Annotated in this window: 69 protein-coding genes and 1 pseudogene (1 of these 70 cut by a window edge); 13 read left to right on the plus strand and 57 right to left on the minus strand. The window is 70.4% G+C overall.

Going from position 1 to position 52,193, the window contains the following annotated elements:
* Nucleotides 1-48 precede the first annotated feature (48 nt).
* Nucleotides 49-996 carry a polysaccharide deacetylase family protein gene (locus ACFY8O_RS04555; RefSeq protein WP_387899580.1) on the minus strand — a complete coding sequence of 316 codons (948 nt, stop codon included), beginning with the start codon at nt 994-996 and terminating at the stop codon, nt 49-51.
* 90 nt (nt 997-1,086) lie between these two features.
* Between ACFY8O_RS04555 and ACFY8O_RS04560 the strand changes: the two genes are divergently transcribed.
* The gene (locus ACFY8O_RS04560) at nt 1,087-2,301 is read left to right on the plus strand and encodes a THUMP-like domain-containing protein (protein ID WP_387898778.1); all 1,215 of its coding nucleotides are present in this window, start codon (nt 1,087-1,089) and stop codon (nt 2,299-2,301) included.
* 10 nt (nt 2,302-2,311) lie between these two features.
* Here the strand turns inward: ACFY8O_RS04560 and ACFY8O_RS04565 are convergent, their stop codons facing one another.
* The 9 genes from ACFY8O_RS04565 to tsaB all read right to left on the minus strand — a co-directional run bounded on the left by ACFY8O_RS04565 (nt 2,312) and on the right by tsaB (nt 8,216).
* Nucleotides 2,312-2,926: a hypothetical protein gene (locus tag ACFY8O_RS04565; RefSeq protein ID WP_387898781.1), complete on the minus strand. Its 615-nt coding sequence runs from the start codon at nt 2,924-2,926 to the stop codon at nt 2,312-2,314.
* Nucleotides 2,927-3,031: 105 nt separating this feature from the next.
* Nucleotides 3,032-3,304 carry a DUF1876 domain-containing protein gene (locus ACFY8O_RS04570; protein ID WP_145803992.1) on the minus strand — a complete coding sequence of 91 codons (273 nt, stop codon included), beginning with the start codon at nt 3,302-3,304 and terminating at the stop codon, nt 3,032-3,034.
* A 77-nt stretch (nt 3,305-3,381) separates the two neighbouring features.
* The gene (locus ACFY8O_RS04575; protein WP_145803994.1) at nt 3,382-3,846 is read right to left on the minus strand and encodes a VOC family protein; all 465 of its coding nucleotides are present in this window, start codon (nt 3,844-3,846) and stop codon (nt 3,382-3,384) included.
* 70 nt (nt 3,847-3,916) lie between these two features.
* Nucleotides 3,917-5,158, minus strand: coding sequence for an RNA polymerase sigma factor (locus ACFY8O_RS04580; protein WP_387898786.1), 1,242 nt, complete (start codon nt 5,156-5,158; stop codon nt 3,917-3,919).
* A gap of 70 nt (nt 5,159-5,228) precedes the next feature.
* Nucleotides 5,229-5,585, minus strand: coding sequence for a YciI family protein (locus ACFY8O_RS04585; protein ID WP_145803996.1), 357 nt, complete (start codon nt 5,583-5,585; stop codon nt 5,229-5,231).
* Between the two features lie 135 nt (nt 5,586-5,720).
* Nucleotides 5,721-5,990, minus strand: coding sequence for a hypothetical protein (locus ACFY8O_RS04590; protein ID WP_145803998.1), 270 nt, complete (start codon nt 5,988-5,990; stop codon nt 5,721-5,723).
* Nucleotides 5,987-7,081, minus strand: a complete 1,095-nt coding sequence (gene tsaD / locus ACFY8O_RS04595; protein WP_387898790.1) for a tRNA (adenosine(37)-N6)-threonylcarbamoyltransferase complex transferase subunit TsaD — start codon at nt 7,079-7,081, stop codon at nt 5,987-5,989. Before tsaD ends, ACFY8O_RS04590 begins: the two co-directional genes overlap by 4 nt.
* Nucleotides 7,081-7,572, minus strand: a complete 492-nt coding sequence (gene rimI, locus ACFY8O_RS04600) for a ribosomal protein S18-alanine N-acetyltransferase (protein WP_145804001.1) — start codon at nt 7,570-7,572, stop codon at nt 7,081-7,083. Before rimI ends, tsaD begins: the two co-directional genes overlap by 1 nt.
* Nucleotides 7,569-8,216: a tRNA (adenosine(37)-N6)-threonylcarbamoyltransferase complex dimerization subunit type 1 TsaB gene (gene tsaB, locus ACFY8O_RS04605; RefSeq protein WP_387899582.1), complete on the minus strand. Its 648-nt coding sequence runs from the start codon at nt 8,214-8,216 to the stop codon at nt 7,569-7,571. Before tsaB ends, rimI begins: the two co-directional genes overlap by 4 nt.
* Before the next feature lie 191 nt (nt 8,217-8,407).
* Here tsaB and ACFY8O_RS04610 point away from each other — a divergent pair, with 191 nt between their 5' ends.
* Complete coding sequence (locus ACFY8O_RS04610; RefSeq protein WP_145804827.1) at nt 8,408-8,944, plus strand: hypothetical protein; 537 nt, start codon at nt 8,408-8,410, stop codon at nt 8,942-8,944.
* 76 nt (nt 8,945-9,020) lie between these two features.
* Here the strand turns inward: ACFY8O_RS04610 and ACFY8O_RS04615 are convergent, their stop codons facing one another.
* From ACFY8O_RS04615 to glmS, 8 genes are all read right to left on the minus strand, one after another.
* Entirely contained in the window at nt 9,021-9,224 is a 204-nt protein-coding gene (locus ACFY8O_RS04615) for a hypothetical protein (protein WP_145804003.1), read from the minus strand.
* Between the two features lie 169 nt (nt 9,225-9,393).
* Complete coding sequence (gene tsaE / locus ACFY8O_RS04620; RefSeq protein WP_145804005.1) at nt 9,394-9,927, minus strand: tRNA (adenosine(37)-N6)-threonylcarbamoyltransferase complex ATPase subunit type 1 TsaE; 534 nt, start codon at nt 9,925-9,927, stop codon at nt 9,394-9,396.
* A 19-nt stretch (nt 9,928-9,946) separates the two neighbouring features.
* Nucleotides 9,947-11,173 (minus strand): alpha/beta fold hydrolase, encoded by a 1,227-nt coding sequence (locus ACFY8O_RS04625; RefSeq protein ID WP_387898795.1) that lies wholly within the window; start codon nt 11,171-11,173, stop codon nt 9,947-9,949.
* 86 nt (nt 11,174-11,259) lie between these two features.
* Complete coding sequence (alr, locus tag ACFY8O_RS04630; RefSeq protein WP_387898798.1) at nt 11,260-12,414, minus strand: alanine racemase; 1,155 nt, start codon at nt 12,412-12,414, stop codon at nt 11,260-11,262.
* 61 nt (nt 12,415-12,475) lie between these two features.
* Nucleotides 12,476-12,862, minus strand: a complete 387-nt coding sequence (locus ACFY8O_RS04635) for a DUF488 domain-containing protein (RefSeq protein ID WP_145804011.1) — start codon at nt 12,860-12,862, stop codon at nt 12,476-12,478.
* Nucleotides 12,863-12,897: 35 nt separating this feature from the next.
* The gene (locus ACFY8O_RS04640) at nt 12,898-14,349 is read right to left on the minus strand and encodes an NAD(P)H-hydrate dehydratase (RefSeq protein WP_387898801.1); all 1,452 of its coding nucleotides are present in this window, start codon (nt 14,347-14,349) and stop codon (nt 12,898-12,900) included.
* A 4-nt stretch (nt 14,350-14,353) separates the two neighbouring features.
* A complete protein-coding gene (locus ACFY8O_RS04645; RefSeq protein WP_145804015.1) occupies nt 14,354-14,722 on the minus strand; it encodes a holo-ACP synthase in 369 nt (122 codons plus the stop codon).
* Between the two features lie 12 nt (nt 14,723-14,734).
* Nucleotides 14,735-16,582: a glutamine--fructose-6-phosphate transaminase (isomerizing) gene (gene glmS / locus ACFY8O_RS04650; RefSeq protein WP_387898804.1), complete on the minus strand. Its 1,848-nt coding sequence runs from the start codon at nt 16,580-16,582 to the stop codon at nt 14,735-14,737.
* A 166-nt stretch (nt 16,583-16,748) separates the two neighbouring features.
* On the opposite strand from glmS, the gene ACFY8O_RS04655 reads away from it, so the two are divergent.
* The 3 genes from ACFY8O_RS04655 to ACFY8O_RS04665 all read left to right on the plus strand — a co-directional run bounded on the left by ACFY8O_RS04655 (nt 16,749) and on the right by ACFY8O_RS04665 (nt 19,316).
* A complete protein-coding gene (locus ACFY8O_RS04655; RefSeq protein WP_387898807.1) occupies nt 16,749-17,204 on the plus strand; it encodes an HIT family protein in 456 nt (151 codons plus the stop codon).
* A 141-nt stretch (nt 17,205-17,345) separates the two neighbouring features.
* Nucleotides 17,346-18,338 (plus strand): type I pantothenate kinase, encoded by a 993-nt coding sequence (coaA, locus tag ACFY8O_RS04660; RefSeq protein ID WP_145804021.1) that lies wholly within the window; start codon nt 17,346-17,348, stop codon nt 18,336-18,338.
* An 18-nt stretch (nt 18,339-18,356) separates the two neighbouring features.
* Complete coding sequence (locus ACFY8O_RS04665) at nt 18,357-19,316, plus strand: DUF389 domain-containing protein (RefSeq protein WP_145804023.1); 960 nt, start codon at nt 18,357-18,359, stop codon at nt 19,314-19,316.
* Nucleotides 19,317-19,323: 7 nt separating this feature from the next.
* Here ACFY8O_RS04665 and glmM read toward each other — a convergent pair whose 3' ends face one another.
* The 4 genes from glmM to ACFY8O_RS04685 form a co-directional block, all read right to left on the minus strand.
* Nucleotides 19,324-20,682, minus strand: coding sequence for a phosphoglucosamine mutase (glmM, locus tag ACFY8O_RS04670; RefSeq protein ID WP_387898811.1), 1,359 nt, complete (start codon nt 20,680-20,682; stop codon nt 19,324-19,326).
* A 217-nt stretch (nt 20,683-20,899) separates the two neighbouring features.
* Complete coding sequence (gene rpsI / locus ACFY8O_RS04675; RefSeq protein ID WP_033297615.1) at nt 20,900-21,436, minus strand: 30S ribosomal protein S9; 537 nt, start codon at nt 21,434-21,436, stop codon at nt 20,900-20,902.
* 45 nt (nt 21,437-21,481) lie between these two features.
* Nucleotides 21,482-21,925: a 50S ribosomal protein L13 gene (gene rplM / locus ACFY8O_RS04680; RefSeq protein ID WP_030914195.1), complete on the minus strand. Its 444-nt coding sequence runs from the start codon at nt 21,923-21,925 to the stop codon at nt 21,482-21,484.
* 226 nt (nt 21,926-22,151) lie between these two features.
* A complete protein-coding gene (locus ACFY8O_RS04685; RefSeq protein WP_145804027.1) occupies nt 22,152-23,771 on the minus strand; it encodes an ABC-F family ATP-binding cassette domain-containing protein in 1,620 nt (539 codons plus the stop codon).
* Between the two features lie 66 nt (nt 23,772-23,837).
* Here ACFY8O_RS04685 and ACFY8O_RS04690 point away from each other — a divergent pair, with 66 nt between their 5' ends.
* Both ACFY8O_RS04690 and ACFY8O_RS04695 read left to right on the plus strand, forming a co-directional pair.
* Nucleotides 23,838-24,689: a hypothetical protein gene (locus ACFY8O_RS04690; RefSeq protein WP_387898816.1), complete on the plus strand. Its 852-nt coding sequence runs from the start codon at nt 23,838-23,840 to the stop codon at nt 24,687-24,689.
* 76 nt (nt 24,690-24,765) lie between these two features.
* Nucleotides 24,766-26,655: a hypothetical protein gene (locus tag ACFY8O_RS04695; RefSeq protein ID WP_387898819.1), complete on the plus strand. Its 1,890-nt coding sequence runs from the start codon at nt 24,766-24,768 to the stop codon at nt 26,653-26,655.
* On the opposite strand, the gene truA is transcribed toward ACFY8O_RS04695, so the two are convergent.
* The 31 genes from truA to rpsJ all read right to left on the minus strand — a co-directional run bounded on the left by truA (nt 26,624) and on the right by rpsJ (nt 43,945).
* On the minus strand, nt 26,624-27,478 hold the full coding sequence (truA, locus tag ACFY8O_RS04700; protein ID WP_387898822.1) for a tRNA pseudouridine(38-40) synthase TruA: 855 nt from the start codon (nt 27,476-27,478) through the stop codon (nt 26,624-26,626). The genes ACFY8O_RS04695 and truA overlap by 32 nt on opposite strands.
* A 78-nt stretch (nt 27,479-27,556) precedes the next feature.
* The gene (gene rplQ, locus ACFY8O_RS04705; RefSeq protein ID WP_387898825.1) at nt 27,557-28,063 is read right to left on the minus strand and encodes a 50S ribosomal protein L17; all 507 of its coding nucleotides are present in this window, start codon (nt 28,061-28,063) and stop codon (nt 27,557-27,559) included.
* A 227-nt stretch (nt 28,064-28,290) separates the two neighbouring features.
* Nucleotides 28,291-29,313 carry a DNA-directed RNA polymerase subunit alpha gene (locus ACFY8O_RS04710; RefSeq protein WP_003966937.1) on the minus strand — a complete coding sequence of 341 codons (1,023 nt, stop codon included), beginning with the start codon at nt 29,311-29,313 and terminating at the stop codon, nt 28,291-28,293.
* A gap of 137 nt (nt 29,314-29,450) precedes the next feature.
* Nucleotides 29,451-29,855, minus strand: a complete 405-nt coding sequence (rpsK, locus tag ACFY8O_RS04715; protein WP_003956432.1) for a 30S ribosomal protein S11 — start codon at nt 29,853-29,855, stop codon at nt 29,451-29,453.
* A 105-nt stretch (nt 29,856-29,960) separates the two neighbouring features.
* On the minus strand, nt 29,961-30,341 hold the full coding sequence (gene rpsM / locus ACFY8O_RS04720) for a 30S ribosomal protein S13 (RefSeq protein ID WP_145804037.1): 381 nt from the start codon (nt 30,339-30,341) through the stop codon (nt 29,961-29,963).
* Between the two features lie 197 nt (nt 30,342-30,538).
* A complete protein-coding gene (gene rpmJ / locus ACFY8O_RS04725; RefSeq protein ID WP_003956441.1) occupies nt 30,539-30,652 on the minus strand; it encodes a 50S ribosomal protein L36 in 114 nt (37 codons plus the stop codon).
* Between the two features lie 60 nt (nt 30,653-30,712).
* Nucleotides 30,713-30,934: a translation initiation factor IF-1 gene (gene infA / locus ACFY8O_RS04730; RefSeq protein WP_003956442.1), complete on the minus strand. Its 222-nt coding sequence runs from the start codon at nt 30,932-30,934 to the stop codon at nt 30,713-30,715.
* Nucleotides 30,935-31,109: 175 nt separating this feature from the next.
* Complete coding sequence (gene map, locus ACFY8O_RS04735; RefSeq protein ID WP_145804039.1) at nt 31,110-31,946, minus strand: type I methionyl aminopeptidase; 837 nt, start codon at nt 31,944-31,946, stop codon at nt 31,110-31,112.
* 127 nt (nt 31,947-32,073) lie between these two features.
* Nucleotides 32,074-32,730 (minus strand): adenylate kinase, encoded by a 657-nt coding sequence (locus tag ACFY8O_RS04740; RefSeq protein WP_145804041.1) that lies wholly within the window; start codon nt 32,728-32,730, stop codon nt 32,074-32,076.
* Nucleotides 32,730-34,049, minus strand: a complete 1,320-nt coding sequence (gene secY, locus ACFY8O_RS04745) for a preprotein translocase subunit SecY (RefSeq protein WP_145804043.1) — start codon at nt 34,047-34,049, stop codon at nt 32,730-32,732. Before secY ends, ACFY8O_RS04740 begins: the two co-directional genes overlap by 1 nt.
* Before the next feature lie 224 nt (nt 34,050-34,273).
* Nucleotides 34,274-34,729, minus strand: a complete 456-nt coding sequence (gene rplO, locus ACFY8O_RS04750) for a 50S ribosomal protein L15 (RefSeq protein ID WP_014047794.1) — start codon at nt 34,727-34,729, stop codon at nt 34,274-34,276.
* Nucleotide 34,730: 1 nt separating this feature from the next.
* On the minus strand, nt 34,731-34,913 hold the full coding sequence (gene rpmD / locus ACFY8O_RS04755) for a 50S ribosomal protein L30 (RefSeq protein WP_053682614.1): 183 nt from the start codon (nt 34,911-34,913) through the stop codon (nt 34,731-34,733).
* A complete protein-coding gene (gene rpsE, locus ACFY8O_RS04760; protein WP_014047793.1) occupies nt 34,913-35,515 on the minus strand; it encodes a 30S ribosomal protein S5 in 603 nt (200 codons plus the stop codon). The genes rpmD and rpsE overlap by 1 nt, the downstream gene beginning before the upstream one ends.
* A gap of 47 nt (nt 35,516-35,562) precedes the next feature.
* Nucleotides 35,563-35,946: a 50S ribosomal protein L18 gene (gene rplR, locus ACFY8O_RS04765; RefSeq protein ID WP_033297607.1), complete on the minus strand. Its 384-nt coding sequence runs from the start codon at nt 35,944-35,946 to the stop codon at nt 35,563-35,565.
* A gap of 2 nt (nt 35,947-35,948) precedes the next feature.
* Nucleotides 35,949-36,488, minus strand: a complete 540-nt coding sequence (rplF, locus tag ACFY8O_RS04770; protein ID WP_069171154.1) for a 50S ribosomal protein L6 — start codon at nt 36,486-36,488, stop codon at nt 35,949-35,951.
* Between the two features lie 21 nt (nt 36,489-36,509).
* Entirely contained in the window at nt 36,510-36,908 is a 399-nt protein-coding gene (gene rpsH, locus ACFY8O_RS04775; RefSeq protein ID WP_014154584.1) for a 30S ribosomal protein S8, read from the minus strand.
* Between the two features lie 222 nt (nt 36,909-37,130).
* Nucleotides 37,131-37,316, minus strand: coding sequence for a type Z 30S ribosomal protein S14 (locus ACFY8O_RS04780; RefSeq protein WP_003948630.1), 186 nt, complete (start codon nt 37,314-37,316; stop codon nt 37,131-37,133).
* Between the two features lie 2 nt (nt 37,317-37,318).
* A complete protein-coding gene (gene rplE, locus ACFY8O_RS04785; protein WP_145804045.1) occupies nt 37,319-37,876 on the minus strand; it encodes a 50S ribosomal protein L5 in 558 nt (185 codons plus the stop codon).
* Complete coding sequence (gene rplX, locus ACFY8O_RS04790) at nt 37,876-38,199, minus strand: 50S ribosomal protein L24 (RefSeq protein WP_014047788.1); 324 nt, start codon at nt 38,197-38,199, stop codon at nt 37,876-37,878. Before rplX ends, rplE begins: the two co-directional genes overlap by 1 nt.
* Nucleotides 38,200-38,201: 2 nt before the next feature.
* Nucleotides 38,202-38,570 carry a 50S ribosomal protein L14 gene (gene rplN, locus ACFY8O_RS04795; RefSeq protein WP_003966950.1) on the minus strand — a complete coding sequence of 123 codons (369 nt, stop codon included), beginning with the start codon at nt 38,568-38,570 and terminating at the stop codon, nt 38,202-38,204.
* Nucleotides 38,571-38,670: 100 nt separating this feature from the next.
* Complete coding sequence (gene rpsQ, locus ACFY8O_RS04800) at nt 38,671-38,955, minus strand: 30S ribosomal protein S17 (RefSeq protein ID WP_069171155.1); 285 nt, start codon at nt 38,953-38,955, stop codon at nt 38,671-38,673.
* On the minus strand, nt 38,955-39,179 hold the full coding sequence (gene rpmC, locus ACFY8O_RS04805; RefSeq protein WP_014047786.1) for a 50S ribosomal protein L29: 225 nt from the start codon (nt 39,177-39,179) through the stop codon (nt 38,955-38,957). Before rpmC ends, rpsQ begins: the two co-directional genes overlap by 1 nt.
* On the minus strand, nt 39,179-39,598 hold the full coding sequence (gene rplP / locus ACFY8O_RS04810; protein WP_014154587.1) for a 50S ribosomal protein L16: 420 nt from the start codon (nt 39,596-39,598) through the stop codon (nt 39,179-39,181). Before rplP ends, rpmC begins: the two co-directional genes overlap by 1 nt.
* Nucleotides 39,599-39,603: 5 nt before the next feature.
* The gene (gene rpsC, locus ACFY8O_RS04815; RefSeq protein WP_014047784.1) at nt 39,604-40,440 is read right to left on the minus strand and encodes a 30S ribosomal protein S3; all 837 of its coding nucleotides are present in this window, start codon (nt 40,438-40,440) and stop codon (nt 39,604-39,606) included.
* Entirely contained in the window at nt 40,440-40,787 is a 348-nt protein-coding gene (gene rplV, locus ACFY8O_RS04820; RefSeq protein ID WP_004571827.1) for a 50S ribosomal protein L22, read from the minus strand. Before rplV ends, rpsC begins: the two co-directional genes overlap by 1 nt.
* A 43-nt stretch (nt 40,788-40,830) precedes the next feature.
* Nucleotides 40,831-41,112: a 30S ribosomal protein S19 gene (gene rpsS, locus ACFY8O_RS04825; protein ID WP_003966956.1), complete on the minus strand. Its 282-nt coding sequence runs from the start codon at nt 41,110-41,112 to the stop codon at nt 40,831-40,833.
* Between the two features lie 12 nt (nt 41,113-41,124).
* Nucleotides 41,125-41,961 (minus strand): 50S ribosomal protein L2, encoded by an 837-nt coding sequence (gene rplB / locus ACFY8O_RS04830; RefSeq protein WP_056796589.1) that lies wholly within the window; start codon nt 41,959-41,961, stop codon nt 41,125-41,127.
* 39 nt (nt 41,962-42,000) lie between these two features.
* On the minus strand, nt 42,001-42,324 hold the full coding sequence (gene rplW, locus ACFY8O_RS04835) for a 50S ribosomal protein L23 (protein WP_014154589.1): 324 nt from the start codon (nt 42,322-42,324) through the stop codon (nt 42,001-42,003).
* Nucleotides 42,324-42,974 (minus strand): 50S ribosomal protein L4, encoded by a 651-nt coding sequence (gene rplD, locus ACFY8O_RS04840; RefSeq protein WP_014154590.1) that lies wholly within the window; start codon nt 42,972-42,974, stop codon nt 42,324-42,326. The genes rplW and rplD overlap by 1 nt, the downstream gene beginning before the upstream one ends.
* 4 nt (nt 42,975-42,978) lie before the next feature.
* A complete protein-coding gene (gene rplC / locus ACFY8O_RS04845; RefSeq protein WP_014047781.1) occupies nt 42,979-43,623 on the minus strand; it encodes a 50S ribosomal protein L3 in 645 nt (214 codons plus the stop codon).
* A 13-nt stretch (nt 43,624-43,636) separates the two neighbouring features.
* Nucleotides 43,637-43,945: a 30S ribosomal protein S10 gene (rpsJ, locus tag ACFY8O_RS04850; RefSeq protein WP_003948644.1), complete on the minus strand. Its 309-nt coding sequence runs from the start codon at nt 43,943-43,945 to the stop codon at nt 43,637-43,639.
* Nucleotides 43,946-44,463: 518 nt separating this feature from the next.
* On the opposite strand from rpsJ, the gene ACFY8O_RS04855 reads away from it, so the two are divergent.
* Both ACFY8O_RS04855 and ACFY8O_RS04860 read left to right on the plus strand, forming a co-directional pair.
* Nucleotides 44,464-45,381: a hypothetical protein gene (locus ACFY8O_RS04855; RefSeq protein WP_387898841.1), complete on the plus strand. Its 918-nt coding sequence runs from the start codon at nt 44,464-44,466 to the stop codon at nt 45,379-45,381.
* A 12-nt stretch (nt 45,382-45,393) separates the two neighbouring features.
* Nucleotides 45,394-45,858: a GNAT family N-acetyltransferase gene (locus ACFY8O_RS04860; RefSeq protein WP_387898844.1), complete on the plus strand. Its 465-nt coding sequence runs from the start codon at nt 45,394-45,396 to the stop codon at nt 45,856-45,858.
* A 15-nt stretch (nt 45,859-45,873) separates the two neighbouring features.
* On the opposite strand, the gene ACFY8O_RS04865 is transcribed toward ACFY8O_RS04860, so the two are convergent.
* Together ACFY8O_RS04865 and ACFY8O_RS04870 are read right to left on the minus strand one after the other, a co-directional pair.
* Nucleotides 45,874-46,077 (minus strand): DUF397 domain-containing protein, encoded by a 204-nt coding sequence (locus tag ACFY8O_RS04865; RefSeq protein ID WP_145804051.1) that lies wholly within the window; start codon nt 46,075-46,077, stop codon nt 45,874-45,876.
* Nucleotides 46,074-46,958 (minus strand): helix-turn-helix domain-containing protein, encoded by an 885-nt coding sequence (locus ACFY8O_RS04870; RefSeq protein WP_145804053.1) that lies wholly within the window; start codon nt 46,956-46,958, stop codon nt 46,074-46,076. Before ACFY8O_RS04870 ends, ACFY8O_RS04865 begins: the two co-directional genes overlap by 4 nt.
* Nucleotides 46,959-47,124: 166 nt before the next feature.
* Between ACFY8O_RS04870 and ACFY8O_RS04875 the strand changes: the two genes are divergently transcribed.
* The 3 genes and pseudogenes from ACFY8O_RS04875 to ACFY8O_RS04885 all read left to right on the plus strand — a co-directional run bounded on the left by ACFY8O_RS04875 (nt 47,125) and on the right by ACFY8O_RS04885 (nt 49,753).
* A complete protein-coding gene (locus tag ACFY8O_RS04875; protein WP_387898848.1) occupies nt 47,125-47,550 on the plus strand; it encodes an ATP-binding protein in 426 nt (141 codons plus the stop codon).
* A gap of 268 nt (nt 47,551-47,818) precedes the next feature.
* The gene (locus tag ACFY8O_RS04880) at nt 47,819-48,835 is read left to right on the plus strand and encodes a helix-turn-helix domain-containing protein (protein WP_387898850.1); all 1,017 of its coding nucleotides are present in this window, start codon (nt 47,819-47,821) and stop codon (nt 48,833-48,835) included.
* A gap of 34 nt (nt 48,836-48,869) precedes the next feature.
* Nucleotides 48,870-49,753 (plus strand): annotated as a pseudogene (locus tag ACFY8O_RS04885) (hypothetical protein).
* A 16-nt stretch (nt 49,754-49,769) separates the two neighbouring features.
* Here ACFY8O_RS04885 and ACFY8O_RS04890 read toward each other — a convergent pair.
* Complete coding sequence (locus ACFY8O_RS04890) at nt 49,770-50,951, minus strand: hypothetical protein (protein WP_387898853.1); 1,182 nt, start codon at nt 50,949-50,951, stop codon at nt 49,770-49,772.
* Nucleotides 50,952-51,340: 389 nt separating this feature from the next.
* Here ACFY8O_RS04890 and ACFY8O_RS04895 point away from each other — a divergent pair, with 389 nt between their 5' ends.
* Nucleotides 51,341-51,796: a peptidoglycan-binding domain-containing protein gene (locus ACFY8O_RS04895; RefSeq protein ID WP_387898856.1), complete on the plus strand. Its 456-nt coding sequence runs from the start codon at nt 51,341-51,343 to the stop codon at nt 51,794-51,796.
* Between the two features lie 152 nt (nt 51,797-51,948).
* Here the strand turns inward: ACFY8O_RS04895 and tuf are convergent, their stop codons facing one another.
* Nucleotides 51,949-52,193: the 3' end of an elongation factor Tu gene (tuf, locus tag ACFY8O_RS04900; protein WP_145804064.1), read on the minus strand. It continues 949 nt past the right edge of the window; the window shows 245 of its 1,194 coding nt (coding positions 950-1,194); the start codon falls outside the window, past its right edge; its stop codon occupies nt 51,949-51,951.

Genomic DNA, 52,193 nt, shown 5'->3' on the forward strand with positions numbered 1-52,193 from the left:
CACCGCCCCCGCCGGACCTCCGTGCGCCGGGAGCGGGCTCGCGTCCGCTCAGACGTAGTCCTCCAGCCTGGCCACGGCGTACCCCTTGTCCGTGATCGCCTTCATGACGTTGCGGATCATGTCGGCCATGGACCCGCCCCAGTCCTCGCGGCCCCGGAAGTGGGTGAGGACGATGTCGCCGGGGTGCAGGTCCCGGTCCCACTCACGCCACTCCATGTGGTCGGGGAACGCCTCGGCCGCCCACAGGGGCACGGCCTTGATCCCGCAGGACTTGGCGGCGCGGAGGGTGTCGCCGTTGTAGTTGCCGTACGGCGGCCGGAAGAGCGTGGGCCGCTTCCCGAAGTACTTCTCGATCTTCTCCTGCTCGCCGCAGATCTCCCGGCGCTGCTCGGCCGCCGAAAGCCCCGGAAGATAGCGGTGGTTGAGGGTGTGGTTGCTGAGGGTCACGCCCCTGGCCTGCATGTCCTTGAAGTAGCCGTAGTCGTCGCTCACCACGTAGTCGCTGAGGAAGGCGCTGTACGGAATCTTCAGCTCCGTCATCATCCGCAGGAGTTCGGGGTCCTTCTCCGCCCCGTCGTCCATCGTCAGGAAGACGATGCGTTCCTCGGTGGGCACGGTGGTGAAGACCGGCGGCAGCGCCTCCCCTCCCTCCACCTCGAACCCCTCACGCGTGGTGATGCGCGGCTTCTGGGCGGGAGGCGCGGGTGCGGCCAGCGGCACCTTCGCCAGGCCCCACTTCTTCGCGGCGGCAGCACGGGCGGCCTGCGCACGCTTCAGCCGCTCGGCCCGCGCCTCGGCCGCCCCGGCCCCCGGCCGAGCCGCGGCGCCCGGCTGCCCGGCGGCCGGGGAGGCCGGCTCGTCCCGGCCCGCGGCCTGCTCACGCGCGCCGTCGGCACACCCGGACGCCGCGGCGGCGACCAGCAGCGCGGCCAGGACCGCACAGACCGTTCTGCACCGCTTCGTCACCGACTTTTCGTTTTGTCTTACTAGTTGCATGGCGCCGCATCCTGCCACCGGCTCCGCGCCCCCCTCCCGCGACACCTCCGCGAGGCCCGCCGCGTCCCCCGGCTGGCTCACAATGGAGGCGTGAACGCCCTTCCCCCCGCCGGTCAGGCCGACCCGCTCGACGCCTTCGCGGCGCTGCGCACCCCCGAGGGCGCGGCCCTCCTGGACGAGCTGCGTGACCACGACCCCTCCCAGGAACTGGCCACGGCGACCCGGCTGCGCCGCACCCACCCCGCCGCGCTCGTGTCGGCGGCGCTCGGACAGGCACGCCTGCGGCAGCGCGCGGTGGCGAAGTTCGGGGCGGCGGACGCGTACCGCATGTTCTTCACCCCCGCCGGCGTGGAACAGGCGACCCGGACCTCGGTCGCGGCCCATCGCGCGGGCCGGTTCGCCGAGCAGGGCGTACGGAGCGTCGCCGATCTCTGCTGCGGCATCGGCGGTGACGCGATCGCGCTGGCCAGGGCGGGCATCTCGGTGCTGGCCGTGGATCGCGACCCGCTCACGGCCGAGGTCGCCCGCGCCAACGCCGAGGCGCTGGGCCTCCAGGAGCTCGTCGAGGTGCGGTGCGCCGACGTCACGGAGATCGACACCTCCCCGTACGACGCGGTCTTCGTCGACCCGGCGCGGCGCGGCGGACGCGGCAGGATCTTCGACCCCGAGGCCTATTCGCCGCCGCTCTCCTGGGCGACCGGGGCGGCGCTCAAGGCGCCGCGCGCCGCTCTGAAGATCGCCCCCGGTGTCCCGCACGAGGCCGTCGACCCGCGGGCCGAGGCCGAGTGGATCTCGGACGGCGGCGACGTGAAGGAGGCCGTGCTCTGGTTCGGCGAGGGCTTCACACCCGGCGCCTTCCGGGCGACGCTGCTCCCGTCCCGCGCCACCCTCGTCTCCGCAGGCCCGCTCCCCGCCCCGCCGGTCGGTCCCGTCGGCCGGTATCTGTACGAGCCGGACGGCGCGGTGATCCGCGCCCATCTGGTGGCCGCGGTCGTGGACCGGTGCGAGGGCAGGCTGATCGACGAGACGATCGCCTACGTCACGAGCGACACGGCGTACGAGTCCGAGGCCACGACGGCGTACGAGATCACCGATCGGATGCCCTTCAACATGAAGAAGCTGAAGGCGTTGCTGAGGGAGCGCCAGGTGGGGGTGCTGACGGTCAAGAAGCGCGGCTCCGCCGTCGAACCCGAGGAGCTGCGCCGGAAGATGAAGCTCCAGGGGCCGAACGCGGCCACCGTCTTCCTGACCCGGGTGGCCGGGGCGCCGACCATGCTGATCGGGCACCCGGTCGGGCGCCCCTGACGGCCCGCCGTCAGCCGTCCACCCCGAACAGCGGTTCGCCCGCCGGGCGGCGCAGAAGCACCCGCAGCACCCAGCGGCGGTGGGCGTACGCCTTGACGAGCCCGGTGAGCCCGGTCAGCCAGGCGATGAAGCCGAGCCCCACCAGCCAGGCCACCAGGCCGTACGTCTCCTCGCCCGCCCTCGCGGTCGCCGGGACCACCACACAGCCGAACAGCCCCGCCGCGCACAGCGTGTACGACACCAGCAGCCAGGCGAGGCTCGCCCCCGGCCTGCGCAGGGGGAGGTCCCTCCCGGCATCGCGGTCCAGCTCGCCCCACTCCCCCAGGAGCCGGTGGACCCGCAGGTCCCGGGACACCCCGGCGGCCGTCAGGACGACGGCGGGGATCAGGACGCAGGCACCCACGGCCAGGCACAGGACGCCCGGCACCGCGCCGAGCGCGTCGGGAGCGTCCTCGAACACGAGGAACGCCGCCCCGGCCAGGGACCAGCCCAGCGCGGCCAGCCCGGCCCACATCAGCGTCAGACCCAGGCGCGCCGGGCCGATGTACGTCGTCACCAGCTCGCCCAGGATCAGCGCCCGGTCGCTCAGCAGCGCCTCGCGGTCGGGCCAGGTACGTATCCCCACGGGCGGAGGCGGTGGCGGGAGCGGTGCACGGGCCGACATGCCCCAGACATTAACCGAGCCCCCGCACCGGCCGGACCGGCAGCCGGGTCCGCGCGGACCCACGCCTCATGTCAGCGGGTACGAGGTCCTGCCGGACGCCTCGTCGATCTCGTCGTGCGCCTTGGTGAGCAGTTTCATCGCCAGTTCGTTCAGCGCGCGGGCTCCGGCGATCTCCTCGCCCACCCGTGGCTGCTGCGCGTCGGACGGGTGCCGGCTGGCGTATCCATGGGCCCGCACCTCGGTCCCGTCACTGAGCCGTACGAGAGCCGCCGCGCGCGTGCGGTGGGTGTCCTCCTCGAATTCCAGCTCGACGTGCCATCCGACCGCTGTCTCCATCATGACGGTCACCTCCCGGAATTTTCCTGCTTCCAGGGTGCGCCCGTTCACCCGCCTCCGCACGTGCGTGGGGCTGGGCGTCAGGCGTCCAGCAGAGCCTGCACGTCCAGCTTCCGCATCCCCATCATCGCCTTCATCGCCCGCTCGGCCCTGGCCCGGTCAGGCCCGGTGAGCAGCTCGGGGAGCGCCCGGGGGACGATCTGCCAGGACAGTCCGTACCTGTCCTTCAGCCATCCGCACTGGCCCTCCTCGCCCCCGTCGGTGAGCGCCTCCCAGAAGCGGTCCACCTCTTCCTGCGACGCGCAGTCGACGGTGAGGGAGACGGCCTCTGAGAACGTGAAGTGAGGGCCGCCGTTGAGGGCCATGTACTCCTGGCCCGCGAGGACGAAGTCCACCGTCAGGACCGAGCCGGCCTCCCCCGGCGCCGCGCCGGGGTTGCGCATGACGCCTTCGACGCGGGAGTCGCCGCCGAAGACGGAGACGTAGAAGGCCGCCGCCTCCTCCGCCTGGTCGTCGAACCACAGACAGGGCCTGATCTTCTGCATGGTCTCTCCTCCGCGCGGTCCGGTGCGTCTCGGGACGCTGTGAAAGGTAGACCGCCCCCGGCCCCGGAACTCATCGGGACACACGGTGCGCACGGGTGAGCAGCAGCTCCCGCTCCCGTGCGTTACGCGTCAGCTCCGCCGCGTGGAGGAACGCGGCGCGCGCCTCCCCCGCACGCCCCAGCCGCTCCAGCAGGTCGCCCCGCACGCTCGGCAGCAGGTGGTAGCCCGCCATCGCCGGCTCCCGCGCCAGGGCGTCCGTCAGGGCCAGACCCGCGGCCGGGCCCTCGGCCATGGAGACGGCCACCGCCCGGTTCAGCTCGACCACCGGCGAGGGCGCGGCCTTCGCCAGATGGCCGTACAGCGTGGCGACCGTCCGCCAGTCCGTGTCCTCGTAGCGCACGGCGCGGGCGTGGCAGGCGGCGATGGCGGCCTGCAGCGTGTACGGCCCCGGGGCCGCGCCCGGCGCGTACGCCCGTTCCAGGGCCGCGAAACCGCGCCGGATCAGCAGCTGGTCCCACCGGGCGCGGTTCTGCTCCTCCAGCAGGAGCGGGGTGCCGTCCGGTCCGGTGCGCGCGCGGATGCGGGAGGCCTGGAGTTCCAGGAGGGCCGCCAGCCCGTGGACCTCCGGCTCCCGGTCCATCAGCCCCGCCAGCAAGCGCGCCAGGCGCAGGGCGTCCTCGCAGAGCGCCGGGCGCAGCCAGTCGTCCCCGGCGGTCGCCGCGTACCCCTCGTTGAACACGAGGTAGACGACCTCCAGCACCGAGCCGAGCCGGCCGGCGCGCTCGGCGCCCCGCGGCACCTCGAAGGGCACGTTCGCCCGCCCGAGGGCACGCTTGGCGCGGACGATGCGCTGCGCGACGGTGGATTCGGCCGCCAGGAAGGCCCGGGCGATCTCGTCCGTGCTCAGGCCGCCGATCAGCCGCAGGGTGAGGGCGACGCGGGCCTCGGTGGAGAGGACCGGGTGGCAGGACGTGAAGATCAGCCGGAGCACGTCGTCGTCGATGGCGTCCGGGTCGGCGAGCTCCGGCCCCGGCACGTCCTCCAGGCTCCGCCCGACCTCCGCCAGCTTGCGGGCGTAGGTCTCCCTGCGGCGTACGAGGTCGATCGCGCGCCGCTTGGCCGTGGTCATGAGCCAGGCGCCGGGCCGGTCGGGGACACCGGTCTCGGGCCACTGCTCCAGGGCGGCGACCAGCGCGTCCTGGGCGATCTCCTCGGCGATGGCCAGGTCCCGGACGATGCGGGCCGCACCGGCGACGATCCTGGCCGACTCGATGCGGTACACGGCCTCGACGGTGTCGCTCGTTGCTGTCACGGGCACCCATCACAGCAGCCGGGGGCGGGAGCGGCAAGATCCGCCGCCCGCCCCGGACACCGGCCCTCCGTCAGTTCTCCGCGATCTCCCGGATCTCGGAGGTGATCGTCCAGTGCGGCTCGTGGACCGCGAGGAAGCGCTTGGTCCACTCCAGGATCTCGGCCTTGTCCTTGGCCTGGATCAGGGCGTAGCCGCCGACGACCTCCTTGGTCTCCGTGAACGGCCCGTCCGTGACGGTGAACTCGCCGTTCGACCAGGTGACCCTGGTGCCCTCGGAGGCCGGGGTGAGACCTGCGGTGTCCAGCAGGACACCGGCCTTGGTCATCTCCTCGATGAGCGCGCCCATGCGCTCCATCAGTCCTTGGCTGGGGCCCTCGGCCGGGGCGTTCGTCTCGTCGAACCGGACCATCGTCAGGTAGCGCGGCATGGTGTCTCCTCGGACTCCGGAAGCGGGGGCTGTCCCCCGCCTCTCACCCATGCGTCGAACGGTAGGGGCCCGGATCGACACGTCCGGAAAGATTTCCTGAATTTCTTTCCGGCGGGCCTCCGCGCCGGCCCGGGATCAGCCGTTCGCCGGGCCGAGGGACTCGAACCGCCACCGGTGGACGGCGCGCGTGACGAGCGCCGCCTCCGGCTCCGGCAGCTCCGGCAGCTCCTCGTCGTACGCCGCGTCCCACCAGGTCAGGACGAGCACGCGGTCCTGAGGAGCGCGCAGCAGCTCGCTGCGCAGGGGCTCCCGGGCCAGTTCGCCCGCCCGGGCCCTGGCCCACTCCAGCAGCTCCGCGCCCCTGCCCTCGGTGGCACGGGCCTCCCACATCAGGGCGACGGTCATGAGTAGAGGTTGTCCTTGCTGACCTCGTGCACGTGGTCGTGGCTGTGCGCGCCCGGCACATGGGTCTCGGTGACCGGGAGCGAGGAGTCGGCGGAGAGGTCCAGATCGGAGTGCGGGCGGTTGCGCGCCACCATCTCCGCGCCCAGCGCGGCGACCATCGCGCCGTTGTCGGTGCACAGGCCCGGCCTGGGGACCCGCAGCCGGATGCCCGCCTTCTGGCACCGCTCCTCGGCGAGGGCCCGCAGCCGCGAGTTGGCGGCGACGCCACCGCCGATCATGAGGTGGTCGACGCCCTCGTCCTTGCAGGCGCGGACGGCCTTGCGGGTGAGGACGTCCACCACGGCCTCCTGGAAGGACGCCGCCACGTCCCGGACGGGCACCTCCTCGCCGGCCGCGCGCTTCGCCTCGATCCACCGGGCCACGGACGTCTTGAGCCCGGAGAACGAGAAGTCGTACGCGGGGTCGCGCGAGCCGCTGAGACCGCGCGGGAAGGCGATCGCCTTCAGGTCGCCCTCCCTGGCCAGCCGGTCGATGACCGGACCTCCGGGGAATCCGAGGTCCAGCACCCGGGCGATCTTGTCGAAGGCCTCACCGGCCGCGTCGTCGATGGTGGCGCCGAGCGGCCGTACGTCGCTGGTGATGTCCGGGGCCAGGAGCAGCGAGGAGTGTCCTCCGCTGACCAGCAGCGCCATCGTCGGCTCCGGCAGCGGGCCGTGCTCCAGCTGGTCGACGCAGATGTGCGAGGCCAGGTGGTTCACCCCGTACAGCGGCTTGCCCAGGGCGTACGCGTACGCCTTGGCCGCGGAGACGCCGACGAGCAGCGCACCGGCGAGCCCGGGGCCCGCCGTGACCGCGATCCCGTCGAGGTCGCGGGCGCTGATCCCGGCGGTCTTCAGGGCGCGCTCGATGGTGGGGACCATCGACTCCAGGTGGGCGCGGGAGGCGATCTCGGGGACGACACCGCCGAACCGGGCGTGGGTGTCGACGCTGGACGCCACGGCGTCGGCGAGGAGGGTCGTCCCGCGCACGATGCCGACGCCCGTCTCGTCGCAGGAGGTCTCGATACCGAGTACGAGAGGTTCGTCAGCCATCAGTCTGTCTCTGTTCCTTGTACGGTCAGGCGCATGACGAGTGCGTCGATGTTCCCCGGCTGGTAGTAGCCCCGGCGGAAACCGATGGGCTCGAAGCCGAAGCGTTCGTAGAGCTTCTGCGCGCGGGTGTTGTCGACCCGGACCTCCAGGAGCACCGCGCCGCACTCGAAGGCGGTCGCGTGCCGGAGCAGGTCGGTCAGGAGTTCGGAGCCGAGACCGCCGCCCCAGTGGCCGCGGCTGACCGCGATCGTCTGGACGTCGGCGAGGTCGCCGGCCGAGGCGAGGCCCGCGTAGCCGACGATGCCGCCGTCGACGGGGTCCTCCGCGACGACGTAGCGGTGGGTGGCGCGCGGTCCGCGGGCGTGGGCGAGCTCGGACCAGAACATGCCGGCCGACCAGGCGTCGTCGGGGAACAGCTCGTGTTCCAGCTCCAGTACGGGCTCGATGTCCCACCAGCGCATCTCACGCAGGACAGCGGTCGCGGTGGTCACTTCGGGGTGACCACCTTGTAGTTCTTCGGGACCTGGGCGTCCGGCCTGCGCAGATAGAGCGGCGTCGGGGGCAGCAGCTCCGCCCCGGCGGCCAGCCGCTCGGCCGCGAGCGAGGCGAGCGCTCCGGCGTGGACGTGCTCGGGGCCGCGGGCGTCGGGGAAGGCGCCGGGGTAGAGGAGGGCGCCGGCTCCGACGACGGGGAGTCCGGCGAGCCGTTCGGCGATGTCGGCGGGCCGGTCGACGGAGGGTTCGCCGTCCCGGGTGCGGGAGTCCTCGTAGCGCGCCCAGTAGACCTCTTTGCGGCGCGCGTCGGTCGCGACGGCGAAGGGGCCTTCGAGGCCGTCCCGCCCGGCGGCGTACGCGAGGGCGTCGAGCGTGCACAGCCCGTGCACCGGCACGGAGAGGGCGGAGCCGAAGGTCGCCGCGGTGACGAGGCCGACGCGCAGCCCCGTGTACGGGCCGGGGCCGACCCCGACGGCCACGTCGGTCACGGCGTCGAGCTTCACCCCCGCCTCGGCGAGGACCCGGTCGACGGCGGGCAGCAGCAGCTCCCCGTGCCTGCGGGCGTCGACCTGCCCGGTCTCGGCGACGACGGAGGTCCCGTCGTGAAGGGCGACGGTGACGGCGGGGGTGGCGGTATCCATGGCGAGCAGCAGCACACAAACAGCCTACGGCTCCGCCGACTCGGCCATCACAGCCTGTGCAGCGTCCCGGCCCGCCCTTCCGCTGCTGGTACCGTCGCCCGGGTACACGCGTGTACGACGTAAATGCTTGTACGACAGGCGACGCACGGCATCCGAAAGGGGAGCTCACGGTGGCAAGGGGCAGCTCGGGAATGGTGGCCGGGCTCACTGCCGCGGCGGTGGCCGTGGTCTGTTTCCTCGCCTACCAGGCATCCGCGAACGCGCCCGACTCGGTCGCCGTCCCCTCCGCCGAGGCGTCGCACTCGGCCGCCGCGCCCTCCGAGAAGCCGAAGCCCGCGAAGGATCCTCTCGCGGTGCCCGCGGACTCCGACACGGGTGCCCGTGTCGTGTACTCGCTGAAGGACCGGCGGGTGTGGATCGTGGACGACAAGGAGAAGGCCCTCCGGACGTTCGCCGTGATGCCGAGCTCCGTGAGCCCGCTCCCGGGCGTCTACCAGGTGACCTCGCGTTCCGGCACCATCAAGGGCTCGGACGGTGTCCTGATCGAGCACGTGGTGCGCTTCGCGAACGTCGACGACGTCTCCGTGGGCTTCAGCGCCGCGCAGGACGGCTCGATGCGGAGCCCCGACCCCACGATGAAGACCGGCGGGGTGCGCATGAAGCGGGCCGACGGCAACGCGCTGTGGACCTTCGCGACGGTCGGCGTCAAGGTCGTGGTCGTCCCGTAGCGACGGCTCCGGCCGTCCGGGCCCGCCGCACGCCCGTCCCGTGGCGGCCCGGCGCGTCAGCTCTCCGGGACAGCCCTTAGGCGGCGTCCCGCCCCGCCGCGGGCCGGATCACCGGGCTCCCGTCACCGTCGTCCTCGTCCGCGTGCTCGTCGCGCGGCGGTGTCGAGACCGCCGTCGCCGCCGCACAGGAGGCGAGCAGGTCCTTCATCGACACGGCGGACGCCGATGGCGGCTCCGCCTGCGACGACTGCGGCTGCACTTCACGCTCGGGTGCCGGCATGCTGCCTCCTCGGGCTTCGTCGAGAGCCGTGGTTAGGTAGACCTAACCAGCCTCTGTACCCATGTGACCACGACGGGCCTCCCCCGCGCAACATTTTACCGACGAGCTGTCGGAAAGCGTCGGGAAGTCCGGTGGGTGAGCCATGGGTACGGCCGCCGGGGACCGGTTCTCAGCGAGCGGCCAGCTCCTCACGCAGCCCGGCCCAGCGGGCCCCGATCCCCACCAGCGTCACCGTGCGGCGCTCGTCGTCGGTGTCCCCGACGGCACGGTCGATCACCACCTGAAGCCGGTCCTCCGAGAGCTCCTCGACCTTGCCGTCGCCCCACTCCACGACGACCACCGATTCGGGGAGCGAGACATCGAGGTCCAGGTCCTCCATCTCGTCGAGTCCGCCGCCCAGGCGGTACGCGTCGACGTGGACCAGGGCGGGCCCCTCGCCCAGCGGCGGGTGGACCCGGGCGATCACGAAGGTCGGCGAGGTCACGGCGCCGCGCACCCCGAGCCCTTCACCGAGACCGCGGGTCAGGGTGGTCTTGCCCGCGCCCAGCTCGCCGGTGAGCATCACCAGGTCGCCGGGGGCCAGCACGCCGGAGATCCGGCGCCCGAGCTGCTTCATCTGTTCGGGGGACTCGACGGCCACGTCCACGGTGACGATGCCCGGTGCGGCGGTGCCGGTGACCGGGCCGTTGTGCGCTGCTTCCATGCCGACCAACGGTAGAGGATCAGCGTGCCCCGGCCGGAACGGCTCCGATCCGTACGAGCAGATCCGCGAGCCGGTCCGTGACCGTCTCCGGGTGCTCCAGCATCACCAGGTGACCGGCGTCCGGCACGATGACCAGCTCGGCGTCCGGGAGTTCGTCCGCGATGGCCTCGCTGTGCGAGCTCGGGGTCACCAGGTCCTTGTCCCCGGCCAGGATCAGCACCGGCAGATCGCGGAACGCGGGCAGCGCCCCGCTCTTGTCGTGCTCCGTGAACGCCGGGTAGAACTCCGCGACCACATCGATCGGCGTCGACTCGATGAGCCGCTCCGCGAAGCGCGCGACCGCCGGGTCCACGTCCCGCGAACCGAACGAGTACCGCTTGATCAGCCCCGCGAACAGGTCGGCCGTCGCCCGCCGGCCCCGCTCCACGAGTTCCGCCTGCGAGCCGAGCGCCTTCAGCACACCGGGCAGCACCCGGCGCACCGCGTTCACCCCGGCGACCGGCAGCCCGAAGTTCACCTCGCCCAGCTTGCCGCTCGACGTCCCCACGAACGCCACCGCCGCCACCCGGTCCCGGATCAGCGCCGGGTAGAGGTCGGCGAGCGCCATCATCGTCATGCCGCCCATCGAGTGCCCGACCAGCACCAGCGGGCCCTCGGGGGCCGCCGCCTCGATGACCGCCTTGAGATCGCGGCCGAGCTGGTCGATCCCGACCGGCACGCCCTGGGCCTGCGCCCGTCCGCGCTCGGAGCGCCCGTGGCTGCGCTGGTCCCAGTGGACCGTGCGGACCAGACCCCGCAGTGCCGCCCGCTGGAAGTGCCAGGAGTCCTGGCCGAGGCAGTAGCCGTGGCTGAACACGACGGTCAGGGGCGCGGGGTCCTTGCGGCCGAAGAGCCTGCGCCGCCGCGACCCGGAGCCCGCGGGCACGGCCGCCCCGGCGCTGGAGCCCGCGGGGCTCGTCCCGCCGTCCGGCTCGACCTCGTCGACCTCGTAGTACAGCTCGGTGCCGTCGTCGGCGACCGCCCGGCCCGGCAGGCCGCGCAGGGAGCCGTACGGCCCGGAGGCGTCCAGGGCGAGGCGGGCCTTCTTGCGCATGCCACGGCCGACCGTCAGGCGCTCCACGGCGACGCCGGCCGCCGCACCCGCGGCGATGACGCCTATCGCCGCCCCCGCGATGCCCGCCCGGCGCCAGCCGGCCGCCGCGACGGCCGCCGTCGCCACCACGTCCTCCGCGCTGGTCTCGCTCACCGTGCTCCTTCGTCGTCGTAGTTGTCGCCGGCCGCCACCGTCGCCGTGGCCGTCCGGAGCCGGTCCGGGCGGGCCCGGTCCGGCCGTCAGCCGCGCCAGGTTTCCCCGTCGAGATGGACGCGGGGGACGCGTCCTCCGATGCGCGTGACGATCTCGTACGCGATCGTGTCCGCCGCCACCGCCCAGTCCTCCGCGCTCGGCTCGCCCCGGTCGCCCGGCCCGAAGAGCACCGCCTCCGCGCCCGCCGCCAGGGCGGCGCCGCCGAGGTCGACGACGAACTGGTCCATCGCGACGCGTCCCGCGATCCTGCGGACGGCGCCCCCGACCAGCACGGGCCCCCGTCCGGAGGCGTGACGCGGGATGCCGTCCGCGTAGCCGACCGGCACCAGCGCGAGCGTCGTCTCGGCGGCCGTCGTGTAGTGGTGCCCGTAGCTGATGCCGTGTCCCTGCGGCACCTGCTTGACGAGCGCGACGGAGGCCACGAGCGTCATGACGGGGCGCAGCCCGAAGTCGGCCGGGGTGCCCAGTTCCGGGCTGGGCGAGATGCCGTACATCGCGATCCCGGTGCGTACGAGGTCGAAGTGCGACTCGGGCACCGTGAGGGTCGCCGGGGAGTTGGCGATGTGCCGCACCTCGGGCCGGACGCCCTCCTTCTCGGCGTAGGCCACCATGTCGCGGAACACGTTCAGCTGCGCGGCGATCGACGGGTGCCCCGGCTCGTCGGCGCAGGCGAAGTGGGACCACAGGCCGGTGATCCGCAGGGTGCCCGCCTCCTCGGCCGCCCGGGCCGCCGAGACGAGTTCCGGCCAGTCGGCGGGCTGGCAGCCGTTGCGCCCGAGGCCCGTGTCGGCCTTGAGCTGGACCCGGGCCGGGACCCCGGCGGCGGTGGCGGCGGCGACGACCTCGTCGAGGGCCCACATCCCGCTCACCGAGACATCGATGTCGGCCTCGATCGCCTCGCGCCAGGGACCCCCAGGCGTCCACAGCCAGCACATCACCCTGCCGCCGAGCCCGGCGGCCCGCAGGGCGAGCGCCTCCTGCGGGGTGGCGGTGCCCAGCCAGGTCGCGCCGGCCTCCAGTGCGGCCCTGGCGCAGGGCACCGCGCCGTGTCCGTACGCGTCGGACTTCACCACGGCCATGAGCTGTGCGCCGGACGCCCGCGCGCGCAGGGCGCGCACGTTGGCCCGCAGTGCGGCGAGGTCGATCTCGGCACGGGCTCTCAGGGTCGCTGTCTCGTTCATCGCGCCCAGTCTCTCAGAGCCGTACGCCTGTGCCCTCGACCTCCTGTGCCCGGTGAGGCGGTCACCGGTGGTCGAGGGCGTGCTCCAGGTGGTCGACGAGGACCGGGACGTGGCTGGCCGGGACGTCCTTCACCGCGGTGACGAGGGTGACGGGCCCGCCCTCGCGCACCAGGGCGAGGAGCGCCTCGACGGCCTCGGTGTGCGCGGGGTCGCCGAGCTCCGTGCGGTAGCGGTCCACGAAGTCGTCGTACCGGCCTGCGGACCGGTCCTCGTGGTACCAGGTGCGGAGTTCCTTCGACGGCGTCACGTCCTTGGCCCACAGGTCGACCGCCGCGTGCTCCTTGGAGACACCGCGCGGCCAGAGCCGGTCGACGAGCACGCGCGTGCCGTCGTCCTCCTCCGGCGGGTCGTACACCCTGCGCACCCGGATGTCGCTGCCGCTGCCCACACCGGTCACCTCCGTTCCCGTGGTTCCAGCCTGGATCAGGCCCGCACGTCCCGCCAGGCGGCCGGAATCGCGTCCGCGACGTCCTGCGCGGCGACCGGCGCGCCGTCCGAGGCCCCGCGTGCCGCGAGGCCGTGCAGATAGGCGCCCACGGAGGCGGCGTCACGCGGGGCGAGGCCGGCCGCCAGCAGCGAACCGGTCAGCCCGGACAGCACGTCGCCGCTGCCCGCCGTGGCCAGCCAAGACGTGCCGGTCGGGTTGACCCGCACGGGCGCGTCCCCGTCCGCCGCGACCAGGGTCGTCGAGCCCTTCAGCAGCACCGTGGCGCGGTAGCGCGCGGCCAGCTCCCGTACGGCGGCAAGCCGCCCCGCCTCGACCTCCTCGCGCTCCACCCCGAGCAGCGCGGCGGCCTCACCGGCGTGCGGGGTGAGCACCGTGGGGGCGGTGCGCGCGCGGACGGCACCGGCGTCCATCAGCCGCAGCCCGTCCGCGTCGACCAGCACCGGCACGTCGGTGGCCAGCACGTCGGCCACCGCGGTCGCCGACGCAGAGGAGTCACCGAGGCCGGGCCCGGCCACCCAGGCCTGCACCCGCCCGGCCCGCGACGGCGGCCCCGGGTGCACCAGGGCCTCCGGGAAGCGGGCGATCACGGCGTCCGCGCCGGGCCCGGAGTAGCGCACGGCTCCCGCGCCGGCCCGCAGCGCGCCCGCGACGGCCAGGACGGCCGCACCGGGATAGCGCTCGGAGCCGGCCGCCACGCCGACGACACCGCGCCGGTACTTGTCGCTCTCGGCGCCGGGGACGGGCAGGAGCGCGGCGACGTCGGCGTACTGGAGGGCCTCCAGATCGGGCCGTTCGGGCAGCTCCTCCCCCAGGCCGATGTCGATGAGCCGCAGCGCGCCCGCGTGCTCGGCGGCCGGGTCGACGAGCAGCCCCGGCTTGTACGCGCCGAAGGTGACCGTGGCGTCCGCCCGTACGGCGGTGCCGAGGACCTGCCCGGTGTCCGCCTCGACCCCGCTGGGCAGGTCCACGGCGAGTACGGGGGCGCCGCTCGTGGTGACGGCCCGCACCAGTTCCGCCGCCTCCGGGCGCAGGCCGCCGCGGCCCCCGATCCCCGTGATGCCGTCGACGACGAGGTCGACGGGGCCGAACGCGCCGAGTTCCGGGCCGTCCAGGACCTGTCCGCCCGCGGCGAGCAGCGCGGCCAGCCCGCCCGGGTGCGCGGTGCCCGGTGAGGTCAGCAGGGCCCGTACCCCGGCCCCGCGCCGGGCCAGCCGGGCACCGGCGTACAGCGTGTCACCGCCGTTGTCGCCGCTGCCGGCCAGCAGGAGCACCCGCGATCCGTACACCCGTCCGTTGCGCCGCAGGAGATCGCCGCAGGCCACGGCCAGTCCGGCGGCGGCGCGCTGCATCAGCGCCCCCTCCGGGAGCCGTGCCATCAGCCTCTGTTCGGCGGCCCGTACGGTCTCGACGCTGTAGGCAAGTCGCATACGCTCAACCCTCCGCGATCACGACGGCGGACGCCACCCCCGCATCGTGGCTGAGCGACACGTGCCAGCTGCGGACGCCGAGCTCGGCCGCCCGCGCCGCGACGGTGCCGCGGACCTCCAGGCGCGGACGCCCGCTGTCCTCGACGCACACCTCGGCGTCGGTCCAGAGCAGCCCGCCCGGTGCTCCGAGCGCCTTGGCCAGTGCCTCCTTCGCCGCGAAGCGGGCGGCCAGGGAGGCGATGCCCCGCCGTTCCCCTCCGGGGAGCAGCAACTCCCGCTCCAGGAAGAGCCGCTCGGCGAGCTGGGGCGTCCGCCCCAGTGCCGCGCCGAAGCGCTCGATCTCCGCCACATCGATCCCGACCCCAATGATCACGCCATCACTCACTCATTCGACCGTCACGGACTTCGCCAGATTGCGCGGCTGGTCCACCTCGTTGCCCCGGGCGGTCGCCAGCTCGCAGGCGAACACCTGCAACGGAACCGTGGCGACCAGTGGCTGGAGAAGCGTAGGCGTAGCCGGGATCCGGATGAGGTGGTCGGCGTAGGGCACGACCTCCTCGTCGCCCTCCTCCGCGATGACGACGGTACGGGCCCCACGGGCCCTGATCTCCTGGATGTTGGAGACGATCTTGTCGTGCAGCACCGAACGGCCGCGCGGCGACGGCACGATGACGACGACCGGCAGCCCTTCGTCGATGAGCGCGATGGGGCCGTGCTTGAGCTCCCCCGCGGCGAAGCCCTCCGCGTGCATGTAGGCGAGCTCCTTGAGCTTCAGGGCGCCTTCCAGGGCCACCGGGTAGCCCACGTGCCGGCCCACGAAGAGCACGGTGTTGTGGGAGGAGAGCGAGCGGGCCAGTTCGCGTACGGGCTCCATGGTGCCCAGCACCCGGTCGACCGCGCCGGACATCTCGGAGAGCTGGCGGACGACGGTGCGGATCTCGTCGCCCCACTTGGTGCCCCGCACCTGGCCCAGATACAGCGCGACGAGGTAACAGGCGACCAGCTGGGTCAGGAAGGCCTTGGTGGAGGCGACGGCGACCTCAGGTCCGGCGTGGGTGTAGAGGACGGCGTCGGACTCCCTGGGGATGGTCGAGCCGTTCGTGTTGCAGATGGCGAGGACCTTCGCGCCCTGCTCGCGGGCGTGCCGGACCGCCATGAGGGTGTCCATGGTCTCGCCGGACTGCGAGATGGCGACGACGAGGGTGCGCTGGTCCAGAATCGGGTCCCGGTAGCGGAATTCGCTGGCCAGCTCCGTCTCGCAGGGCAGCCTGGTCCAGTGCTCGATGGCGTACTTGGCGATCATCCCCGCGTGGTAGGCGGTTCCGCAGGCGACGACGACGACCTTGTCGACCTCCCGCAGCACTTCCGGCGCGATGCGCACCTCGTCGAGGTGGAGCAGGCCCGTGCCGTCGACGCGGCCGAGGAGGGTGTCGGCGACGGCCTTGGGCTGGTCGGCGATCTCCTTGAGCATGAAGGAGGCGTAACCGCCCTTCTCGGCGGCCGACGCGTCCCAGTCCACGTGGTACTCGCGTACGTCGGCGGGCAGGCCGTCGAAGCCGGTGACCGTGAACCCGTCCCGGCGCAGCTCGACCACCTGGTCCTGGCCGAGTTCGATCGCGGACCGGGTGTGGGCGATGAACGCGGCGACGTCGGAGGCGAGGAACACCTCGCCCTCGCCGACACCCACCACGAGCGGGGAGTTCCGCCGGGCGCCGACGACGGCGTCGGGTTCGTCCGCGTGCACGGCCACCAGGGTGAAGGCACCCTCCAGCCGACGGCAGACCTGCCGCATGGCCTCCGCCAGGTCACCGCCCGAGGAGTAGGCCTCGGCCAGCAGGTGGGCGACCACCTCGGTGTCGGTCTCGGAGGCGAGGTCGTGGCCGCGTCCGGCCAGTTCCTCGCGCAGGGCCGCGAAGTTCTCGATGATCCCGTTGTGCACGACGGCGACCCGGCCCGCGTTGTCCAGATGCGGGTGGGCGTTGGCATCGGTGGGCCCGCCGTGCGTGGCCCAACGGGTGTGCCCGATGCCGGTGTTCCCGGCCGGAAGCGGCCGGTCCTTGAGTTCCTTCTCCAGATTGAGGAGCTTCCCGGCCTTCTTCGCCGCGGCCATGCCGCCGTCCGCGAGGATGGCGACCCCCGCGGAGTCGTACCCCCTGTACTCCAGCCGTTTCAGCCCCGCGACAACGACGTCCTGCGCCGACTGCGTCCCGACGTAACCCACGATTCCGCACATATCGGCACCATAAGGCCGCGCGGCGACCCAGGACAGCAGAGCCGGTCCCCGGACGGTCGATGTTGGCGGAACACCGCCCGGCGGCCTCCGGGGGCCGAGGGTACGGCGGGCCCCCGGAGGCCGCCGGGCGCCGGGGCGGTCCGGACGGCGGCACTACGCTCCCGTCATGACGACACCCGGCTGCTACACCTGCGCCATGGAAGCGGACTTCGACGCGCTGCCGCCCCGCGAGCGCGTCGCGTACGACCGCCACTGGCGGGTGGCCCACGCGACGGGGACCTCGCTGCCTGGCTGGCTGGTGCTGCTGCCCCGGCGCCATGTCACGGCCGTGCACGACCTCACCGACGCCGAGGCCGCAGGGCTGGGGAGCTGGCAGGTCGCTCTCTCCAGGGCGCTGCGCGCGGTGACGGGGTGCGAGAAGACGTACGTCGTCCAGTTCGCCGAGGCCGAGGGCTTCGCCCATGTGCACTTCCACGTCGTGCCGCGCGACGTGGACCTGCCGCCGCGGTACCGGGGGCCGGGCGTCTTCGGGCTGCTGCGGCCCCCGGAGGGGCGGCAGGTGACGTCCGGGGAGGCGGACCGCATCGCCCACGCGCTCCGGGCGGAGCTCCACGGCGCGTAGGAGGGCCTCGCTCCGGCCGGGGACGGAGGGCGGGGCGGCAGGCCCCCGGCCATTGCGCCGCGCCTCCGGATCCGGGCCGGGGTGCGGCCACGTGACCGACCCCACCCCCCACTCCGGCGGAACTCCCGCGACAATGAGTACGTGATCACTTCGCCCGCACGGAGCCCGCGCCGCACCGAGCACGCGCCGACGCCCTACGTCGACCTGACCCGGGCCGAGTGGAGCGCCCTGCGCGACAAGACGCCGCTGCCGCTGAGCGCCGAGGAGGTCGAGCGGCTCCGGGGACTCGGCGACGTGATCGACCTCGACGAGGTGCGGGACGTCTATCTGCCGCTGTCCCGCCTGCTCAACCTGTACGTCCAGGCCACCTCGGGCCTGCGCGGCGCCCTGAACACCTTCCTGGGCGACGCGGGCAACGGGCACGGGGAGCAGCGGGGCACCCCGTTCGTCATAGGGGTCGCGGGCAGTGTCGCCGTCGGCAAGTCGACCACCGCCCGCATCCTCCAGGCGCTGCTGGCGCGCTGGCCGGAGCACCCCCGGGTGGAGCTGGTCACCACCGACGGCTTCCTGCTGCCGATGAAGGAGCTCGAATCGCGCGGCCTGATGTCGCGCAAGGGCTTCCCCGAGTCGTACGACCGGCGGGCGCTGACCCGCTTCGTCGCCGACATCAAGGCGGGCAAGGACGAGGTGACGGCCCCCGTCTACTCGCACCTGATCTACGACATCGTGCCGGGCGAGCGGCTCACCGTACGCCGGCCGGACATCCTGATCGTCGAGGGCCTGAACGTGCTCCAGCCCGCGCTGCCCGGCAAGGACGGCCGGACCAGGGTCGGTCTGGCCGACTACTTCGACTTCAGCGTGTACGTCGACGCGCGCGCCGAGGACATCGAGAACTGGTACCTGCACCGCTTCCGCCGGCTGCGCGAGACCGCGTTCCAGAACCCGTTCTCGTACTTCCGCAAGTACACCCAGGTCTCCGAGGAGGAGGCCCTGGACTACGCCCGAACGATGTGGCGGACCATCAACAAGCCCAATCTGCTGGAGAACGTGGCACCGACACGCGGCCGTGCCACCCTGGTGCTGCGCAAAGGGCCGGACCACAAGGTCCAGCGCCTGTCGCTCCGCAAGCTCTGACTCCGAAAGGGTGCACCCGTGCTGCATCTGCGCCTCATCGTGCCGTCCGACCGCACCGAGGAGGTCGTGCGGCTGCTGGAGCGGACCGTCGGAACCACCCACGTGGCGGTCCTCGCGGGCGCCGCGAGGAGCCCGGCGGGCGACCTGGTCCTGTGCGACGTGGCACGGGAGGCGGGCGACGAACTCATCGGCGCGCTGCGGAAGAAGGGCATCGACGACTGCGGTTCCATCACGGCCGAGAACATCGACCTGACCCTGTCGAAGCACGCGGACGAGGCGGAGCGGGCGGCTCCGGGCGAGGGCGCCGACGCGGTCCTCTGGGAAGAGCTGAGCGAGGTGACCCACGAGGAGTCCACCTTCAGCGCCACCTATGTGGCCTTCCTGGCCGTCGCCACGATGCTCGCCGCCTGCGGCGTGATGCTGGACAACGCGATCCTGATCGTGGGCGCGATGGCGGTGGGCCCGGAGTTCGGCCCGCTGGCCGGCATCTCGACGGCGCTGGTGCAGCGCGCCCCGAGGCTGGTGGCACGGTCCCTGTGGGCGCTGATCGGCGGCTTCGCGGCGGCGATGGTGCTGACGGCCGGCTTCTCCTGGCTGATGGACCTGTTCGGGCTGTTCGACGCCGAGATGGTGACGGCGGACCGGCCCAACACCGGTTTCATCTGGCACCCGGACTGGATGTCGTTCGTGGTGGCGCTGCTCGCGGGCATCGCGGGCACGCTCTCGCTGACCTCGGCGAAGTCCGGGGCGCTGATCGGCGTGGCCATCTCGGTGACCACGGTGCCGGCCGCCGCCAACGCCGCGGTCGCCTTCAGCTACCAGGACTTCCAGCAGACCTGGGGGTCCTCGGCACAGCTGCTGGCCAACCTGGGCGGCATCGTGGTGGCGGGGACCCTGACCCTGCTGCTCCAGAGGGTGTTGTGGGCGGCGCAGCGCCGGAGGGCCCCGGCCGGGCGGCCGGGGCCCTCCGCGGGCTGAGGAGGCGTCAGCCGAGGGCGGACTTCACGACGTCGGCCAGCTGACCGGCCACCGCGCGGGCCTGCTCGATGTCCGCGGCCTCGACCATGACCCGTACGAGCGGCTCCGTGCCCGACTTGCGCAGCAGGACGCGCCCGGTGTCGCCCAGCTCGCGCTCCGCCTCGGCCACCGCCGCGGCCAGCTCGGGCGAGGTGTCCACACGGGACTTGTCGACGTCCGGCACGTTGACGAGGACCTGCGGGAGGCGCTGCATCACGCCCGCGAGGTCGGCGAGCGTGCGGCCGGTCGCGGCGATCCGCGCCGCGAGCATCAGCCCGGTGAGGGTGCCGTCACCCGTCGTGGCGTGGTCGAGGACGATGACGTGGCCGGACTGCTCGCCGCCGAGCGCGAAGCCCTCCGCCTTCATCGACTCCAGGACGTAACGGTCGCCGACGGCGGTCTGGACGAGCTGGATGCCCTCCCGCTCCATCGCCGTCTTGAAGCCGAGGTTCGACATGACCGTGCCGACGACGGTGTTCTTGCGCAGCTGTCCGGCCTCGCGCATGGCGAGGGCGAGGACGGCGAGGATCTGGTCCCCGTCGACCTCCTCGCCGCTCGCGTCGACGGCGAGGCAGCGGTCCGCGTCGCCGTCGTGCGCGATGCCGAGGTCGGCGCCGTGCTCGACGACGGCGGCCTTCAGCAGGTCCAGGTGGGTCGAGCCGCAGCCGTCGTTGATGTTGAGGCCGTCCGGCTCGGCGCCGATGGTGACGACCTCGGCCCCGGCCCGGGCGAACGCCTCGGGCGAGACTCGGGCGGCGGCGCCGTGCGCCTCGTCGAGGACGACCTTCAGGCCGTCGAGCCGGTTCGGCAGGACGGCGATGAGGTGCGCGACGTAGCGGTCGAAGCCCTCGGCGTAGTCGGTGACCCGGCCCACTCCGGCTCCGGTCGGACGGGCCCAGGGCTCGCCGGTGCGGTGCTGCTCGTAGACCGTCTCGATGCGGTCCTCCAGCTCGTCGGCGAGCTTGTGGCCGCCACGGGCGAAGAACTTGATGCCGTTGTCCGGCATGGCGTTGTGGCTGGCCGAGAGCATGACACCGATGTCCGCGCCGAGCGCACCGGTGAGATACGCCACGGCCGGGGTCGGCAGCACGCCGACGCGCAGGACGTCCACCCCGGCACTGGCCAGACCGGCCACGACGGCGGCCTCCAGGAACTCTCCGGACGCGCGGGGGTCACGGCCCACCAGAGCGGTCGGCCGGTGCCCCTCGAAGGTGCCCGCCTCGGCGAGTACGTGCGCCGCCGCGACCGAGAGCCCGAGCGCGAGCTCGGCTGTCAGGTCCGCGTTGGCGACGCCTCGCACGCCGTCCGTGCCGAAGAGTCGTCCCACTGGTGTCCTCCGAAAGTGCTCCGAAACCGCAAAACCAAAGTAATCAAAACAGGGCAAAGCAAGGCAAGGCGCAGTAAAGAGGCGCGGCGATGCCGTCAGCCCTATAAGCATGCAAACGTCTTAAGCCGTTATACGCCCGGAGGGGCTGATAAACGAACGCCCCAGCAGCACGAGGTGTGCCGCCGGGGCGAACGTGTAATGCGGACGAGCAGGCGATTTAGCGCTTGCTGTACTGCGGGGCCTTACGGGCCTTCTTGAGACCGGCCTTCTTGCGCTCGACCGCACGGTCGTCGCGGGAGAGGAAGCCGGCCTTCTTCAGCGTGGCGCGGTTGTTGTCCACGTCCGCCTCGTTCAGCGCGCGGGCCACGCCGAGGCGCAGGGCACCGGCCTGACCGGAGACGCCGCCACCCGAGATGCGGGCGATGACGTCGTAACGGCCGTCGAGCTCGAGCACCTTGAAGGGCTCGTTGACTTCCTGCTGGTGCACCTTGTTGGGGAAGTAGTCCTCAAGGGTGCGACCGTTGATCTTCCACTTGCCGGTGCCCGGGACGATCCGGACGCGGGCGATGGCGTTCTTGCGACGGCCAAGGCCGGCCGCGGGCTGCGGGTCGCCGAAGCGGCCGGCGAGTGACTCGGAGGTGTACTCACCCTCGACGGGGACCTCCGACTCGAAGGTGGTCACCTCGGCGAAGGTCTCTTCGCCCTCGGTGCCCGCCGCGTCGTCAGCGGTTGTCTCAACAGTGGTCTCGGCCACGATTCTCCTCAGATCTTTCTTTACGTCTTAGGGGGGAGGCCGGAACTACTGCGCGACCTGGGTGATCTCGAACGGGACCGGCTGCTGCGCAGCGTGCGGGTGCTGGTCGCCCGCGTAGACCTTCAGCTTCGAGAGCATCTGACGACCCAGGGTGTTCTTGGGGATCATGCCCTTGATGGCCTTCTCGACAGCCTTCTCGGGGTTCTTCGAGAGCAGCTCGTCGTAACGAACCGAACGGAGACCGCCCGGGAAGCCCGAGTGGCGGTACGCCATCTTCTGGGTCTTCTTGTTGCCGGAGAGGTGGACCTTCTCGGCGTTGATGATGATGACGAAGTCGCCCATGTCCATGTGGGGGGCGTAGATCGCCTTGTGCTTGCCTCGGAGGAGGTTCGCGGCCGTGGTGGCCAGACGGCCCAGGACGATGTCCTCGGCGTCGATGATGTGCCACTGGCGAGTGACATCGCCGGGCTTAGGGCTGTACGTACGCACTTCGTAGCCTTCGCTTCTTCAGTGGATGAGGTCCAGACACATGGCACCCCTGAAGCGATCATGCAGCTGGGGCCCACAGTGCCGGGAACGACGCCCGTATGCGAGCCACTGGTAACTGCTCCAGAGAACCTACGTACGGGCTCTTCGCGTGAGAACGAGAGGCCGATACGTATGACAACCCCCGACAGTACCCGCCCCGCCCGGGGCGGGTCAAAACGCCCCTACCTCACCGTTCCCGCTCCACCCTGCGCTCGTCCCACACCGGATGCGCCGACTCCCGCACCACCCCGTCCGAGCCGAAGACCAGATACCGGTCGAAGGACTTCGCGAACCAGCGGTCGTGGGTGACGGCCATCACCGTGCCGTCGTACACCTCCAGCCCGTCCTGGAGCGCCTCGGCCGACTCCAGGTCCAGGTTGTCCGTCGGCTCGTCCAGCAGCAGGGCCGTCGTACCGGACAGCTCCAGGAGCAGGATCTGGAACCGTGCCTGCTGCCCGCCGGACAGCCTCTCGAAGGCCTGGTCGCCCTGGCGCTCCAGCTCGTACCGCCGCAGCACCCCCATCGCGCCGCCCCGGTCCTTGGCGTGCTCGGTCCAGAGGATCTCCACCAGCGTCTTGCCGAGCAGCTCCGGATGGGCGTGGGTCTGGGCGAAGTGACCGGGGACGACCCGCGCCCCCAGCTTCCACTCCCCCGTGTGCGCCACCGGCTCCCCCGCCAGCAGCCGCAGGAAGTGCGACTTCCCCGACCCGTTGGAGCCGAGCACCGCGACCCGCTCCCCGTAGTAGATCTCCAGGTCGAACGGCTTCATGAGCCCCGTCAGCTCCAGCCCCGTGCAGGTCACCGCGCGCACCCCGGTCCGCCCGCCGCGCAGCCGCATCCTGATCTCCTGCTCGCGGGGCGGCTCGGGCGGCGGGCCCGCGTCCTCGAACTTCTTGAAGCGTGTCTGCATCGCGTGGTACCGGTTCGCCATGTCCGGGCTGTTCGCCGCCTGCTGCCGCATCCGCAGGACCAGCGCCTTCAGCCGCGCGTGCTCCTCCTCCCAGCGCCGCAGGAGCTCCTCGAAGCGGGCGAAGCGCTCCTTGCGGGCCTCGTGGTACGTCGCGAACCCGCCGCCGTGCACCCAGACGTCCGAGCCGGCCGGGCTGGGCTCCACGCTCACGATCTTCTCGGCGGCCCGCGAGAGCAGCTCGCGGTCGTGGGAGACGAAGAGCACCGTCTTACGGGTCTCCTTGAGCTTCTCCTCCAGCCAGCGCTTACCGGGGACGTCCAGGTAGTTGTCCGGCTCGTCCAGGAGCAGCACCTCGTCCGGGCCCCGCAGCAGCGCCTCCAGGACGAGGCGCTTCTGCTCGCCCCCGCTCAGGGTCCGCACCTCACGCCACTGCGCCTTCTCGTACGGGACGCCGAGCGCGGCCGTGGTGCACATGTCCCACACCGTCTCGGCCTCGTACCCCCGCACCTCCGCCCAGTCGCTCAGTGCCTGCGCGTAGGCCATCTGCGCGGCCTCGTCGTCCACGGTGAGGATGCGCTCCTCGGCCGCGTCGACGGCCAGGGCGGCGTCCCGGATGCGCGGCTGCGCCACGGAGACCAGCAGGTCACGCACGGTGCGCTCGTCCCGTACGGAACCCACGAACTGGCCCATCACCCCGAGCCCGCCGCTCACCGAGACCGAGCCGCCGTGCGGCTGGAGCTCCCCGGACAGCAGCTTCAGGAGCGTCGTCTTCCCCGCCCCGTTCGCCCCGACGAGGGCGACGACCGCGCCGTCCGCCACCCGGAACGAGGCGTCGTTGAGCAGCACCCGCCCGTCCGGTAGGTAGTACTCCAGGTGGCCTGCTTCGAGATGTCCCATGACAGCATTGTCACGGCCCGCGAACCCCTGGCCCAACCGGTTTCCCGAGGCTCTAGGATTCGCCGCATGAGCTTTGGGCAAGGGGGGCCCTCCTGGGGGCCGGGAGAGAGCCGGACTCCGGACTGGGCGGCGCTGGCCGAGGCGTCCGCCGCCCGCAGCAGGCGCAGGAAGTGGCTGCTGATCGGCGGGGGCGCGCTGGCCACCGCGGCCGTCGCCGCGATCGTCGCCACCGCCGTCATCACGACCGACGGCGGCGGCACCTCCGGGTCGGACAGGAACGCCGGTGACCTGCCCTCGCCCGCGGACCTGCCCTCGGAGAGCTCCGCACCCCAGCCGTCCTTCTCCTCGGTCGCACCGCCGCCCCCGCCGGACCCCAAGGACTACATAGCCGACGAGAAGAAGGACGCGGCCCCGGTCACGGTCGACGCCTTCTTCCCCGGCAGGAAGCTCACCATGGGCGACCGCGTCTACGCCAAGGGCGCCACCGCCCGGACGGCGGACTGCGCCACGACCACCCAGGGCGCCCTCGGCTCGATCCTCACCGGCAACGGCTGCGACCAGGTCATCCGGGCCACGTACAGCAAGGGCGGCGTCGCGGTGACCGTCGGGGTCGCCGTCTTCGGTACCGAGGCCGAGGCCAGGAAGGCCGCCCAGCAGGCCTCCGGCGGTATCGCCTCCCTCAGCGGCTCGGGAGTCCCCACCTTCTGCCGCGGCGGCTCGATCTGCCGTCGCACCGCCAACTCCTACGGCCGCTACGCCTACTTCACCGTCGGCGGCTTCACCAGCGGGAAGAACGTCACCACGGCGGCCAAGGACGTGTACGCGGTCGGCGACGACCTGACCGACTTCACCTTCCGGCAGATCCGCCACCGCGGCGAGGTCCAGGCCTCGGCCGCCGCAGCCGCTCCCGCCACCTGATCCCCCGGCGCCCGACCCCGGCACCTCGTCCCCAGGCACCAGCCCTCCCCCTCCCCTCGACCGAGGACCCGCCGCCGTGCGTCTGACCGCCCTCTTCACCATCCCGCGCGTCCTGCGCCACAGCGACGCGATAGGCGCCGACCTCCCGCCGGACGACGCCGTGGTCCTCGACGCACCCGACTCCACGCTGCGGGCGGCGCTCGCCGCCGCGACCGCCGGTGACCACGGCCCGGCCGCCGAACTGCTCGCGGGCACCCGCCGGCACGCCCAGTGGGAGCGCCGGGACACCTGCGTCTCCCGCCTCGCACGGGCCTCGCTGCACCACCCCGGCTGGCTGGACAGCTGGCTGGAGGAGTCCCCGCAGGACCCCGACGCCGTACTGGTCAAGGCCGACCAGTACGTCAACCAGGCCTGGCAGATCCGCACGGGCGCCCGGGCCAAGCACGTGGAGGCCGACCAGTTCCGGGCGTTCCACGCGGTGCTGCGGGACGCGGTGCCGGTGATCTCCGCCGCCGCCGAGCTCAACCCCGACGACCCGGTGCCCTGGCGCATCGCGCTGACCCAGGCCCGGGGCATCCAGGCACCGCGCGAGGTCTTCGACACCTACCTGGCCGAGGCGAACGCCCGCGATCCGCACCACGAGGGCTGCCACGTCCAGGCGCTCCAGTACCTCTGCGCCAAGTGGTACGGCTCGCACGAGGAGATGTTCGCCTTCGCCGAGCGGGCGGCCGGCCAGGCGCCCCCCGGCTCCCGGCTGCACGCGCTGCCGCTCCAGGCCGTCGTGGAATACCTGATCGCCGACGAGGAGACGCCCGACCCCGACCCGTACACCCCGCGCGCCGAGGCGGCGGTGACGCGCGCGCAGGCGCTCTCCGACAGCTACGCGCCGGGAGACAGGGAGGCCGCGGGCTTCCGCAACCACCTGGCTCTCGTCCTGTGGTCGATGAGCCGCTACGAGGAGGCCCTCACCGCCTTCCGCGGCATCGGGGTGCACGCCACCACGTTCCCGTGGACCTACTTCGGCGACCCCCGCGAGGAGTTCCTGGAGGCCCGCTCCGACACCCGCGTCGAGCTGGCGATGCGGATCCCCTTCTTCCGCGCCTCCCCCACGGCGCCGGCCACCGGCGCACCCGACTGGGAGCGTGAGCTGGCGCCTCGGTCGCTCGCCATCGCCTCCACCGGCCCCACCGAGGTCGCCCAGGCGGCTCTGATCTGCGGCCACAGCCTGCGGACGGCCCCCGCGGGGAGCGCTCACACGTACGTCGAGATCGTCCCGGACCCGGTGCGCGGCAAGCGCGCGGCCCTGCTCCCCGAGGACCCGCTCACCTCGGCGGCCGACAACTTCACCACGGCCGAGGACTGGCCCGCCCTGGTCCTGCACCGCACCCCCGAGCGCAGCAGCTTCACCCTCATGCACCGGGGCAGGAAGGTGGCGGACCACACCTGGGAGACCGCCGCCCCCGCGACCGACCACGCCGAGGCGACCGCGACGGCGGGGGCGCTCGCCCGGGTGTACGGCCTCACCGACCCCCGCCCCCTGGCCCACCTCCTGCGGGCCACCGGCGACCCGGCACGCCACCAGGGCGAGCTCGTCGCCGCTCTGGGCCTCCCGCCGCTCCCCGAGGGATACGGCGGGGAGCAGGAGATCCTCGCCGGGCTGCCGGGCGCCCAGGTCCTGGCCCGACGCGGATTCCTCGCGGGCATGCGGGACACCATGACCACCAAGGACGGCGTCCACCCGGAGACCCCGCCCCCGGACGAACCGCACCCGGCCCGCTGGTGGCTGCTGCGCACGGCGGCGCTGCTGCTCTTCACCGCGGCGGCGGTCTACGCCTGGTGGACGCCCGACATCGGCTGGTTCCGCTCCACCGTGACCAGCACTGTGGCCCTGTACGTCGCGGGCAAGCTGATCCGCGCCCTGCGCCGCCGGCCGGTCAGCAGCAGCCCGCCCCCGGAAGCGTCCTGACGTTCCGGGCCTCCTGGGCACGGGAGGCCAGCAACGCGTCGGCCGGGTAGGCCACTTCCTCCAGCGTCAGCCCGTGCGGACGCACCACGTGCACACCCGGGTCCCGCACCTTCGCCGCCAGCACCTCGGCGGGCCATGCGGCCGGCCGGCGCCCGTCCCCCACGAACAGCGCCGCCCCGATCAGCGCCCGCACCATGTTGTGGCAGAACGCGTCCGCCTGGACGGTCGCCGTGAGCACCCCGGACTCCGTGTCCCGCACCCAGTGCAGCTTCTGGAGCGTCCGGATGGTCGTGGCGCCCTCGCGCTTCTTGCAGTACGCCGCGAAGTCGTGCTCGCCGACCATCAGCGCGGCGGCCTCGTTCATCGCGTCCAGGTCCAGCGGCCGGTCGTGCCACAGCACATGGCCCCGCAGCAGCGGGTCCACGCCGCCGGGCCGGTCCCCCACCCGGTACGCGTACCGCCGCCACAGCGCGGAGAAGCGCGCGTTGAACCCCGCCGGGGCCTCGGCCGCCCGCCAGATCCGCACGTCCAGCGGCAGCCGGCCCGCCAGGCGCCGCAGCAGCTTCTCCTCGTGCTCGGCCCACACCTCGGCCGGCAGGTCGACGTGCGCCACCTGTCCGCGCGCGTGCACCCCTGCGTCCGTACGCCCGGCGACCGTCAGGTCGTAGGTCACCGCGGACCGCGTCACCGTGCGCAGCGCGTCCTCGATCTCACCCTGCACGGTGCGCCTGCTGGTCTGCTTCGCCCAGCCGGAGAAGTCCTTCCCGTCGTAGGAAAGGTCCAGTCGTACCCGTACAAAGCCGGGCTCTGCCTCGTCACTCACCCGCAGATCCTCTCAAAAGCGAACGGGCCCGCATCACCCCGAAGGGAGATGCGGGCCCGTGGCCGGGTCTCAGGACGCTCAGGCGTCCTTGGACTCCTCGGCGGCGGCGTCGGCCGGCTTGGCGTCCTCGACGGTCTCGGCCGGAGCCTCGTCCTTCTTGAGGGCGTCTTCCTTGACGGCGCGCTTCGTCGCGGCCTCGGCCTCACCGGTGGCCTGCTGGGCCACGGTCAGCGCCTCGACCAGCTCGATGACGGCCATCGGGGCGTTGTCGCCACGACGGTTGCCGATCTTGGTGATGCGGGTGTAACCACCGGGGCGGTTCTCGTACCGCGGGGCGATCTCGGTGAAGAGCGTGTGCACGATGCTCTTGTCCGTGATCGACTGCAGCACCAGGCGACGGTTGTGGATGTCGCCCTTCTTCGCCTTGGTGATGAAACGCTCCGCGACCGGACGCAGGCGGCGGGCCTTGGCCTCGGTCGTGGTGATGCGGCCGTGCTCGAACAGCGCCTTCGCGAGGTTGATGAGAAGAAGCTTCTCGTGCGCAGCGCTGCCGCCCAGACGGGCGCCCTTGGCGGGCTGAGGCATGGTGTTTCTCCTTGTGTGCTGCACCGGCCGTATCAGGTACCGGTGTCAGTTCCCGCGAGGCGGACGCCCCGCGGAAGTCTTCGTACGTCAACCGGACATCGGCAAGAATTCGAGCCGGTCCGACTCACCGGACATCAGCCGAATTCGAGCCTGTCCGGCGTTTGAGGACAAAGCCTCAGCCCCGGCACGGGGCACCCTCGGAACCGGGTGCCCCCGCCGGATGGCGATCAGTACTGCTCGGTCTCCACGAAACCGGCGTCCGCGTCGTCGTCGGCGCCGAAGGCGTCGGCGGCGGCGGTCGGGTCGAAGCCGGGAGGCGAGTCCTTCAGCGCGAGGCCCATACCGGCCAGCTTCGCCTTGACCTCGTCGATCGACTTCGCACCGAAGTTGCGGATGTCGAGCAGGTCCGCCTCGGAGCGGGCCACGAGCTCGCCCACCGAGTGGATGCCCTCACGCTTGAGGCAGTTGTACGAACGGACCGTGAGCTCGAGCTCCTCGATCGGCAGAGCCAGATCGGCGGCGAGCGCGGCGTCCGTCGGGGACGGGCCCATGTCGATGCCCTCGGCGTCGATGTTGAGCTCGCGCGCCAGACCGAACAGCTCGACCAGGGTCTTACCGGCCGACGCCATGGCGTCACGGGGACGCATGGCCTGCTTGGTCTCGACGTCGACGATCAGCTTGTCGAAGTCGGTGCGCTGCTCGACACGGGTCGCCTCGACCTTGTACGTGACCTTGAGCACCGGCGAGTAGATGGAGTCGACCGGGATACGGCCGATCTCCTGGCCCACCTGCTTGTTCTGGACGGCGGAGACGTAACCGCGACCGCGCTCGACGGTCAGCTCCATCTCCAGCTTGCCCTTGCCGTTCAGCGTGGCCAGGACCAGGTCCGGGTTGTGGACCTCGACACCGGCCGGCGGGGCGATGTCAGCAGCGGTGACCAGGCCGGGACCCTGCTTGCGCAGGTACATCACGACCGGCTCGTCGTGCTCCGAGGAGACGACCAGCTGCTTGATGTTGAGGATGAGGTCGGTCACGTCCTCCTTGACGCCCGGCACGGTGGTGAACTCGTGCAGGACACCGTCGATCCGGATGCTGGTGACAGCGGCACCGGGGATCGAGGAGAGGAGCGTGCGACGCAGGGAGTTGCCGAGGGTGTAACCGAAGCCCGGCTCCAGCGGCTCGATCACGAACCGGGAACGGAATTCGTCGACGACCTCTTCGGTCAGCGACGGACGCTGAGCGATAAGCATGCTGAGATCCTTCAGTCGTGGGCACCCGCTATTTGATGCCCGACAGATGAGACAAGGATACGGGCGGCACGCCCCCGAAGGGACATACCGCCCGCATCCGACGCTACTGCCGCACGGCCGTCACCGGCCGTGACGGATCAGACGCGGCGACGCTTCGGCGGACGGCAGCCGTTGTGCGGCGTCGGGGTGACGTCCTGGATCGAACCGACCTCGAGGCCCGTGGCCTGGAGGGAGCGGATCGCGGTCTCGCGGCCGGAGCCGGGACCCTTCACGAAGACGTCGACCTTGCGCATGCCGTGCTCCTGCGCGCGGCGGGCGGCCGACTCGGCGGCCATCTGCGCGGCGAAGGGGGTGGACTTGCGCGAGCCCTTGAAGCCGACGTGGCCGGCGGAGGCCCAGGAGATCACGTTGCCCGAGGGGTCCGTGATCGAGACGATCGTGTTGTTGAACGTGCTCTTGATGTGGGCGTGCCCGTGAGCGACGTTCTTCTTTTCCTTGCGACGCACCTTCTTGGCTGCGCCCTGACGACCCTTGGGGGGCATGTCTTGACTCCAGATGGAGAGGGGAGGTGATCGGTCCTACAGCGAAGACCGCTGGTTGCTGCGAACCCCCGGTGACCCGGAGACGCGCAGTGCGTCCGCTGAGGACTACTTCTTGCCCGGCTTCTTCTTACCGGCGATGGCGCGACGCGGGCCCTTGCGGGTACGCGCGTTCGTGCTGGTGCGCTGACCGTGGACGGGCAGGCCACGACGGTGGCGGATGCCCTGGTAGCAGCCGATCTCGACCTTGCGGCGGATGTCGGCCTGGATCTCGCGGCGAAGGTCACCCTCGGTGCGGAGGTTGGCGTCCACGTACTCGCGGATCTTGACCAGGTCCTCTTCGGCCAGGTCACGAACGCGGGTGTTCGGGTTCACGCCGGCGGCGGCGAGGATCTCCTTGGACCGGGTGCGCCCGATGCCGAAGACGTAGGTGAGGGCAACCTCCACGCGCTTTTCGCGCGGGATGTCAACACCTGAAACGCGTGCCATTCAATGGCTCCAGTTGTTATTTCGGGGGTCTTCCACAGTGCCACTCCCGAACGCCGACCTCGTTCCCTGAGGAAGAGGTGGTACGCCCGGGTCCCCGGCCCCCGCCGGAGGTGTCGTCAGCCGAAGCGTGGACGGGCTCTGCGTATGTACGTGTACGTGCGTCGCGCGAAGAGCTGCGAGATGCAGGTGGTCGTGCGTCAGCCCTGGCGCTGCTTGTGGCGCAGGTTGTCGCAGATGACCATGACCCGGCCGTGACGGCGGATCACCTTGCACTTGTCGCAGATCTTCTTGACGCTCGGCTTGACCTTCATGGGATGTCAGGTTCTCCGGGTCAGTGCCCACACCACGCCGAAGCGGGGTGACGGCAAGATCTACTTGTAGCGGTAGACGATCCGGCCACGCGTCAGGTCGTACGGAGAGAGCTCCACGACGACCCGGTCATCGGGAAGGATACGGATGTAGTGCATCCGCATCTTGCCGCTGATGTGCGCGAGGACCTTGTGACCGTTCTGGAGTTCCACCTTGAACATGGCGTTCGGGAGGGACTCGATCACGGTGCCCTCAATTTCGATGGCACCTTGCTTCTTGGCCACGCTTCGCCTTTCGAATCGGCTACCTTGATCGACTCTCGCCGCCGCATGAAGACACACGGATGCACGAGAGCCGACGAGTCAGTCTACGTCAGCGGACTCCAAAAGACGAATCCGTCAAGTTTGCCCACTTCCCCTGATCCTTAGACACGGATCGGGAGGGCAGTCCTCGTGCCGGTCAGCCCAGCGGGTCCGGCGCCGCCTCGACCCCGTACTGGGCGAGCTTCGCCCGGCCGCAGTCGGGGGCGGTCAGGACCAGCGGTCCCTGCTCGGTCAGCGCGATGGAGTGCTCCCAGTGCGAGGACCAGGTGCCGTCGGTCGTCAGGACCGTCCACTCGTCGGCGAGCACCTTCGTCTGCGGCGTGCCCAGCGAGACCATCGGCTCGATGGCCAGGCAGACCCCGGGGACCAGCTTGATGCCCTTGCCCCGCTTGCGGGAGACGTAGTTCAGCAGGTGCGGGTCCATGTGCATCTCGGTGCCGATGCCGTGGCCGCCGTAGTCCTCGATGATCCCGTACTTGCCGGTGGCCGGGCGGGGCTGGCGGCGGATGTAGGACTCGATGGCCTTGGAGATGTCGACGAGCCGGTTGTTCACCTTCATCGCGGCGATCCCGGCCCACATGGACTCCTCGGTCACCCGGGAGAGCTCGATGACCTCCGGAGCGTGACCGGTGCCCACGAACGCGGTGTACGCCGCGTCGCCGTGCCAGCCGTCCACGATCGCGCCGGCGTCGATGGAGATGATGTCGCCGTCCTTGAGGACGGTCTTCTCGTCCGGGATGCCGTGCACGACGACCTCGTTGACCGAGGTGCAGATCGTGGCGGGGAAGCCGCCGTATCCCAGGAAGTTCGACGTGGCGCCGTGATCGGCGATCACCTTGCGGGCGACCTCGTCCAGGTCCTTCGTGGTCGACCCGGGGACGGCCGCCTCGCGCGTGGCAGCGTGAATGGCCGCGACCACGAGGCCCGCCTCGCGCATCTTCGCGATCTGCTCGGGGGTCTTGATCTGCACCATCGCTCGGCGCCTTTCTGGGTACGGAGGAGAAGGTCGGAGCCGTACTCCACGATACGGCCGCAAACAGTCGGCCGCGGCGCCCGAGGGCGCCGCGGCCGGCTGGAGTGGTGGTACGGGGTGGTGGTTCTCAGCCCTCGTCGGACTTGAGAGCCTCCATGGCCCGCTCGGTCACCTCGGTGACCTTGCCGAGCGCGGAGATCGTCACGACCAGGCCCTGGGACCGGTAGTAGTCGATGATCGGCTCGGTCTGCGTGTGGTAGACCTCCAGCCGCGTGCGCACCGTCTCCTCGGTGTCGTCGTCCCGCTGGTACAGCTCGCCCCCGCAGGCGTCGCAGACGCCCTCGGTCTTCGGAGGGTTGTACGTGGCGTGGAAGACGTGCGCGCTGTCGTTGCGGCAGATGCGGCGGCCGGCGATGCGCTTGACCACCTCGTCCTCGGGGACCTCCAGGTCGAGGACCGCGTCCAGCTTCAGGCTCTCGCCGTGAAGCATCTCGTCCAGAGCGACGGCCTGTCCCACGTTGCGCGGGAAACCGTCCAGCAGGAAGCCGTTCTCGGCGTCCGGCTGGGACATGCGGTCCTTGGCCATGGCGATGGTGACTTCGTCCGGCACCAGCTGACCCGCGTCCATGAAGGAACGGGCCTGCTTGCCGAGGTCGGTGCCCCGGCTGATGTTGGCGCGGAAGAGGTCGCCCGTGGAGATGTGCGGAATCGAGAGATTCTTGGCAAGGAACGCGGCCTGCGTTCCCTTGCCGGCACCGGGCGGCCCGACGAGGACGATTCGCATCAGCGGAGGAACCCTTCGTAATTGCGCTGCTGGAGCTGACTCTCGATCTGCTTCACGGTCTCCAGACCCACACCCACGATGATGAGGATGCTCGTCCCGCCGAAGGGGAAGTTCTGGTTAGCTCCGCCGAAGCCTGCCAACGCCATCGTCGGCACCAGAGCGATCAGGCCCAAGTACAGCGAGCCCGGCCAAGTGATCCTGTTGAGCACGTAGCTCAGGTACTCAGCGGTAGGTCGACCTGCCCGGATACCCGGGATGAACCCACCATACTTCTTCATGTTGTCGGCGACTTCCTCGGGGTTGAACGAGATCGCCACATAGAAGAATGCGAAGAACACGATCAGAAGGAAGTACGTCGCGATGTAGTACGGGTGGTCGCCCTTGACGAAGTGGTCCTGAATCCAGGTCGCCCAGCCCGCGGTGGAGTTGGAGAACTGAACGATTAGAGCAGGAATGTAGAGCAGCGAAGAAGCGAAGATGACGGGAATCACACCCGCCTGGTTCACCTTCAGCGGGATGTAAGTGGACGTACCGCCGTACGACCGGCGCCCGATCATCCGCTTCGCGTACTGCACGGGGACCCTGCGCTGGGCCTGCTCGACGAAGACGACGAGGCCGACCATCACGAAGCCGATGAGGATGACCGTGATGAACTCGATCCAGCCGTCGGCCAGCTTGCCGCTCTGCTTGATGGCCCACAGGGCGCCGGGGAAGCTGGCGGCGATCGAGATGAACATCAGGATCGACATGCCGTTGCCGATGCCGCGGTCGGTGATGAGCTCACCGAGCCACATGACCGCCGCGGTGCCCGCGGTCATGGTGATCACCATGACGATGGTCGTGAAGATCGACTGGTTCGGGACGATCTGGTCCGCGACGGGGCAGCCGCTGAAGAGCGCGCCGCTCCGGGCGGTCGCCACCAGTCCGGTGCCCTGGAGGATGGCCAGCGCCACGGTCAGATAACGCGTGTACTGCGTGATCTTGGCCGTGCCCGACTGTCCCTCCTTCTTGAGGGCCTCGAGTCGGGGGATGACGACGGTCAGCAGCTGAAGAATGATGCTGGCCGTGATGTAGGGCATGATTCCGAGCGCGAAGATCGTGATCTGCAGCAGTGCACCACCGCTGAACATGTTCACCAGACCGAACAGGCTGTTGTTGCCCTTGCTGGCCTGATCAACACAAATCTGGACGTTCTCGTAGCTCACCCCCGGTACGGGAATGTGCGCCCCGAGACGGTAGAGCACGATGATGCCGAGCGTGAAGAGCAGCTTCTTGCGCAGGTCGGGCGTCTTGAACGCCCGGGCGAACGCGGTGAGCACGGTGCCTCCTGCGACCCCCGCGCAAAAGCGTGAGGTGACGGTCTTGAGGATCGACGATTACGTAACAGCCAAAGGATCCCGGGCCCTTGCCCGGGTCTTACCACAGCAACAGTGCACGCCACCTTACCGGCGGACATGCCCCCCTAGGAACGACCAACCGGGGATGCCCCAAATGAGAGGCATCCCCGGTCGGGTGTTCAGGCCACAGCCCTGTCCGAGTTGTCTCAGACGAGTTCGGTGACGGTGCCGCCGGCAGCGGCAATCTTCTCCTTGGCGGAGCCGGAGACGGCGTCAACCGAAACCTGCAGCGCCACGGAGATCTCGCCCTGTCCGAGGACCTTGACGAGGTGGTTGTTACGCACGGCGCCCTTGGCGACCAGGTCGGCCACCGTGACCTCTCCACCCTCGGGGTAGAGCGTCGCGAGCTTGTCCAGGTTCACGACCTGGTACTCCGTGCGGAACGGGTTCTTGAAGCCCTTGAGCTTCGGGAGACGCATGTGGAGGGGCATCTGGCCACCCTCGAAGCGCTCCGGAACCTGGTAACGAGCCTTCGTACCCTTGGTACCACGGCCTGCGGTCTTACCCTTGGACGCCTCACCACGACCCACACGGGTCTTGGCGGTCTTGGCGCCCGGGGCAGGCCGGAGGTTGTGGGCCTTCAGCGGGCTGTTCTCCGCCATGTCAGTCAACCTCCTCAACCGTCACGAGGTGGCGGACGGTCTGCACCATGCCGCGGAACTCGGGGCGGTCCTCCTTGACAACCACGTCGTTCAGGCGCTTGAGCCCGAGCGAACGCAGGGTGTCGCGGTGGTTCTGCTTGCTGCCGATGTACGACTTCGTCTGCGTGATCTTGAGGCGAGCCATTACGCACCCGCTCCCGCACGCGCACGAAGCAGAGCCGCGGGGGCGACGTCCTCGAGGGGCAGACCACGGCGAGCCGCGATCTCCTCGGGACGCTGCAGGCCCTGGAGGGCCGCCACGGTCGCGTGCACGATGTTGATCGGGTTCGAGGAACCGAGCGACTTCGACAGGATGTCGTGGACGCCGGCGCACTCCAGGACGGCGCGCACCGGGCCACCCGCGATCACACCGGTACCGGGGGAAGCAGGCTTGAGCAGGACGACGCCCGCAGCCTTCTCGCCCTGGATCGGGTGAGGGATGGTGCCCTGGATACGCGGGACCTTGAAGAAGCTCTTCTTGGCCTCTTCGACGCCCTTGGCGATGGCCGCGGGAACTTCCTTGGCCTTGCCGTATCCGACACCGACGGTGCCGTCACCATCGCCCACCACGACCAGCGCGGTGAAGCTGAAGCGACGACCACCCTTCACTACCTTGGCGACGCGGTTGATCGCGACGACACGCTCGACGTACGCGGTCTTCTCGGCGGCAGCGCCACCGTCACGGCCCTTCCGGTCCCGCCGCTCGCCGCCACCGGCACCGCTTCCGCGGCGCTGGGGTCCAGCCATTGGATTTACCTCTCTCTGTTACGTCCGCTGTGCGTTGGAACCGGGGCTTAGAACTTCAGCCCGGCTTCACGGGCGGCGTCAGCCAGAGCGGCAATCCGCCCGGCGTACTGGTTACCACCGCGGTCAAACACGACGGCCTCGACGCCTGCGGCCTTGGCGCGCTCGGCGACCAGGGCGCCGACCTGCTTGGCCTGGGCGCTCTTGTCACCCTCCGCCCCGCGGATCGACGTGTCCAGGGTCGACGCCGACGCGAGCGTGTGGCCCGCGATGTCGTCGATGACCTGAGCCACGATGTGGCGGTTGGAACGCGTCACGACCAGGCGCGGCCTCTCCGGCGAACCGGAGATGTGCTTGCGGACGCGGATGTGGCGACGCTTGAGGGCGGCACGCTTGTAGGCGTCGCCCTTGGCGATCTTTACACCGTATGCCATGGCTACTTACCAGCCTTTCCGACCTTGCGGCGGATGACCTCGCCGGCGTACTTGACGCCCTTGGCCTTGTACGGGTCGGGCTTCCGCAGCTTGCGGATCTTCGCCGACACCTCGCCGACCTTCTGCTTGTCGATGCCCTCGACACTGAACTTCGTGGGCGACTCGACCTTGAAGGTGATGCCCTCGGGGGCCTCGATGAGGATCGGGTGGCTGTAACCCAGGGCGAACTCCAGGTTGGAGCCCTTCGCCTGGACGCGGTAACCGACACCGCTGATCTCGAGCGCCTTGCTGTATCCCGTGGTCACGCCGGTGATCATGTTCGCCACCAGCGTGCGGGACAGGCCGTGGAGGGCCTTGTTCTGACGCTCGTCGTTCGGGCGGACGACGTTGAGCACGCCGTCCTCACCCTTGGTGACCTCGATCGGCGCTGCGACGGTGTGCGAGAGGGTCCCCTTGGGGCCCTTCACCGCGACCGTGCGGCCATCGATGGTGACGTCCACACCGGCGGGAACCTGGATGGGGAGCTTGCCGATTCGCGACATGAGCTATTCCTCCGTTCCCGACTACCAGACGTAGGCGAGGACTTCCCCACCTACGCCCTTCTTGCTGGCCTGCTGGCCGGTCAGGAGACCGTGGGACGTGGAGATGATCGCCACGCCCAGGCCGCCGAGAACCTTCGGCAGATTGGTGGACTTTGCGTAAACACGCAGACCCGGCTTCGAGATTCGCTTGATGCCGGCGATCGAGCGCTCGCGGTTCGGGCCGAACTTCAGCTCGAGGACGAGGCTCTTACCGACCTCGGCGTCCTCGACCTTCCAGCCGGTGATGAAGCCCTCCTGCTGGAGGATCTCCGCGATGTGCGACTTGATCTTGCTGTGCGGCATCGCGACGTCGTCGTGATACGCCGAGTTCGCGTTGCGCAGACGCGTGAGCATGTCTGCGATGGGATCAGTCATGGTCATGAGTTGGCCTTCGGCCTCTCTCGCCGGGGTTTCCTGTATGCGCCATCCCTCTCCCCACTCAGTGGCGGGACGGGTGCGGTGCGGGGACCTACGGCGTAGTAAGTCGGTCAGGGCGGCAGGCGCCCAACCCTTCAAGCCTACGGCATGAAGAGCGGGGCTCCTGCCGACCAGATACTTACCGAGAGCTTCTGGTACTCCCAACGCCCAAAGGGCGAAGGAGATTTACCAGGAGCTCTTGGTCACGCCCGGCAGCTCGCCACGGTGAGCCATCTCACGAAGGCACACGCGGCACAGGCCGAACTTGCGGTAGACGGAGTGGGGCCGGCCGCAGCGCTGGCAGCGGGTGTACCCGCGAACGCCGAACTTCGGCTTACGGGCGGCCTTAGCGATCAGAGCCTTCTTCGCCACGGTCAGTTCTCCTTGAACGGGAAGCCGAGGTGACGAAGCAGGGCACGACCCTCGTCGTCGTTGGCAGCCGTGGTGACCACGGTGATGTCCATGCCCCGGACCCGGTCGATCTTGTCCTGGTCGATCTCGTGGAACATGACCTGCTCCGTGAGACCGAAGGTGTAGTTGCCACGGCCGTCGAACTGCTTCGGCGACAGGCCACGGAAGTCACGGATACGCGGAAGCGCGAGCGACAGCGTACGGTCCAGGAACTCCCACATGCGGTCACCACGGAGGGTGACGTGGCAGCCGATCGGCTGCCCCTCGCGCAGCTTGAACTGCGCGATCGACTTGCGGGCCTTCGTGACGGCGGGCTTCTGGCCGGTGATCGTGGTGAGGTCCTTGACGGCACCGTCGATCAGCTTGGAGTCGCGGGCGGCGTCGCCCACACCCATGTTGACCACGATCTTGACCAGACCGGGAACCTGCATGACGTTCTCGTAGGAGAACTCCTCACGCAGCTTGCCGGCGATTTCCTCGCGGTAGCGCGTCTTGAGACGCGGCGCAGTGGTGGCAGTCATCAGATGTCCTCACCGGTCCGCTTGGCAACGCGGATCTTCTTGCCCTCGTCGTCGAAGCGGTAGCCGACGCGGGTGACGACCTTGTTGCCGTCCTTCTCCACGACCAGCTGAACGTTGCTGACGTGAATCGGGGCCTCGGTGGTGACAATGCCACCGGTCTGCGAGCCGCGAGCCGTCTGACCGGCCTTGGTGTGCTTCTTGACCCGGTTGACACCCTCGACGAGGACACGGTCCTGGGCGGGGAAGGCGACGATGACCTTGCCCTGCTTGCCCTTGTCCTTACCGGTGATGACCTGAACCAGGTCGCCCTTCTTGATCTTCATGCTTACAGCACCTCCGGCGCGAGCGAGATGATCTTCATGAACTTCTTCTCGCGCAGCTCTCGGCCCACGGGGCCGAAGATACGGGTGCCGCGGGGGTCGCCGTCGTTCTTGAGAATGACAGCGGCGTTCTCGTCGAAGCGGATGTACGAGCCATCCTGACGACGACGCTCCTTGACGGTGCGAACGATGACGGCCTTGACGACGTCACCCTTCTTCACGTTGCCACCGGGGATCGCGTCCTTCACGGTGGCGACGATGACGTCACCGATGCCCGCGTAGCGGCGACCCGAGCCACCGAGAACACGGATGGTGAGAATTTCCTTCGCACCCGTGTTGTCGGCGACGCGCAGTCGCGACTCCTGCTGGATCACGTCTATCTCCTGATCGTCTGCCGGTTCCCGGCGGGGGCCGCGGTGAAGCAGCCCCCGCCGAGCCTGGCGGAACTGGCCTGAGGGGAGACCCCCTCAGGGATTACTTGGCCTTCTCGAGGATCTCGACGATGCGCCAGCGCTTCGTGGCGGACAGCGGACGCGTCTCCATGATGACAACGCGGTCGCCGACGCCTGCAGCGTTCTGCTCGTCGTGGGCCTTGAGCTTGTTGGTACGGCGGATGACCTTGCCGTACAGCGCGTGCTTGACGCGGTCCTCGACAGCGACGACGACGGTCTTGTCCATCTTGTCGCTGACGACCAGACCCTCACGGGTCTTACGGAAACCGCGGTCGGTGTTCGTCTCAGTCACAGTCTTCTCGCTCATCAGACGCTCTCCACCGTCTCGATGCCCAGCTCGCGCTCGCGCATCAGGGTGTAGATCCGGGCGATGTCCTTACGGACGGACTTGAGCCGACCGTGGTTCTCGAGCTGGCCCGTCGCCGCCTGGAAGCGGAGGTTGAACAGCTCTTCCTTGGCCTCGCGGAGCTTGTTGAGGAGCTCCTCGTTGCCCAGCTCGCGCAGCTCGGACGCCTTGGTACCGGCCGACATCACGACTCACCTGCCTCGCGCCGAACGATCCGGCACTTCATCGGAAGCTTGTGAGCAGCGCGGGTGAGCGCCTCACGAGCAATCTTCTCGTTCGGGTAGGACAGCTCGAACATCACCCGACCGGGCTTGACGTTCGCGATCCACCACTCGGGAGAACCCTTACCGGAACCCATGCGGGTCTCGGCGGGCTTCTTCGTCAGGGGACGGTCCGGGTAGATGTTGATCCAGACCTTGCCGCCACGCTTGATGTGGCGGGTCATCGCGATACGAGCTGCCTCGATCTGACGGTTCGTCACATACGCCGGGGACAGCGCCTGGATGCCGTACTCGCCGAACGCAACCTGCGTGCCACCCTTGGACATACCGCTGCGCTTCGGGTGGTGCTGCTTGCGGTGCTTGACCCTACGGGGGATCAGCATTTCGGTCAGGCCTCCGTTCCGGTGCTCTCAGCCGGAGCAGCGGCGGCGGGAGCGTCGGCCTTGGGGGCCTCCGCTGCCGGCGCGGACTGCTGCGGCTTGCGGCCGCGACCGCCACGCTCGCCACCACGGCCACCACGGCCGGCCGGGCGGTCAGCGCCGCCACGAGCCGGACGGTTGCCGGCGCGAGCCGCTGCGTTCTCGGCGCGGACCTCGGCGATGTTCTTGACGTCGCCCTTGTAGATCCAGACCTTCACGCCGATGCGGCCGAAGGTCGTCTTGGCCTCGAAGAAGCCGTAATCCACGTTCGCACGGAGCGTGTGCAGGGGCACGCGGCCCTCGCGGTAGAACTCCGAGCGGGACATCTCGGCGCCGCCGAGGCGGCCACCGCACTGGATCTTGATGCCCTTGGCGCCGGCCTTCATCGTGCTCTGCATGCTCTTACGCATGGCACGACGGAAGGAGACGCGGGAGGAGAGCTGCTCGGCGACGGCCTGGGCCACCAGCTGAGCGTCCACCTCGGGGTTCTTGACCTCGAGGATGTTCAGCTGGACCTGCTTGCCGGTCAGCTTCTCCAGCTCGCCACGGATGCGGTCGGCCTCGGCGCCACGGCGGCCGATGACGATGCCCGGGCGGGCGGTGTGGATGTCAACGCGGACGCGGTCGCGGGTGCGCTCGATCTCCACCTTGGAGATGCCGGCCCGCTCCATGCCCTTCGTCATCATGCGACGAATGGCGACGTCTTCCTTGACGTAGTCCTTGTACAGCTTGTCGGCGTACCAACGGGACTTGAAGTCCGTGGTGATGCCGAGCCGGAACCCGTGCGGGTTTACCTTCTGGCCCATTACCGGGTTCCTTCCTTGCTGCTGACGACCACGGTGATGTGGCTGGTCCGCTTACGGATCCGGTAGGCACGGCCCTGGGCACGCGGACGGAACCGCTTCAGGGTCGGGCCCTCGTCCACGTACGCCTCGCTGATGACCAGCGAAGAGGCGTCGGTGTGGTCGTAGTTGTGTGCAGCGTTGGCGATGGCGCTGTCCAGCACCTTGCCAACCGGCACGCTCGCGGCCTGCGGGGCGAAACGCAGGACCGCCTGAGCCTCCGTGGCATCCATGCCACGGATGAGGTCCACCACGCGGCGGGCCTTCATGGGCGTGACGCGGATGTACCGCGCCTGGGCCCTGGCTTCCATGGTTGTCCCTTCGGTGTAAGTCATAGTCGTTTCCACCCCGCGGTTAGCGGCGCTTCGACTTCCGGTCGTCCTTGACGTGGCCGCGGAAGGTGCGAGTCGGCGAGAACTCGCCGAGCTTGTGGCCGACCATCGACTCGGTGACGAACACCGGGACGTGGATCTTGCCGTTGTGCACCGCGATGGTGTGACCCAGCATGGCCGGGACGATCATCGAGCGACGGGACCAGGTCTTGATGACGTTCTTGGTGCCTGCCTCGTTCTGTACGTCCACCTTCTTGATGAGGTGGCCGTCGACGAAGGGCCCCTTCTTGAGACTGCGCGGCATCTAAACCCGCTCCTAGCGCTTCTTGTTCGTCTTGCGGCGGCGGACGATGTACTTGCTCGATGCCTTCTTCGGCGAGCGAGTACGACCCTCCTTCTGACCCCACGGCGAGACCGGGTGACGTCCACCGGAGGTCTTGCCTTCACCACCACCGTGCGGGTGGTCAACCGGGTTCATCGCGACACCGCGGACGGTCGGGCGAACGCCCTTCCAGCGCATACGGCCGGCCTTGCCCCAGTTGATGTTCGACTGCTCGGCGTTGCCGACCTCGCCGATCGTGGCGCGGCAGCGGGCGTCGACCAGCCGGATCTCACCGGACGGCATACGAAGGTGGGCCATCGTGCCCTCCTTCGCCAGCAGCTGCACGGAGGCACCCGCGGAACGGGCGAACTTCGCGCCGCCGCCGGGCCGCAGCTCGATGGCGTGGATGGTCGTACCGACCGGGATGTTGCGCAGCGCCAGGTTGTTGCCCGGCTTGATGTCTGCGGTCGGCCCGTTCTCGACGCGGTCACCCTGCGACAGACCACGGGGGGCGACGATGTAACGCTTCTCGCCGTCCGCGTAGTGCAGCAGCGCGATGCGCGCGGTGCGGTTGGGGTCGTACTCGATGTGCGCGACCTTGGCCGGCACGCCGTCCTTGTCGTGACGACGGAAGTCGATCACGCGGTAGGCGCGCTTGTGGCCACCGCCCTGGTGGCGAACGGTCACACGACCGGCGTTGTTACGGCCGCCCTTGCTGTGCAGGGGGCGGACCAGCGACTTCTCCGGCGTGGACCGCGTGATCTCGACAAAGTCGGCGACGCTGGAGCCACGACGGCCCGGGGTCGTCGGCTTGTACTTGCGGATACCCATTTCTCAGTCCTCGTCCGATTCCGGACGACTCGACCTCCGTCAGGAGGTCGGGCCGCCGAAGATGTCGATACGGTCGCCCTCGGCGAGGGTCACGATGGCGCGCTTCGTGTCGGCGCGCTTGCCGAAACCGGTCTTGGTGCGCTTGCGCTTACCCTGCCGGTTGATCGTGTTGACCCCGGTGACCTTGACCGAGAAGACCGCTTCCACGGCCTGCTTGATCTGGGTCTTGTTGGAGCCGGGCGCGACGATGAACGTGTACTTGTTCTCGTCGAGCAGCGCGTAGCTCTTCTCGGAGACAACCGGCTTGACGAGAACGTCGCGCGGGTCCGAGTAGGTCTTGCTGGTAACGGTCGCCTCACTCATCAGGCGGCGCTCCCTTCGGTCTCAGCGGTCTGGGGGCCAGACACGAAGGACTCGAAAGCGGCCTGGGTGAAGACCACGTCGTCAGAGACGATCACGTCGTACGTGTTCAGCTGGCCCGGCTCCAGGATGTGCACCTGGGGCAGGTTGCGAGCGGACAGCCACGCGGCCTCGTCGGCACGCTCGACGACCAGGAGCAGGTTGCTGCGCTCCGAGATCTTGCCGAACAGCGTCTTGGCGGCCTTGGTGGAGATCCCACCCTCGACCACGCCGGTGACGACGTGGATGCGGGAGTGACGCGCCCGGTCCGAGAGGGCACCGCGCAGGGCGGCGGCCTTCATCTTCTTCGGGGTGCGCTGCGAGTAGTCACGCGGCTGAGGGCCGTGGACGACGCCACCGCCGGCGAACTGCGGCGCACGGGTCGAACCCTGGCGCGCGCGGCCGGTGCCCTTCTGGCGGTACGGCTTGCGCCCACCACCACGGACTTCGCCGCGGGTCTTGGTCTTGTGCGTGCCCTGACGGGCAGCTGCCAGCTGTGCGACGACGACCTGGTGGATCAGCGGAACGCTGGTCTTCGCGTCGAAGATCTCCGCGGGGAGCTCGACGGTACCGGCCTTGTCGCCTGCCGGCGAAAGGATGTCAATGGTGCTCATTACCTCAAGCCCCCTTGGCCGCGGTACGGACCAGGACGAGGCCGCCGTTCGGACCGGGGACTGCGCCCTTGATGAGGAGCAGACCCTTCTCCGCGTCAACCGCGTGGATGGTCAGGTTCTGGGTGGTGACGCGCTCGTTACCCATACGACCGGCCATGCGCATGCCCTTGAAGACACGCCCAGGGGTGGCACAGCCACCGATCGAACCGGGGGAACGGTGCTTGCGCTGGACGCCGTGGCCGGCGCCGAGGCCCTTGAAGTTGTGACGCTTCATGACACCGGCGAAGCCCTTGCCCTTGCTCTTGCCCGTGACGTCAACCTTGACGCCGGACTCGAACACCTCGGCAGTGACCTCCTGGCCCAGCGTGTACTCGCTGGCGTCAGGGGTGCGGAGCTCCACCAGGTGGCGGCGCGGGGTCACGTCGGCCTTGGCGAAGTGGCCCTTGAGGGGCTTGTTCACCTTGCGCGGGTCGATCTCGCCGAAGGCGATCTGGACCGACTCGTAGCCGTCGCTGTCGTTGGTGCGGACCTGGGTGACGACACAGGGCCCGGCCTTGACGACGGTCACCGGCACGACCCGGTTGTTCTCGTCCCAGACCTGGGTCATGCCGAGCTTCTCGCCCAGGACGCCCTTAATGTTCTTAGCCATCTCGCGCGTCACCTCAGAGCTTGATCTCGATGTCGACGCCCGCCGGCAGGTCGAGACGCATCAGCGAGTCAACCGTCTTCGGCGTGGGGTCGAGGATGTCGATGAGGCGCTTGTGCGTGCGCATCTCGAAGTGCTCGCGCGAGTCCTTGTACTTGTGCGGCGACTTGATGACGCAGTACACGTTCTTCTCAGTGGGCAGCGGCACCGGGCCTGCGACCGACGCACCAGTGCGGGTCACCGTCTCGACGATCTTCTTCGCCGAGGAGTCGATGACCTCGTGGTCGTAGGCCTTGAGCCGGATGCGGATCTTCTGTCCCGCCATGGCTACTAGTAGTCCTGTCTCTCATAACGCTCTGGAACCCGGGAGTTCTCTTAGCCTCCGCCTCCGACCCACGCGGTCGGGCGTGTCGCATCCCCTCTACGAAGAAGTCCCGAAGGATTTCCCAACCAAGGGGGTGCGGGCCGAAACCGCGCTGCCGGGGGCGAAACCCCACCGGGTGCCTGGTCAGCGCCCCACTGGCACTTCCCGGAAGATTCCCGTACGTCCGACCCTGGGGGTCGACGAGTACTGTGGGACTCGCTTCCGGTCCTCCCGGCGGGAGGCGCGCAGCATTGACACTCAACCGAGCAACCTGGCTAGTGTGCCATACGCCCCGCAGGCCTGGCCAATCGGGTCGAGGATCTTACCCCCTGCGAGGGACCGGTCAAACGCGGGCGCGCCCCGCGGGCCCGCACCCCGCCCCCGCCCGCCAATCGGCCTGCTGTTCGCCGCGTCACGCGAAGGGGCGGTTCCGCCCCCTATGGCATATGCCGTGGGCCATCGGCCCCTAGCGTCGGTCCATGATCCGCTCATGGCACGCGGCGATGCGCCGCGTCCTCCAGGACGACCCGGCCGTCTTCGCCAGAACGCTGCGAACGCTGGGCATCCCCTTTACCGACCCCGTCACCACGGCTCTCCTGCCGACGGGCCTCACGCAGGCGGATCACGTCCCGAGCGGCCTGCGCACGCCGGACCCGGTGGGACCGCCGGGCTTCGAGATCCTGCTCCGGGTGGCCCCGGCCGAGGGCGACGGCTACGTCCTGGTCCTGGAGACCGCGGGGACGAGGTCCCCGGCGAGGCGCAGCTACTGGCGCTCGCGGCTGGCGCACCTCCTCGCCGCGTACCGCATGCCACCCGTCCTCCTGATCGTCTGCCCTGACGAGGTCACCGCGCGATGGGCGGAGCGGCCCCTCGTCCTCGGTCCGCCGCACTGGGCGGCTCTCACCTTCCACCCTCTGGTCCTGGGACCGCACAACGTCCCCGCGGTGGCCGATCCGACGCAGGCCGCCCGCGACATCCCGCTGGCCGCACTGTCCGCGATGACCCATGGCACCGGGCCGGAGGCCGAGGCGGTACTGGCATCACTGGCCGAAGCGCTGAGGGGTGCGGGCGGGGCCGAGGAGAAGGACCTGGCGACCGTCTTCGGAGAGCTCACCGCGCTGGGCCTCGGCACCGGGACCGCCGCGCGGGCCTGGCAGGGCATGGCCCCCACGGGCACCTCGCCCTGCCGCGCGAAGTCCCTGGGCGGCCACTGCGCCGACACCCGGGCCGAGGACTGGGCGCGGAGCGTCCTGACGGTGCTGGAGCGGCGTGGGATCGCCGTCACGGACGAGTTACGCGACCGCGTCTGCGGCTGTATCGACATGGCCCTGCTCGGCCGCTGGACGGTGCGCGCGCTCAGCGCGACCACGGCCGACGACCTGTTCACGGACGCCTGACAGAATCCGGGCATGTCCACGAACATCGTCCAGGGCTGGAGTCTGCGGCCGGCCACCTCCGAGGACGTCGAGACCGCGGTCGAGATACGGGCCGCGGCGATGCGCCCCGACCTGGAACGCCTGGGCCGGTACGACGAGCACCGGGTGCGGCAGCGGCTGCGTGACGCCTGGACGCCCGAGCACACCTCCATGGTGGAGGCGGACGGCGCTGTCGCGGGGTGCGTCGCCCTGCGGCCGACCGAGGACGGCTGCTGGCTGGAGCACTTCTACCTCGCCCCGGAGCTCCAGGGCCGGGGCATCGGCACCGCCGTCCTGACCGGCCTCCTGGCCCGCACCGACGCCCGGGGCGTGCCGATCCGGCTGAACGTCCTCCAGGGCAGCCCCGCCCGCGGTCTCTACGAGCGCCACGGCTTCGCCCTGGAGCGGGAGGATCCGGTGGACGTGTACATGGTCCGGCCGCCCGGCGCAGGGTCCTGAGCCCGGTCCGAGAGGTCAGCGCTCCGTGGCGTACTCCAGGAAGCGGTCCCAGGCGGGCGCGGACACGCCGATCACAGGACCCGGCACGTTCTTGGAGTCGCGCACACGGACGGCCCGGGGGGACATGGCGACCTCGACGCAGTCGTTGTTGTTGCTGCCGCTGTAGCTGCTCTTGAACCATTCGGACTCGGAACGATGTCCGGCGGACAGGAGACTCATGTCTCACCCAGCGCTTTCTCGACGAAGGCCAGCGACTCCCGTGGGCTGAGAGCCTGCGACCGGATGATTCCATACCGGAGTTCGAGGAGATGGACCTCTTTGGGGTCGAGGACCGTGCGGGTGGTGAGCTGGGCCTCCGAGAAGCCGACCGTTGTGCCCTCTTTCAGCTTCAGCAGCTGGACCTCGCCGCCCATCCCCGCGTGGTCGTCCCGGTCCGTCGGCATCACCTGGAACTCGACGTGTCTCAACTGGGCCATCGCCAGCAGGTGTTCGAGCTGGCGGCGCAGCACCGCCCGGCCACCGAGCGGGCGCAGCAGGGTGACTTCCTCCTGGACGAAGGTGAGCGTCACCAGGGGCGTTCGCGTGAAGATCTCCTGGCGGGCCAGCCGGGCGGACACGAAGCGGTCGAGGTCGTCCGGCGAGAGCGCCGGCCGACGCATCTCGAACAGGGCTCGGGCGTACTCCTCGGTCTGTAGCAGCCCGTGGATGTTGTGGTTGCCGTAGGCGCCGAGCTCGACCGCCTCCCGCTCCACCCTGGCCAGGTCCCGGACCTTCTTCGGGTAGCGGGCCTCGGCGACGTCCCCCTTCATGGCGGCGATCTTCCCGCCCGCTTCGAGGACCCGGTCCGCGCCGTCCAGGAACTCGGGCTTCGGCGCGCGCCGGCCGCGTTCGACGCAGGAGACCATCTCCTCGCTGTACCCGATGGCGGCGCCCAGCTCCGCCTGCCGGAGGCCCGCCGCTTCCCGCCAGAGCTTGACCTGCCGGCCCACGGCCTTCATCACCGCACCGGAATCGTCCTCCGGGTCGGCCTCCCAGCGACCGCCGTCCGCACTCTCCGCCGCACGCCCCGGCCGCCCCGCACCGCCGCTGTCCGCGCCCATCCGCCCCTCCTCCCGCCTGCCTCATCCCCGCGCTTCGTCCGCGACAGGGCCCGGCGCCGGTGCGCGGCGTACAGGCCGGACCGACCCGGGCCTGAGCCGGACAAGCAATCTCCGCACGGGCGTCACTCCTTCCGAGAGTAGCCACCGAATGGCCACGCTGAGTGACATGAGTCCAGAAATCACCCGAACCGGATCTTCCGCTCCCGTGCGGGAGGTCACCGTGCTGCTCTCCCCCACCAGGCGAGGGGCGCGGCTCGCCCGCCTGCTGACCGTGGCCCACCTGAGCACCTGGGGTCTGCCCTCGGGGACTGCCGCGCAGATCGTCGCCGAGCTGGCCGCGAACGCCGTACTCCACGGCCGGGTGCCGGGACGGGACTTCCGGCTGGGCCTGGCGGTCCACCAGGACGGGCCCCTGCGCATCGAGGTCACCGACGCCCTGGGCGACCGGCTGCCGCACACGGTCACCCCGGACCCGCGCACGGAGACAGGACGCGGGCTGCTGATCGTGGAGGCGCTCGCCGACCGCTGGGGCGTGGCCCCGGGGCCCTTCCCCCGTAAGACCGTCTGGGCGGAGCTCGACCTCAGGTGGTGACCGCACCCACCGGGTCGCGGTGGGCCGCGACCCGGTGGCCCACGGCATCAAAAGCTTGTGAGTACGAGAAGGAAGAACCCTCCCCACCCCAACCCGACCCACCCCGGCCCCGGTCACTCGCGCGGGTGACATATGGCAACTGGGCTGGATTTGAGGTGGGTTGCCGGGCATATGCTCGCGGCGACAACCACAGACATGCGACGGCCCCCGGCCGGGACTGCGAATCCCGATCGAGGGCCTGACCACCGAGGAAGTACGAGGCTTCCCGATGGATACCCAGCAGGTTAGCGCGCCCCCGTGCGCCCCGTCCCCCGAGTCCGGGGGCCGCCCGCCGTCCTCCGGCGTCACCCACGTCACCGTCCGGCACACTGCGGCCTTCACCGTCGTCGGCAACCACCTCGCCCGGCACCGCACGCTCTCGCTGCTGGCGATCGGGCTCGCCGTGCACATCCAGTCGCTGCCGGACGGGGCGAAGATCGGCATCCGGCATCTCGCCGCGCGCTTCCCGGAGAGCGAGGCCCGGATCGCGGCTGCCCTGCGCGAGCTGGAGGCGACGGGCTACCTGCGCCGTAGCCGCGTACGCCTGGCCGACGGCCGCATCGTCACCCGGACCGTCTCCTACAACCAGCCGGGCGCCGAAACACCCGCGGTCTCGATCCCCCGCCCCAGGTCAGGTCAGCGGACCACCCATGTACCGCCGATCGCGCCGCCACCCGCGCCTGGGCCGATGGCGCCTCCGGTGTCTCCGTCGCCCCCGCCACCGGCGCCGAACGCAGCGCCGGTGGCGCACGGGCCCGCGCCGGAGCGGCCACCTGCCCCCGACCCGCTGCCCGTCCTCCTCCCGGCCCCCACCGCACGAACCGCGCCTCCGCAGCCCCTGCCCCGGCCTCAGGCAGCCGATCCCGAACTCCACCGGTCGGCCTCGGCGCTCCTCGCGGACCTGCGGCGCCTGACGCCCCAACTCACCCTGTCCGAAAGGGACATCGAGACACTCACCCCCGGTGTCGTCACCTGGCTGGAGCGTGAAGCCCACCCGGACACGGTCTGCCAGGCCCTGACGACCGACCTGCCCGTGCCGCTGAAGCACCCGGCCAAGCTCCTGCGGCACCGGATCACCGCCCTGCTGCCGCCGCCTCTGCCCGGTGCCCAGGACCTCGCACCCCCGCAGCTTCCCGGCAGGATCGTCATCCCGCTCCAGAACTGCGACCTCTGCGACCGCGCCTTCCGCTCCCGCCACCCCGGCCGGTGCCGGGGCTGCCGGACCGGCGTCCACACCGCCGCCTGACCTGGTGGCGGCCCTCGCTCTCGAACGGATCCGTATGGCCAACGCGCCCCACGAGGCGATGCACCGCATCTTCCAGGAGTACCCGGGACTCTTCTCCCGGGTCTCCGACCTGCTCGGCCTCGCCTTCCCCGAGTCCACCAGGACCGAGGTCCTCTCCAACGACCTCACGGAGAATCAGCCACTCGAACGCCGGGTCGACACCCTGCTGCGCATCGAAACGGAACACCAGGGGCCCTTTCTGCTCGCCGTCGAGGCTCAAGGCAGGAAGGACCCCGACAAGCACGCGAGCTGGGCCTACTACTTCTCGTACCTGCTGGCGAAGTACGGGCTGCCGACCACGCTTCTGGTGGTCTGCCAGGACCGGGCCACCGCCGAATGGGCGTCCCGCCCCGTGCGGCTCGGTGCGGCCCAGTGGCTCGTGCTCACCCTGCACCCGCTGGTCGCGGGACCCCACAACATCCCGTTCATCACGGATGTGGCGCAGGCCCGCAAGGACCTCCCGCTGGCTGCCCTGTCCGCCATCACACACGCCGACAATCCGGACGTCGGTGCCATACTGAAATCGCTGTCCACCGCGCTGCGGGACACACCGGAGACAATCGCCAACCCCCTCGTCGAACTCACCGCTCAAGGCCTGGGCAACCGCCCGGCCGCACAACAGTGGAGGACCTGGTGGCCGTGGACCTCTCTTTCTACACTTCACCGCTCTCCGAAGAGATCCGAGCCGAAGGCGAAGCCAAGGGCCAAGCCAGGGGCCAGGCCAGGAGCCTGCTCAGGATGCTCGAACTGCGCGGCGTCGACGTACCCCCCGAGGCCCGCCAAAAGATCACCGGCTGCGACGACGCCGAACTCCTGGACCACTGGTTCAGCCGCGCCGTCACCGCCACCTCCGTCGAGGAGATCTTCACCGAGGGGTGACGGGCCGGAGCCACCCTCACGTACGCGTGACCGTGCCGCAGGACCCGTCGGGCTGCCACTCCCTGCGGTCGTAGGGGTCCACGTCGGGCCCGGCGGGGCTGGGGTCCTTCCTGTCGCTCGGGAAGGACGGGTGCAGGAATCCGTCGTTCAGCGCGCAGTCGGTGTTGCCGACGTTCTGCTGCGAGCTGACGACGGAGAGCTTGCCCGGCGTGGCCACGAACCGCTCCGGGTCGTGCAGCGCCGTCGTGAGCTTCCGCCGCACGATCGTGCGGGCCACCTCGTCCCCTCCAGCCCGCACCAGCGGGTACACGAAGGTGTAGTCGGCGTGCACCTCCACGGATCCGGCAGGGCCCGCTTCGAAGGACATCCGCCCGCGCGTCTTGACGACGTCCCCCACCAGCTGGATCTCGTCCGGGTCGAACCGGCTGAACAGCATCAGCGGATCCAGTTCCTCGCCGGGCTCCGCGAGTGACCGCTCCAGCCGGTCGCGCTCCCCCTCCTGCAAGGGGTCGATCAGGTCCAGCGCCTCCGCCGGCCGCTCACCACGCAGGGTCGCCGGGTCGAGGTTCGCGGACACGAGCAACCGCCGGGTGGCCCGCAGGGCCTGTTCGACCTCGCCCTTGCTCATCCCTCCCACCGCCTCGGCCTCCGGGATCTCGATCCCTGCCGCCCCGTCCGCCCAGCGGAGCGCGGGCGAGCCCAGGAAAGGCTGCTCGGGCGTCGGCCTCTCCACATCGGCCCCGGCGGCAGGCGCGGCGGTCGGCGGCGCGGTCTCGGCCGGCAGCGGCGCCGCGTCAACGGAGTCGCCCCCTCCGGGCAGGTGGTCGGTCAGCAGGCTCGGCCGCATGGTGACCACGAGAGCTGCCGCGACCAGGACGATCCCCAGGGCCCCGGCGAGACGCTTGCGCTTCCTGGTCCGGCTGCTCGGCTGCCCGGAGGGGCCGGTGCGCCACCCGTCTGGCTGCCACGCCTCGGCCGGCTTGTTCCTCCGGCCCGGGCGCCGCCTGCTCGCGGCAGCCTCCTCGTCCAGCGCCCGCAGACGCGCGGTGACCATGCGGGCACGGGCCGAGGGCTCCTTCGGGACGTCGCCTCCACCGCTCCCGGCCTCCCGGAGGAATGCCTCCCACTGTTCGTCGGAGACGGCACCCCCCTCGTCCGGGCGCTCGGACGGCTCTCCTGCCGGAGTTCTGGTGCTCACTGTTCTGTTCCACTCCCCCACACGACTCTGCCGCCACCAGTTCACGCCGCCGCGCGCACACGGACAAGAGTGCGAGGCCAACGGTGACGATCACGTGACGCTCCCCGCCTGGGCGAACCACCCCGCACGGCCGGCCTGACATCGCGTGCTCCCCCGGCGCGAGAACGCCCGGTGCAAGCGCTTCCCCCTCGCCGCCAGGACCTTTGCGCGTGAGCCCAACAGCCTGGCTGCCCGCGCCCGGGTCGGGCGATGCTCGGGGACGACGCGGCCGGGGGCGTGACCCCCGCCGCACCGACGAGCGGCAACCGGCGCACGGCCCGGCGACTGAGGGCCCGTGGGACGGCGAGCCGCTCCACAACCTCATGGGGGAACACATGCGACAGAGGGCCATGGCAAGGACGCTCGTCAGCCTCACCACGGTCGCCGGGATCGCCGCCGGCAGCCTCGTCGGAGCCGGAGCCGGCTTCGCGGCACCCGCACAGAGCACCCCGGCGGTGGCGAGCGCCGAGGCCGGCGTGCTCGCGACCGTCAACCTCGGCCTGAGCACGACGCAGGCCGCGAACGTCCAGCGCGCACTGGCTGCTCGCTGGCTCTACAGCGGCGGCATCGACGGGCAGCTCGGCCCGGAGAGCTGGAAGGCGATGCAGCGCTTCCTCAAGGCGAACCACGGATACACGGACCCGATCGACGGGATCGTCGGCCCCGACACGATCAGGGCCCTGCAGCGCTACCTCAAGCAGTTCTACGGCTACACGGGGCCGATCGACGGCGTCGCCGGAGCCGGCACCCAGGCGGCTTTCAAGCGGGCGGCGGGCTACTGCCCCAGCGCCTGCCTGCTGCCCTGATCAGGCCCCGCCGGCCCTCGGACCCGCCGCGGTACGACAGCACCTGAGCGGCCCCGCACCGCGCACGGCGAAGGGCCCCGCACCTCTCTCGCGAGAAGTGCGGGGCCCTTCTGGTGCTCTGTGCGGAGCTACCAGGTCAGACGATCAAGTGATTACTTGATGATCTTGGTGACCTGGCCGGCGCCCACGGTCCGGCCACCCTCACGGATGGCGAACTTCAGGCCCTCTTCCATGGCGACCGGCTGGATCAGCGCGACGTCCATGAGGGTGTTGTCACCCGGCATGACCATCTCGGTGCCCTCGGGAAGGGTCACAACGCCCGTCACGTCCGTGGTACGGAAGTAGAACTGCGGGCGGTAGTTGTTGAAGAACGGGGTGTGACGGCCACCCTCGTCCT

The organism is Streptomyces argenteolus (assembly GCF_042902585.1).
In the GTDB taxonomy this organism is placed as follows: Bacteria; Actinomycetota; Actinomycetes; order Streptomycetales; family Streptomycetaceae; genus Streptomyces; species Streptomyces argenteolus.

What these genes read in the sequence shown, in the direction of transcription:
- ACFY8O_RS04555 (WP_387899580.1), bottom strand. Translation starts at nt 996, where the DNA reads ATGCAACTAGTAAGACAAAACGAAAAGTCGGTGACGAAGCGGTGCAGA.
- ACFY8O_RS04570 (WP_145803992.1), bottom strand. Translation starts at nt 3,304, where the DNA reads ATGATGGAGACAGCGGTCGGATGGCACGTCGAGCTGGAATTCGAGGAG.
- ACFY8O_RS04575 (WP_145803994.1), bottom strand. Translation starts at nt 3,846, where the DNA reads ATGCAGAAGATCAGGCCCTGTCTGTGGTTCGACGACCAGGCGGAGGAG.
- ACFY8O_RS04585 (WP_145803996.1), bottom strand. Translation starts at nt 5,585, where the DNA reads ATGCCGCGCTACCTGACGATGGTCCGGTTCGACGAGACGAACGCCCCG.
- ACFY8O_RS04590 (WP_145803998.1), bottom strand. Translation starts at nt 5,990, where the DNA reads ATGACCGTCGCCCTGATGTGGGAGGCCCGTGCCACCGAGGGCAGGGGC.
- tsaD (WP_387898790.1), bottom strand. Translation starts at nt 7,081, where the DNA reads ATGGCTGACGAACCTCTCGTACTCGGTATCGAGACCTCCTGCGACGAG.
- tsaB (WP_387899582.1), bottom strand. Translation starts at nt 8,216, where the DNA reads ATGGATACCGCCACCCCCGCCGTCACCGTCGCCCTTCACGACGGGACC.
- ACFY8O_RS04610 (WP_145804827.1), top strand. Translation starts at nt 8,408, where the DNA reads ATGGTGGCCGGGCTCACTGCCGCGGCGGTGGCCGTGGTCTGTTTCCTC.
- ACFY8O_RS04615 (WP_145804003.1), bottom strand. Translation starts at nt 9,224, where the DNA reads ATGCCGGCACCCGAGCGTGAAGTGCAGCCGCAGTCGTCGCAGGCGGAG.
- tsaE (WP_145804005.1), bottom strand. Translation starts at nt 9,927, where the DNA reads ATGGAAGCAGCGCACAACGGCCCGGTCACCGGCACCGCCGCACCGGGC.
- alr (WP_387898798.1), bottom strand. Translation starts at nt 12,414, where the DNA reads ATGAACGAGACAGCGACCCTGAGAGCCCGTGCCGAGATCGACCTCGCC.
- ACFY8O_RS04640 (WP_387898801.1), bottom strand. Translation starts at nt 14,349, where the DNA reads ATGCGACTTGCCTACAGCGTCGAGACCGTACGGGCCGCCGAACAGAGG.
- glmS (WP_387898804.1), bottom strand. Translation starts at nt 16,582, where the DNA reads ATGTGCGGAATCGTGGGTTACGTCGGGACGCAGTCGGCGCAGGACGTC.
- ACFY8O_RS04655 (WP_387898807.1), top strand. Translation starts at nt 16,749, where the DNA reads ATGACGACACCCGGCTGCTACACCTGCGCCATGGAAGCGGACTTCGAC.
- ACFY8O_RS04685 (WP_145804027.1), bottom strand. Translation starts at nt 23,771, where the DNA reads ATGGGACATCTCGAAGCAGGCCACCTGGAGTACTACCTACCGGACGGG.
- ACFY8O_RS04690 (WP_387898816.1), top strand. Translation starts at nt 23,838, where the DNA reads ATGAGCTTTGGGCAAGGGGGGCCCTCCTGGGGGCCGGGAGAGAGCCGG.
- rplQ (WP_387898825.1), bottom strand. Translation starts at nt 28,063, where the DNA reads ATGCCTCAGCCCGCCAAGGGCGCCCGTCTGGGCGGCAGCGCTGCGCAC.
- ACFY8O_RS04710 (WP_003966937.1), bottom strand. Translation starts at nt 29,313, where the DNA reads ATGCTTATCGCTCAGCGTCCGTCGCTGACCGAAGAGGTCGTCGACGAA.
- rpsK (WP_003956432.1), bottom strand. Translation starts at nt 29,855, where the DNA reads ATGCCCCCCAAGGGTCGTCAGGGCGCAGCCAAGAAGGTGCGTCGCAAG.
- rpsM (WP_145804037.1), bottom strand. Translation starts at nt 30,341, where the DNA reads ATGGCACGCGTTTCAGGTGTTGACATCCCGCGCGAAAAGCGCGTGGAG.
- rpmJ (WP_003956441.1), bottom strand. Translation starts at nt 30,652, where the DNA reads ATGAAGGTCAAGCCGAGCGTCAAGAAGATCTGCGACAAGTGCAAGGTG.
- map (WP_145804039.1), bottom strand. Translation starts at nt 31,946, where the DNA reads ATGGTGCAGATCAAGACCCCCGAGCAGATCGCGAAGATGCGCGAGGCG.
- ACFY8O_RS04740 (WP_145804041.1), bottom strand. Translation starts at nt 32,730, where the DNA reads ATGCGAATCGTCCTCGTCGGGCCGCCCGGTGCCGGCAAGGGAACGCAG.
- rplO (WP_014047794.1), bottom strand. Translation starts at nt 34,729, where the DNA reads ATGGCGGAGAACAGCCCGCTGAAGGCCCACAACCTCCGGCCTGCCCCG.
- rpmD (WP_053682614.1), bottom strand. Translation starts at nt 34,913, where the DNA reads ATGGCTCGCCTCAAGATCACGCAGACGAAGTCGTACATCGGCAGCAAG.
- rpsE (WP_014047793.1), bottom strand. Translation starts at nt 35,515, where the DNA reads ATGGCTGGACCCCAGCGCCGCGGAAGCGGTGCCGGTGGCGGCGAGCGG.
- rplR (WP_033297607.1), bottom strand. Translation starts at nt 35,946, where the DNA reads ATGGCATACGGTGTAAAGATCGCCAAGGGCGACGCCTACAAGCGTGCC.
- rplF (WP_069171154.1), bottom strand. Translation starts at nt 36,488, where the DNA reads ATGTCGCGAATCGGCAAGCTCCCCATCCAGGTTCCCGCCGGTGTGGAC.
- rpsH (WP_014154584.1), bottom strand. Translation starts at nt 36,908, where the DNA reads ATGACCATGACTGATCCCATCGCAGACATGCTCACGCGTCTGCGCAAC.
- rplE (WP_145804045.1), bottom strand. Translation starts at nt 37,876, where the DNA reads ATGACTGCCACCACTGCGCCGCGTCTCAAGACGCGCTACCGCGAGGAA.
- rplX (WP_014047788.1), bottom strand. Translation starts at nt 38,199, where the DNA reads ATGAAGATCAAGAAGGGCGACCTGGTTCAGGTCATCACCGGTAAGGAC.
- rpsQ (WP_069171155.1), bottom strand. Translation starts at nt 38,955, where the DNA reads ATGAGCGAGAAGACTGTGACTGAGACGAACACCGACCGCGGTTTCCGT.
- rpmC (WP_014047786.1), bottom strand. Translation starts at nt 39,179, where the DNA reads ATGTCGGCCGGTACCAAGGCGTCCGAGCTGCGCGAGCTGGGCAACGAG.
- rplP (WP_014154587.1), bottom strand. Translation starts at nt 39,598, where the DNA reads ATGCTGATCCCCCGTAGGGTCAAGCACCGCAAGCAGCACCACCCGAAG.
- rpsC (WP_014047784.1), bottom strand. Translation starts at nt 40,440, where the DNA reads ATGGGCCAGAAGGTAAACCCGCACGGGTTCCGGCTCGGCATCACCACG.
- rplV (WP_004571827.1), bottom strand. Translation starts at nt 40,787, where the DNA reads ATGGAAGCCAGGGCCCAGGCGCGGTACATCCGCGTCACGCCCATGAAG.
- rpsS (WP_003966956.1), bottom strand. Translation starts at nt 41,112, where the DNA reads ATGCCGCGCAGTCTCAAGAAGGGGCCCTTCGTCGACGGCCACCTCATC.
- rplB (WP_056796589.1), bottom strand. Translation starts at nt 41,961, where the DNA reads ATGGGTATCCGCAAGTACAAGCCGACGACCCCGGGCCGTCGTGGCTCC.
- rplW (WP_014154589.1), bottom strand. Translation starts at nt 42,324, where the DNA reads ATGAGTGAGGCGACCGTTACCAGCAAGACCTACTCGGACCCGCGCGAC.
- rplD (WP_014154590.1), bottom strand. Translation starts at nt 42,974, where the DNA reads ATGAGCACCATTGACATCCTTTCGCCGGCAGGCGACAAGGCCGGTACC.
- rplC (WP_014047781.1), bottom strand. Translation starts at nt 43,623, where the DNA reads ATGGCTAAGAACATTAAGGGCGTCCTGGGCGAGAAGCTCGGCATGACC.
- rpsJ (WP_003948644.1), bottom strand. Translation starts at nt 43,945, where the DNA reads ATGGCGGGACAGAAGATCCGCATCCGGCTCAAGGCCTACGACCACGAG.
- ACFY8O_RS04855 (WP_387898841.1), top strand. Translation starts at nt 44,464, where the DNA reads ATGATCCGCTCATGGCACGCGGCGATGCGCCGCGTCCTCCAGGACGAC.
- ACFY8O_RS04860 (WP_387898844.1), top strand. Translation starts at nt 45,394, where the DNA reads ATGTCCACGAACATCGTCCAGGGCTGGAGTCTGCGGCCGGCCACCTCC.
- ACFY8O_RS04865 (WP_145804051.1), bottom strand. Translation starts at nt 46,077, where the DNA reads ATGAGTCTCCTGTCCGCCGGACATCGTTCCGAGTCCGAATGGTTCAAG.
- ACFY8O_RS04870 (WP_145804053.1), bottom strand. Translation starts at nt 46,958, where the DNA reads ATGGGCGCGGACAGCGGCGGTGCGGGGCGGCCGGGGCGTGCGGCGGAG.
- ACFY8O_RS04875 (WP_387898848.1), top strand. Translation starts at nt 47,125, where the DNA reads ATGAGTCCAGAAATCACCCGAACCGGATCTTCCGCTCCCGTGCGGGAG.
- ACFY8O_RS04880 (WP_387898850.1), top strand. Translation starts at nt 47,819, where the DNA reads ATGGATACCCAGCAGGTTAGCGCGCCCCCGTGCGCCCCGTCCCCCGAG.
- ACFY8O_RS04895 (WP_387898856.1), top strand. Translation starts at nt 51,341, where the DNA reads ATGGCAAGGACGCTCGTCAGCCTCACCACGGTCGCCGGGATCGCCGCC.